This is a genomic window from Streptomyces chiangmaiensis (genome assembly GCF_036281785.1).
In the GTDB taxonomy this organism is placed as follows: Bacteria; Actinomycetota; Actinomycetes; order Streptomycetales; family Streptomycetaceae; genus Streptomyces; species Streptomyces chiangmaiensis.
In genome coordinates, this window is sequence record NZ_JAYWVC010000024.1 from 1 (window position 1) to 54,334 (window position 54,334).

General features: G+C 70.5%; 56 protein-coding genes and 9 pseudogenes (1 of these 65 cut by a window edge). 35 read left to right on the forward strand and 30 right to left on the reverse strand.

What is annotated here, in order from left to right; genetic code table 11:
• Positions 1–47 precede the first annotated feature (47 nt).
• Positions 48–1,280 carry a geranylgeranyl reductase family protein gene (locus VXC91_RS10625; RefSeq protein WP_329506860.1) on the reverse strand — a complete coding sequence of 411 codons (1,233 nt, stop codon included), beginning with the start codon at positions 1,278–1,280 and terminating at the stop codon, positions 48–50.
• Positions 1,281–1,463: 183 nt separating this feature from the next.
• On the opposite strand from VXC91_RS10625, the gene VXC91_RS10630 reads away from it, so the two are divergent.
• Positions 1,464–2,819 carry a dipeptidase gene (locus VXC91_RS10630; protein WP_329506861.1) on the forward strand — a complete coding sequence of 452 codons (1,356 nt, stop codon included), beginning with the start codon at positions 1,464–1,466 and terminating at the stop codon, positions 2,817–2,819.
• Positions 2,820–2,941: 122 nt separating this feature from the next.
• Here VXC91_RS10630 and VXC91_RS10635 read toward each other — a convergent pair whose 3' ends face one another.
• Positions 2,942–3,982, reverse strand: coding sequence for an NUDIX hydrolase (locus VXC91_RS10635; protein ID WP_329506862.1), 1,041 nt, complete (start codon positions 3,980–3,982; stop codon positions 2,942–2,944).
• 151 nt (positions 3,983–4,133) lie between these two features.
• On the reverse strand, positions 4,134–4,313 hold the full coding sequence (locus VXC91_RS10640; RefSeq protein WP_329506863.1) for a hypothetical protein: 180 nt from the start codon (positions 4,311–4,313) through the stop codon (positions 4,134–4,136).
• Between VXC91_RS10640 and VXC91_RS10645 the strand changes: the two genes are divergently transcribed.
• Positions 4,303–4,398: an NPCBM/NEW2 domain-containing protein gene (locus VXC91_RS10645; RefSeq protein WP_329506864.1), complete on the forward strand. Its 96-nt coding sequence runs from the start codon at positions 4,303–4,305 to the stop codon at positions 4,396–4,398. The genes VXC91_RS10640 and VXC91_RS10645 overlap by 11 nt on opposite strands.
• An 82-nt stretch (positions 4,399–4,480) precedes the next feature.
• Here VXC91_RS10645 and VXC91_RS10650 read toward each other — a convergent pair whose 3' ends face one another.
• Entirely contained in the window at positions 4,481–5,440 is a 960-nt protein-coding gene (locus tag VXC91_RS10650) for an ROK family protein (RefSeq protein ID WP_329506919.1), read from the reverse strand.
• A 206-nt stretch (positions 5,441–5,646) separates the two neighbouring features.
• Between VXC91_RS10650 and VXC91_RS10655 the strand changes: the two genes are divergently transcribed.
• Positions 5,647–6,729, forward strand: coding sequence for a LacI family DNA-binding transcriptional regulator (locus VXC91_RS10655; RefSeq protein WP_329506865.1), 1,083 nt, complete (start codon positions 5,647–5,649; stop codon positions 6,727–6,729).
• Between the two features lie 115 nt (positions 6,730–6,844).
• Here VXC91_RS10655 and VXC91_RS10660 read toward each other — a convergent pair whose 3' ends face one another.
• Positions 6,845–8,176 (reverse strand): DUF6986 family protein, encoded by a 1,332-nt coding sequence (locus VXC91_RS10660; RefSeq protein ID WP_329506866.1) that lies wholly within the window; start codon positions 8,174–8,176, stop codon positions 6,845–6,847.
• 208 nt (positions 8,177–8,384) lie between these two features.
• Between VXC91_RS10660 and VXC91_RS10665 the strand changes: the two genes are divergently transcribed.
• The gene (locus tag VXC91_RS10665) at positions 8,385–9,290 is read left to right on the forward strand and encodes an endonuclease/exonuclease/phosphatase family protein (protein WP_329506867.1); all 906 of its coding nucleotides are present in this window, start codon (positions 8,385–8,387) and stop codon (positions 9,288–9,290) included.
• A gap of 55 nt (positions 9,291–9,345) precedes the next feature.
• On the opposite strand, the gene VXC91_RS10670 is transcribed toward VXC91_RS10665, so the two are convergent.
• The 4 genes from VXC91_RS10670 to VXC91_RS10685 form a co-directional block, all read right to left on the reverse strand.
• The gene (locus tag VXC91_RS10670) at positions 9,346–10,308 is read right to left on the reverse strand and encodes an electron transfer flavoprotein subunit alpha/FixB family protein (RefSeq protein WP_329506868.1); all 963 of its coding nucleotides are present in this window, start codon (positions 10,306–10,308) and stop codon (positions 9,346–9,348) included.
• A 56-nt stretch (positions 10,309–10,364) separates the two neighbouring features.
• Entirely contained in the window at positions 10,365–11,150 is a 786-nt protein-coding gene (locus VXC91_RS10675) for an electron transfer flavoprotein subunit beta/FixA family protein (RefSeq protein WP_329506869.1), read from the reverse strand.
• A gap of 194 nt (positions 11,151–11,344) precedes the next feature.
• Positions 11,345–11,854 carry a flavin reductase family protein gene (locus VXC91_RS10680; RefSeq protein WP_329506870.1) on the reverse strand — a complete coding sequence of 170 codons (510 nt, stop codon included), beginning with the start codon at positions 11,852–11,854 and terminating at the stop codon, positions 11,345–11,347.
• Between the two features lie 257 nt (positions 11,855–12,111).
• Positions 12,112–12,525, reverse strand: coding sequence for a TlpA family protein disulfide reductase (locus tag VXC91_RS10685; RefSeq protein ID WP_329506920.1), 414 nt, complete (start codon positions 12,523–12,525; stop codon positions 12,112–12,114).
• 75 nt (positions 12,526–12,600) lie between these two features.
• On the opposite strand from VXC91_RS10685, the gene VXC91_RS10690 reads away from it, so the two are divergent.
• Both VXC91_RS10690 and VXC91_RS10695 read left to right on the forward strand, forming a co-directional pair.
• Positions 12,601–13,017, forward strand: coding sequence for a DUF4395 domain-containing protein (locus tag VXC91_RS10690; protein ID WP_329506871.1), 417 nt, complete (start codon positions 12,601–12,603; stop codon positions 13,015–13,017).
• A 182-nt stretch (positions 13,018–13,199) separates the two neighbouring features.
• Positions 13,200–13,928 carry a lysophospholipid acyltransferase family protein gene (locus VXC91_RS10695; protein ID WP_329506872.1) on the forward strand — a complete coding sequence of 243 codons (729 nt, stop codon included), beginning with the start codon at positions 13,200–13,202 and terminating at the stop codon, positions 13,926–13,928.
• Between the two features lie 6 nt (positions 13,929–13,934).
• Here VXC91_RS10695 and VXC91_RS10700 read toward each other — a convergent pair whose 3' ends face one another.
• The 5 genes and pseudogenes from VXC91_RS10700 to VXC91_RS10720 form a co-directional block, all read right to left on the reverse strand.
• Complete coding sequence (locus tag VXC91_RS10700; RefSeq protein WP_329506873.1) at positions 13,935–14,627, reverse strand: B3/B4 domain-containing protein; 693 nt, start codon at positions 14,625–14,627, stop codon at positions 13,935–13,937.
• 8 nt (positions 14,628–14,635) lie between these two features.
• A pseudogene (locus VXC91_RS10705) lies at positions 14,636–15,006 on the reverse strand (hypothetical protein).
• A 93-nt stretch (positions 15,007–15,099) separates the two neighbouring features.
• Entirely contained in the window at positions 15,100–16,170 is a 1,071-nt protein-coding gene (locus tag VXC91_RS10710) for a threonine aldolase family protein (protein ID WP_329506874.1), read from the reverse strand.
• The gene (locus VXC91_RS10715; RefSeq protein WP_329506875.1) at positions 16,167–16,919 is read right to left on the reverse strand and encodes an SDR family NAD(P)-dependent oxidoreductase; all 753 of its coding nucleotides are present in this window, start codon (positions 16,917–16,919) and stop codon (positions 16,167–16,169) included. The genes VXC91_RS10710 and VXC91_RS10715 overlap by 4 nt, the downstream gene beginning before the upstream one ends.
• Positions 16,920–16,975: 56 nt before the next feature.
• Entirely contained in the window at positions 16,976–18,373 is a 1,398-nt protein-coding gene (locus VXC91_RS10720) for a DUF6421 family protein (RefSeq protein WP_329506876.1), read from the reverse strand.
• A gap of 500 nt (positions 18,374–18,873) precedes the next feature.
• On the opposite strand from VXC91_RS10720, the gene VXC91_RS10725 reads away from it, so the two are divergent.
• A complete protein-coding gene (locus VXC91_RS10725) occupies positions 18,874–19,557 on the forward strand; it encodes a glycerophosphodiester phosphodiesterase (RefSeq protein WP_329506877.1) in 684 nt (227 codons plus the stop codon).
• Positions 19,558–19,602: 45 nt separating this feature from the next.
• Here VXC91_RS10725 and VXC91_RS10730 read toward each other — a convergent pair whose 3' ends face one another.
• Positions 19,603–20,151: a GNAT family N-acetyltransferase gene (locus VXC91_RS10730; protein ID WP_329506878.1), complete on the reverse strand. Its 549-nt coding sequence runs from the start codon at positions 20,149–20,151 to the stop codon at positions 19,603–19,605.
• Positions 20,152–20,223: 72 nt separating this feature from the next.
• Between VXC91_RS10730 and VXC91_RS10735 the strand changes: the two genes are divergently transcribed.
• Both VXC91_RS10735 and VXC91_RS10740 read left to right on the forward strand, forming a co-directional pair.
• Positions 20,224–20,616, forward strand: coding sequence for a VOC family protein (locus tag VXC91_RS10735; protein WP_329506879.1), 393 nt, complete (start codon positions 20,224–20,226; stop codon positions 20,614–20,616).
• Positions 20,617–20,677: 61 nt separating this feature from the next.
• Entirely contained in the window at positions 20,678–21,442 is a 765-nt protein-coding gene (locus tag VXC91_RS10740; protein ID WP_329506880.1) for a VOC family protein, read from the forward strand.
• A gap of 51 nt (positions 21,443–21,493) precedes the next feature.
• On the opposite strand, the pseudogene VXC91_RS10745 reads toward VXC91_RS10740, so the two are convergent.
• Positions 21,494–21,823 (reverse strand): annotated as a pseudogene (locus tag VXC91_RS10745) (MarR family transcriptional regulator); the annotation flags it as partial.
• Between the two features lie 104 nt (positions 21,824–21,927).
• On the opposite strand from VXC91_RS10745, the gene VXC91_RS10750 reads away from it, so the two are divergent.
• The 4 genes from VXC91_RS10750 (at position 21,928) to VXC91_RS10765 (ending at position 25,078) form a co-directional block, all read left to right on the forward strand.
• A complete protein-coding gene (locus VXC91_RS10750; protein ID WP_329506881.1) occupies positions 21,928–22,482 on the forward strand; it encodes a DUF5134 domain-containing protein in 555 nt (184 codons plus the stop codon).
• 164 nt (positions 22,483–22,646) lie between these two features.
• A complete protein-coding gene (locus VXC91_RS10755) occupies positions 22,647–23,582 on the forward strand; it encodes a M56 family metallopeptidase (RefSeq protein ID WP_329506882.1) in 936 nt (311 codons plus the stop codon).
• Positions 23,583–23,630: 48 nt separating this feature from the next.
• Positions 23,631–24,347: a phosphatase PAP2 family protein gene (locus VXC91_RS10760; protein WP_329506883.1), complete on the forward strand. Its 717-nt coding sequence runs from the start codon at positions 23,631–23,633 to the stop codon at positions 24,345–24,347.
• Positions 24,348–24,379: 32 nt separating this feature from the next.
• The gene (locus VXC91_RS10765) at positions 24,380–25,078 is read left to right on the forward strand and encodes an HAD family hydrolase (RefSeq protein WP_329506884.1); all 699 of its coding nucleotides are present in this window, start codon (positions 24,380–24,382) and stop codon (positions 25,076–25,078) included.
• 18 nt (positions 25,079–25,096) lie between these two features.
• On the opposite strand, the gene VXC91_RS10770 is transcribed toward VXC91_RS10765, so the two are convergent.
• A complete protein-coding gene (locus VXC91_RS10770; protein WP_329506885.1) occupies positions 25,097–25,342 on the reverse strand; it encodes a DUF2630 family protein in 246 nt (81 codons plus the stop codon).
• A 44-nt stretch (positions 25,343–25,386) separates the two neighbouring features.
• On the reverse strand, positions 25,387–26,010 hold the full coding sequence (locus VXC91_RS10775) for a TetR/AcrR family transcriptional regulator (protein WP_329506886.1): 624 nt from the start codon (positions 26,008–26,010) through the stop codon (positions 25,387–25,389).
• A gap of 73 nt (positions 26,011–26,083) precedes the next feature.
• Here VXC91_RS10775 and VXC91_RS10780 point away from each other — a divergent pair, with 73 nt between their 5' ends.
• Positions 26,084–26,776, forward strand: coding sequence for an NAD(P)-dependent oxidoreductase (locus VXC91_RS10780; RefSeq protein WP_329506887.1), 693 nt, complete (start codon positions 26,084–26,086; stop codon positions 26,774–26,776).
• Positions 26,777–26,906: 130 nt separating this feature from the next.
• The gene (locus tag VXC91_RS10785; RefSeq protein ID WP_329506888.1) at positions 26,907–27,590 is read left to right on the forward strand and encodes a TetR/AcrR family transcriptional regulator; all 684 of its coding nucleotides are present in this window, start codon (positions 26,907–26,909) and stop codon (positions 27,588–27,590) included.
• A gap of 46 nt (positions 27,591–27,636) precedes the next feature.
• Here VXC91_RS10785 and VXC91_RS10790 read toward each other — a convergent pair whose 3' ends face one another.
• Positions 27,637–28,155: a DUF6214 family protein gene (locus VXC91_RS10790; protein WP_408057364.1), complete on the reverse strand. Its 519-nt coding sequence runs from the start codon at positions 28,153–28,155 to the stop codon at positions 27,637–27,639.
• Positions 28,156–28,323: 168 nt separating this feature from the next.
• Between VXC91_RS10790 and VXC91_RS10795 the strand changes: the two genes are divergently transcribed.
• Positions 28,324–29,667 carry an FAD-dependent oxidoreductase gene (locus tag VXC91_RS10795; RefSeq protein WP_329506889.1) on the forward strand — a complete coding sequence of 448 codons (1,344 nt, stop codon included), beginning with the start codon at positions 28,324–28,326 and terminating at the stop codon, positions 29,665–29,667.
• Between the two features lie 734 nt (positions 29,668–30,401).
• Here VXC91_RS10795 and VXC91_RS10800 read toward each other — a convergent pair.
• Entirely contained in the window at positions 30,402–30,983 is a 582-nt protein-coding gene (locus VXC91_RS10800) for an Rv1733c family protein (RefSeq protein WP_425578496.1), read from the reverse strand.
• A gap of 302 nt (positions 30,984–31,285) precedes the next feature.
• On the opposite strand from VXC91_RS10800, the gene VXC91_RS10805 reads away from it, so the two are divergent.
• From VXC91_RS10805 to VXC91_RS10815, 3 genes are all read left to right on the forward strand, one after another.
• Entirely contained in the window at positions 31,286–32,371 is a 1,086-nt protein-coding gene (locus VXC91_RS10805) for a WD40/YVTN/BNR-like repeat-containing protein (protein ID WP_329506891.1), read from the forward strand.
• A gap of 178 nt (positions 32,372–32,549) precedes the next feature.
• The gene (locus VXC91_RS10810; RefSeq protein ID WP_329506892.1) at positions 32,550–33,227 is read left to right on the forward strand and encodes a uracil-DNA glycosylase; all 678 of its coding nucleotides are present in this window, start codon (positions 32,550–32,552) and stop codon (positions 33,225–33,227) included.
• A 602-nt stretch (positions 33,228–33,829) separates the two neighbouring features.
• On the forward strand, positions 33,830–34,753 hold the full coding sequence (locus tag VXC91_RS10815; protein ID WP_329506893.1) for a sirohydrochlorin chelatase: 924 nt from the start codon (positions 33,830–33,832) through the stop codon (positions 34,751–34,753).
• A gap of 163 nt (positions 34,754–34,916) precedes the next feature.
• Here the strand turns inward: VXC91_RS10815 and VXC91_RS10820 are convergent, their stop codons facing one another.
• A complete protein-coding gene (locus VXC91_RS10820) occupies positions 34,917–35,939 on the reverse strand; it encodes a lactonase family protein (RefSeq protein WP_329506894.1) in 1,023 nt (340 codons plus the stop codon).
• A gap of 102 nt (positions 35,940–36,041) precedes the next feature.
• Positions 36,042–36,352 (reverse strand): annotated as a pseudogene (locus VXC91_RS10825) (FUSC family protein); the annotation flags it as partial.
• 20 nt (positions 36,353–36,372) lie between these two features.
• On the opposite strand from VXC91_RS10825, the pseudogene VXC91_RS10830 reads away from it, so the two are divergent.
• Positions 36,373–36,492: pseudogene (locus VXC91_RS10830) on the forward strand (Lrp/AsnC family transcriptional regulator); the annotation flags it as partial.
• A gap of 67 nt (positions 36,493–36,559) precedes the next feature.
• Entirely contained in the window at positions 36,560–37,258 is a 699-nt protein-coding gene (locus tag VXC91_RS10835) for an HAD family hydrolase (protein WP_329506895.1), read from the forward strand.
• A 62-nt stretch (positions 37,259–37,320) separates the two neighbouring features.
• Here VXC91_RS10835 and VXC91_RS10840 read toward each other — a convergent pair whose 3' ends face one another.
• Complete coding sequence (locus VXC91_RS10840) at positions 37,321–38,085, reverse strand: LysR family substrate-binding domain-containing protein (protein WP_329506896.1); 765 nt, start codon at positions 38,083–38,085, stop codon at positions 37,321–37,323.
• Positions 38,086–38,143: 58 nt separating this feature from the next.
• On the opposite strand from VXC91_RS10840, the gene VXC91_RS10845 reads away from it, so the two are divergent.
• Positions 38,144–38,557: a DUF5997 family protein gene (locus tag VXC91_RS10845; RefSeq protein WP_329506897.1), complete on the forward strand. Its 414-nt coding sequence runs from the start codon at positions 38,144–38,146 to the stop codon at positions 38,555–38,557.
• Between the two features lie 29 nt (positions 38,558–38,586).
• Here VXC91_RS10845 and VXC91_RS10850 read toward each other — a convergent pair.
• A pseudogene (locus VXC91_RS10850) lies at positions 38,587–38,712 on the reverse strand (DUF6479 family protein); the annotation flags it as partial.
• 338 nt (positions 38,713–39,050) lie between these two features.
• On the opposite strand from VXC91_RS10850, the gene ctaD reads away from it, so the two are divergent.
• Together ctaD and ctaF are read left to right on the forward strand one after the other, a co-directional pair.
• Complete coding sequence (gene ctaD, locus VXC91_RS10855; protein WP_329506898.1) at positions 39,051–40,718, forward strand: aa3-type cytochrome oxidase subunit I; 1,668 nt, start codon at positions 39,051–39,053, stop codon at positions 40,716–40,718.
• Positions 40,715–41,104, forward strand: coding sequence for an aa3-type cytochrome oxidase subunit IV (gene ctaF, locus VXC91_RS10860; RefSeq protein ID WP_329506899.1), 390 nt, complete (start codon positions 40,715–40,717; stop codon positions 41,102–41,104). The genes ctaD and ctaF overlap by 4 nt, the downstream gene beginning before the upstream one ends.
• Here the strand turns inward: ctaF and qcrB are convergent.
• Complete coding sequence (gene qcrB / locus VXC91_RS10865; RefSeq protein ID WP_408057365.1) at positions 41,034–42,572, reverse strand: cytochrome bc1 complex cytochrome b subunit; 1,539 nt, start codon at positions 42,570–42,572, stop codon at positions 41,034–41,036. The genes ctaF and qcrB overlap by 71 nt on opposite strands.
• Positions 42,573–42,911: 339 nt before the next feature.
• Here qcrB and VXC91_RS10870 point away from each other — a divergent pair, with 339 nt between their 5' ends.
• Together VXC91_RS10870 and VXC91_RS10875 are read left to right on the forward strand one after the other, a co-directional pair.
• Positions 42,912–43,652: a class I SAM-dependent DNA methyltransferase gene (locus tag VXC91_RS10870; RefSeq protein WP_329506900.1), complete on the forward strand. Its 741-nt coding sequence runs from the start codon at positions 42,912–42,914 to the stop codon at positions 43,650–43,652.
• Positions 43,653–43,922: 270 nt separating this feature from the next.
• Positions 43,923–44,306, forward strand: a pseudogene (locus VXC91_RS10875) (protein-L-isoaspartate O-methyltransferase family protein); the annotation flags it as partial.
• Positions 44,307–44,350: 44 nt separating this feature from the next.
• Here the strand turns inward: VXC91_RS10875 and VXC91_RS10880 are convergent.
• Together VXC91_RS10880 and VXC91_RS10885 are read right to left on the reverse strand one after the other, a co-directional pair.
• Positions 44,351–44,494: a hypothetical protein gene (locus tag VXC91_RS10880; protein ID WP_329506901.1), complete on the reverse strand. Its 144-nt coding sequence runs from the start codon at positions 44,492–44,494 to the stop codon at positions 44,351–44,353.
• 23 nt (positions 44,495–44,517) lie between these two features.
• A pseudogene (locus VXC91_RS10885) lies at positions 44,518–44,971 on the reverse strand (YbhB/YbcL family Raf kinase inhibitor-like protein).
• Positions 44,972–45,081: 110 nt separating this feature from the next.
• On the opposite strand from VXC91_RS10885, the gene VXC91_RS10890 reads away from it, so the two are divergent.
• From VXC91_RS10890 to VXC91_RS10925, 8 genes and pseudogenes are all read left to right on the forward strand, one after another.
• A complete protein-coding gene (locus VXC91_RS10890; RefSeq protein WP_329506902.1) occupies positions 45,082–45,642 on the forward strand; it encodes a nucleoside-triphosphatase in 561 nt (186 codons plus the stop codon).
• A gap of 226 nt (positions 45,643–45,868) precedes the next feature.
• Positions 45,869–46,135 carry a hypothetical protein gene (locus tag VXC91_RS46970; protein WP_408057366.1) on the forward strand — a complete coding sequence of 89 codons (267 nt, stop codon included), beginning with the start codon at positions 45,869–45,871 and terminating at the stop codon, positions 46,133–46,135.
• A gap of 127 nt (positions 46,136–46,262) precedes the next feature.
• On the forward strand, positions 46,263–47,132 hold the full coding sequence (locus VXC91_RS10900) for a HalD/BesD family halogenase (protein ID WP_329506903.1): 870 nt from the start codon (positions 46,263–46,265) through the stop codon (positions 47,130–47,132).
• A 70-nt stretch (positions 47,133–47,202) separates the two neighbouring features.
• Complete coding sequence (locus VXC91_RS10905; RefSeq protein ID WP_329506904.1) at positions 47,203–48,048, forward strand: class I SAM-dependent methyltransferase; 846 nt, start codon at positions 47,203–47,205, stop codon at positions 48,046–48,048.
• 59 nt (positions 48,049–48,107) lie between these two features.
• Positions 48,108–49,868 (forward strand): choline/carnitine O-acyltransferase, encoded by a 1,761-nt coding sequence (locus tag VXC91_RS10910; RefSeq protein WP_329506905.1) that lies wholly within the window; start codon positions 48,108–48,110, stop codon positions 49,866–49,868.
• 164 nt (positions 49,869–50,032) lie between these two features.
• Positions 50,033–50,218, forward strand: a pseudogene (locus tag VXC91_RS10915) (IS3-like element ISRhosp5 family transposase); the annotation flags it as partial.
• Positions 50,218–50,396: pseudogene (locus VXC91_RS10920) on the forward strand (phosphorothioated DNA-binding restriction endonuclease); the annotation flags it as partial. The pseudogenes VXC91_RS10915 and VXC91_RS10920, both read left to right, overlap by 1 nt.
• A gap of 233 nt (positions 50,397–50,629) precedes the next feature.
• On the forward strand, positions 50,630–51,046 hold the full coding sequence (locus tag VXC91_RS10925; protein WP_329506906.1) for a P-loop NTPase fold protein: 417 nt from the start codon (positions 50,630–50,632) through the stop codon (positions 51,044–51,046).
• 295 nt (positions 51,047–51,341) lie between these two features.
• Here the strand turns inward: VXC91_RS10925 and VXC91_RS10930 are convergent, their stop codons facing one another.
• A complete protein-coding gene (locus tag VXC91_RS10930; protein WP_329506907.1) occupies positions 51,342–51,764 on the reverse strand; it encodes a secondary thiamine-phosphate synthase enzyme YjbQ in 423 nt (140 codons plus the stop codon).
• A gap of 226 nt (positions 51,765–51,990) precedes the next feature.
• On the opposite strand from VXC91_RS10930, the gene VXC91_RS10935 reads away from it, so the two are divergent.
• Entirely contained in the window at positions 51,991–53,085 is a 1,095-nt protein-coding gene (locus VXC91_RS10935; RefSeq protein WP_329506908.1) for an NAD(P)-binding domain-containing protein, read from the forward strand.
• Between the two features lie 60 nt (positions 53,086–53,145).
• Here the strand turns inward: VXC91_RS10935 and mltG are convergent, their stop codons facing one another.
• Both mltG and VXC91_RS10945 read right to left on the reverse strand, forming a co-directional pair.
• The gene (gene mltG / locus VXC91_RS10940) at positions 53,146–53,985 is read right to left on the reverse strand and encodes an endolytic transglycosylase MltG (RefSeq protein WP_329506909.1); all 840 of its coding nucleotides are present in this window, start codon (positions 53,983–53,985) and stop codon (positions 53,146–53,148) included.
• A gap of 43 nt (positions 53,986–54,028) precedes the next feature.
• Positions 54,029–54,334: the 3' portion of an ABC transporter ATP-binding protein gene (locus VXC91_RS10945; protein ID WP_329506910.1), read on the reverse strand. It continues 1,497 nt past the right edge of the window; the window shows 306 of its 1,803 coding nt (coding positions 1,498–1,803); its start codon lies off the right edge, out of view; it ends in the stop codon at positions 54,029–54,031.

The window sequence follows — 54,334 nt, forward strand, 5'->3', positions numbered from 1 at the left end:
CTGAAGGCCCGGGAGGCCTCGCCAGAAACCGCTGAACCCGCCCTCGGTCAGGAACCGACACCGTCGCCCGCGGGCCCCCCGTCCAGCACGGCCAGGGCACGCTGGGCGATCCGGCGGTTGCGGACTACGTCCCCCAGAGAAGTGGACCCCTGGGTGATGTCCTTGAACGCCTTCCAGGCGGGGCGGAAGCCGGTCAGCGCCGCATGGAACAGGCCCGGGCGGCGCTCGAACACCGACAGCAGCCGCTTGCCGACGCCCATCTCGACACCCAGCCCGGCCTTGATCGCGAAGGCGTAGTTCAGAGCCTGCCTGCGCGTGTCCACCGCGTCGTGCGCCTCCGCGATCCGCACCGCCCACTCCCCCGCGAGCCGTCCCGACCGCAGCGCGAACGAGATCCCCTCGCGGGTCCAGGGCTCCAGCAGTCCCGCGGCGTCCCCGCAGACCAGCACCCGCCCGCGCGAGAGCGGCGAGTCGTCGGCACGGCAGCGGGTCAAGTGCCCCGAGTGGATGCTCGGTTCGAAGCCGGCGAGTCCGAGACGGGCGATGAAGTCCTCCAAGTACCGCTTGGTCGCGGCTCCCTCACCGCGCGCCGAGATCACGCCGACCGTCAGCGTGTCCCCCTTGGGGAAAACCCAGCCGTAACTCCCGGGCATCGGCCCCCAGTCGATGAGCACCCGCCCCTTCCAGTCCTCGGCGACGGTCTCCGGCACCGGGATCTCCGCCTCCAGACCCAGATCCACCTGGTCGAGCTTCACTCCCACGTGTGCCCCTATACGGCTGGCGCTGCCGTCCGCGCCCACGACGGCGCGCGCCAGCAGCGTCTCGCCGCTCTGCAGGACGACGGCAACCGTGCGACGGTCCGGCACCGCCGAGCCGTGCTGCTCGACCCGCGACACCGTGGCACCCGTGCGCAGTTCCGCTCCCGCCTTCTGGGCGTGCTCGACGAGTTGCTGGTCGAACTCGGAACGGTTGATCAGCCCGAACAGCATGTGCTTGGCACGGCGGGTGCGGGTGAAACGTCCGTTGTTGGAGAAGGTGACCGCATGCACCCGGTCGCGCAGCGGCAGCTCGAAGCCGGGCGGCAGGGCGTCGCGCGAGGGGCCGATGATGCCGCCGCCGCAGGTCTTGTAGCGTGGCAGCTCGGCCTTTTCCAGCAAGAGCACGCTGCGTCCCGCGACCGCCGCCGCGTAGGCGGCCGACGCCCCCGCGGGTCCCGCGCCCACCACGACGACGTCCCACACCTGCTGCACGTCGTCCGCCGAAGAGTTCTCGCTGCTCACGATGGTCTACTGCTCCCGATCAAGCTGCTTGCCGCACCTGTCTCACGCATCCTACGGCGGCGTCGTCACAGGTCGCTGTGGGAGGATCGGCAGCGTATGCGCCCTGCACACCAGCACGCGCATACACATACCCGTACAGGAAGTACTCAACGGTACAAAGTCGCACCCACAAGGAGCGTGCCCATGTCGTCGAATCCGGTCGCCGAAGCCGTCGCCTCGCTGATGCCCAAGGCGAAGGAGGAGCTCACCGAACTGGTGGCCTTCAAATCGGTCGCGGACTTCGACCAGTTCCCCAAGAGCGAGAGCGAGGGCGCCGCTCGCTGGCTCGCCGACGCGCTGAGCGCCGACGGCTTCCAGGACGTGGCGCTGCTCGACACCCCGGACGGCACGCAGTCGGTGTACGGGTACCTGCCCGGCCCGGAGGGCGCCAAGACGGTACTGCTGTACGCGCACTACGACGTGCAGCCGCCCCTCGACGAGGCAGGCTGGACCACCCCGCCCTTCGAACTGACCGAGCGCGACGGCCGTTGGTACGGACGCGGCGCCGCCGACTGCAAGGGCGGCGTCATCATGCATCTGCTCGCCCTGCGCGCGCTGCGGGCGAGCGGCGGCGTGCCGGTGAACATCAAGGTCATCGCCGAGGGTTCGGAGGAGCAGGGCACCGGCGGTCTGGAGCGGTACGCCGAGGAACACCCGGACCTGCTCGCCGCCGACGCCATCGTCATCGGCGACGTCGGCAACTTCCACGCCGGACTGCCGACGGTCACCTCGACGCTGCGCGGCATGACTCTCGTCCGGGTCCGTGTCGACACGCTCGAAGGCAACCTCCACTCGGGCCAGTTCGGCGGGGCGGCGCCCGACGCGCTGGCCGCCCTGATCCGCGTACTGGACTCGCTGCGGGCCGAGGACGGTTCGACGACCGTCGACGGACTGGCCCCCGAGGCCCGGTGGGAGGGCGTCGAATACGCCGACGCGCAGTTCCGCAAGGACGCCAAGGTGCTGGACGGAGTGGACCTGATCGGCTCCGGCTCGGTCGCCGACCGAATCTGGGCGCGCCCGGCCGTGACCGTGCTCGGCATCGACTGCCCGCCTGTCGTGGGCGCCACCCCCTCGGTCCAGGCGAGCGCCCGCGCGCTGATCAGCCTGCGGGTGCCGCCGGGCGTGGACGCCGTCGACGCCACGAAGCTGCTCCAGGCCCACCTGGAGGCGCACACGCCGTGGGGCGCACGGGTGCGGACGGAACAGATCGGCCAGGGGCAGGCGTTCCGGGCCGACACCTCCAGCCCGGCCTACGCGGCGATGGCCGACGCGATGTCCCTCGCCTACCCGGGCCAGGAGATGCAGTACGCGGGCCAGGGCGGCTCCATCCCGCTCTGCAACACCCTCGCCTCGCTCTACCCGCAGGCGGAGATCCTCCTCATCGGCCTGAGCGAGCCCGAGGCGCAGATCCATGCGGTCAACGAGAGCGTGTCTCCGGACGAGTTGGAGCGCCTGTCGGTGGCCGAGGCGCTGTTCCTGCGCAACTACGCGGCCAACTGAGCGACTTCACACACGGCAAGGGGTCCTCGTCGCCGGGCGGGGACCCCTTCCACGGTCGTCCCGTGGACGGCGTCGACGTCCTTGCGCGCCCCTGCCGGCAGGCGGAACGGGTCGAGGCGGGTTCAGCCGACCGGGACGCCGGCCTCCAGATAGTGCACCGCCCCGCGTTCGCGCGCCCTGAGGGCCCAGCGCAGCCGTTCGTAGCGGACGGGCGGCAGCAGACGGGCCGCTTCCGCCTCCGCGACGAACCGCCAGTCGCGCAACTCGGGCCCGGGGAGCAGCAGGCGATCGGCCGCCGTGCTGTCGAGGCGGCCGCCGTCGAAGAGGAGCCGCAGCCCACCGTATCCGGGGGGTACGGGGGGCTCCCAGTCGACGACCAGGAGCCGGGGAATCACCTCGAGCGTGAGCCCGGTCTCCTCGGCGACCTCGCGTATGCCGGCGCTGGCGGGGGCCTCACCGGGTTCGACGACGCCGCCGGGGAACTCCCACCCTGCCTTGTAGGTGGGGTCGACGAGCAGCACTCGGTCCTGCTCGTCGAAGAGCAGCACGCCCGCCGCGAGGGTCTCGGAGGTCGGCTCGGGCGTCTGCACGATGTCGCAGACGGGCGCGGCGTCGGTACGGACGGCCTCGGCGATCCGCACGGCGGTCTCGTACGGGGTGAGGGTGCTGGAGTCGACGGGGTACGCGTCCGCGGTGAGCCAGGCGGCGAGGGCGGCCCGATAGGGCTCGATGTGGTCGTAGGACCACTGCCGGACCCGCATCTCTCCGTCGGGGAGGTCGGGCGGCACCTCCCGGCCGGCTATACGCTCGCGCAGGATCGTTTCGGCCGGGGCGAGGAGGACGTGGCGCACCGGGATGCGGCGGGCGGCGAGGCCGCCGAAGATCTCGTCGCGGTACCCCTGGCGCAACAGGGTCAAGGGAACCACGAGGACACCGCCGAGTTCGGCGACCATCGCCGCCGCCGTGTCGATCACGAGCCGTCGCCAGATCGGCAGGTCCTGGAAGTCACCGACCTCGGCGAGGCGCTTCGGCGGCAGCAGGTGCGTGAGCGCTCCACCGACGACCTCGGGGTCGAAGAGCGTGCTGTTCGGGATCAGTTCGATCAGTTCCCGTGCGGTGGTCGTCTTCCCCGCACCGAACGCACCGTTGATCCAGACGATCACGGTTCCCCCTCTTCTGTTGGCCCCCTGTGGCTTGCCCTCTCAACCCTGCCACGGAAACCCGCCGCTGATGAGGGCGCGTCCGACGGCCGACGCGCCGCGGCGCCGCTGCCCCTGCTGTCCGGAGCACCGGCGCCGCAATGCACACTCCCCGTCAGCCGTTCTGCCCGAGAACGTCCTCCTTCGCCGCAAGGCTGTCGTGGCCGAAAGTGTGGTCGACGGCGCTGAGCGTGTCCTTGACGTCGAGGTCGCCGAGTCCGTCGTGGTGGGCGGCATGGGACGAGGTGAGTGCCGCCACGACGAATCCGGTGGCGAGGGAGGCGATGGCGAGCATGCTGATCCACCTGGTCGTCACCGACGGCGGCGACGGCGACGACTCGGACCACGCGGACTGGGCGGACGCGAAGCTGGGCCGCTGACCGCACCCGGGGGCGCCCCGGCACATCGGCGCCGGGGCGCCCCCTCTGCCCATGCGCTCGCGCAGGAACAGCCGAGACCGAATCAGCTCGCCAGGCCTGCCGTCGGCGCGTCCTCCCGGCCGCGCAGCGCGGCGGCGGCCGCGCCCACGAGCCCCGCGTCCGTGCCCATCTGCGCGGGCTCCACGGTCAGGCCCTGCACGAAGGACAGCGTGGCGTAGTCCGGCAGGGCCTTGCGCAGGGGCATGAAGAGCACATCGCCGGCCTTGCCCACTCCCCCGCCGATCACCGCGATGTCGATCTCGACGAGCGTCGCGGTCGCGGCGATCCCTGCGGCCAGTGCCCGGGCCGCCCGCTCGAAGGAGGCCACCGCCACCGGATCGCCCTCGCGGGCGGCGGCGGCCACCGCGGCGGCCGAGGTGTCGCCGTCCGGCCCCGGCCGCCAGCCGCCCTCCAGGGCCCGGCGGGCGATGTTCGGCCCGCTCGCGATGCGCTCCACGCAGCCACGCGCCCCGCACGGGCACGGGTCGCCGTCGAGGTCGACGCTGATGTGCCCGATGTGGCCCGCGTTGCCGGTCGGCCCCGGGTACAGACGGCCCCCCAGCACCAGCCCGCCGCCGACGCCCGTGGACACCACCATGCACAGCGCGTTGTCGTGGCCGCGGGCCGCGCCCTGCCAATGCTCGGCGGCGGTGATCGCCACACCGTCACCGATCAGCTCGACGGGCAGGCCGCCGGTCGCGGCCCGCACCCGCTCGACCAGCGGGTAACCGCGCCAGCCCGGAACGTTGACCGGGCTCACCGTACCCGCGGAGGCATCCACCGGACCCGCGCTGCCGATGCCCACGGCCTGTGCCCGCTCCCAGAGCGGCGAGGCCGTCAGCTGCCCGATGACGGCCTCCACGGCCCCCATCACGGTATCGCCGTCCTCCTGCGCGGGCGTCGCGCGCTGTGCGCGCAGCAGGATCCGGCCGTGGCCGTCCACCAGCGCTCCGGCGATCTTGGTGCCGCCGATGTCGAGCGCGGCCACGAGGTCGGTGTGCATCAGTGTCAGATCTCCCAATGCTTCGGTCGTACCGGCACCACGAACGGCGGATGCCGCTGCGAATGCGGTTCCCCCGGCCGGGCACAGGCAGGAGGAGAGGAACCCCTGGGGGGAGGCGCGGGCCGGAGATTGCGGTGGACAGTGTCTCCCGCATCTGACAACGTTGTCCAGGCTCTATGCTCGATGCCACATCCTCATACAACGCCATGGACCGACGCATCCCCGTGGACGACAGGACAGGACAGCGCATCGTGCCCGACACCGCACGCCGACCCGAGAACCGCTACGGCAACCGGCCGACCATGAAGGACGTGGCAGCACGAGCCGGAGTCGGCCTGAAAACGGTGTCGCGTGTCGTCAACGGGGAGTCCGGAGTCACCCCGGACACCGAACGCCGGGTCCATGAGGCCATCGAGGCGCTGGGCTTCCGCCGCAACGACAGCGCGCGGGTACTGCGCAAGGGCCGCACCGCGAGCATCGGCCTGGTTCTCGAGGATCTCGCGGACCCCTTCTACGGCCCGCTCAGCCGCGCGGTCGAGGAGGTCGCACGGGCCCACGGAGCCCTGCTGATCAACGGTTCCAGCGCCGAGGACCCGGACCGCGAGCAGGAGCTGGTACTGGCGCTGTGCGCGCGCCGTGTGGACGGACTGGTCGTCATCCCGGCCGGCGACGACCATCGCTATCTGGAGCCGGAGCTCAAGGCAGGGGTCGCCACGGTGTTCGTCGACCGTCCCGCCGGACGGATCGACGCCGACGTCGTCCTGTCTGACAGCTTCGGCGGCGCCCGCGACGGGATCGCCCACCTGATCGCGCACGGCCACCGCCGGATCGGCTTCATCGGCGACATGCCGCGCATCCACACCGCGGCCGAGCGGCTGCGCGGTTACCGGGCCGCGATGGAGGACGCCGGCATACCCGTCGAGGAGTCGTGGATCTCCCTCGGTGTCACCGACCCCGAGCGGGTACGGAGGGCAGCCGAGGAGATGCTGTCGGCTCCCGCCCCCGTGACGGCGATCTTCGCGGGCAACAACCGTGTGACGGTCACCGTCGTCCGTGTCCTCGCCGAGCACGACCGCCCGGTCGCCCTCGTCGGCTTCGACGACTTCGAGCTGGCCGACCTCCTCAAGCCCGGGGTCACGGTCATCGCCCAGGACGCCGCCGCCCTCGGCCGCACAGCCGCCGAGCGCCTCTTCCGTCAGCTCGACGGAACCCTCATCACGCCCGAACGCATCGAGCTGCCCACCCGGCTGATCACCCGGGGGTCGGGCGAGCTGCCGCCCGTCGACTGAGGAGCGGCCCTCCTCGGGGCCGCCGTGGGCCGCAGAGGCCGCGGCGAGCGTGCCGGCCGCCCGATACGCCGCGAGGCGGCGCCCCGGCCCGGCCCCACGCCACGGAAGAGCGCCGCTACTTCCCCGAGACCGTGAGATCGCCCCGCCTCCGTGCCGCGAAGCCCTCCAGATCCGCCCGGGTCAGGCCGGTGGCCTCGGCGACCTTCCCGACGTCCAGCGCACCGCAGTCCAGCCCCCGCAGCAGATAACCGCTCAGCGCCTTTGCGGTCGCGGGCTCGTCCATCACGTCACCGCCACTGCGCCGGGCATAACGGGCCAGACGCGCCGCTGCCTGTTCGAAGCCCTCACGGTAGAAGGCGAAGACGGCCGCGTACCGGGTCGGAAGGTGGCCGGGGTGCATGTCCCAACCCTGGTAGTAGGCGCGGGCCAGGGCCCGACGGGTGAGCCGGTAGTGCAGCCTCCAGGCCTCATGGACCTTTTCCGTCGGCCCGACGGGCAGGACGTTCGTGGAGCCGTCGCAGACGCGCACGCCGGTGCCGGCGGCCGCGACCTGCATGATCGCCTTGGCGTGGTCGGCGACCGGATGGTCGCTCGCCTGGTAGGCGGCGGACACGCCGAGGCAGGCGCTGTAGTCGAAGGTGCCGTAGTGCAGTCCGGTGGCACGGCCCCGCGCGGCCTGGATCATTCGAGCGACCGTGGCAGTGCCGTCGGCACCCAGGATGGCCTGGCTGGTCTCGATCTGGATCTCGAACCCGATCCGGCCGGGCTCGAGCCCGCGCGCCTTCTCGAACTCCTCCAGCAACCGCACCATGGCGGCGACCTGCTCGGCGTACGTGACCTTGGGCAGGGTGAGCACAAGGCCGTCCGGCAGACCGCCGGCCTCCATCAGGCCCGTCAGGAAGATGTCGAGCGTGCGGATCCCCCGGTCCCGTACCGGGGCTTCCATGCACTTCATGCGGATCCCCAGGTACGGGGCGGTGGTGCCCACCCCGGCATCCGGCCGGGAGGCGCGCGCGGCATGGGCCTGCGCGATCAGCCGGGCCGCGCGGGCAGCCGCCTCGTCTTCCTCGGCGTCGGGCCGTGGGCCGTAGCCGTCCTCGAAGTCGACGCGCAGGTCCTCGATCGGCTCGCGCTCCAGTTTCGCGCGCACACGGTCGTGGACCGGCTCGGCCAGATCGTCGGCGAGACCGAGGACGGCGGCCAACGACGGGGCGTCCGGGGCATGTTCGTCGAGGGCCGCGAGGGCCTGGTCGCCCCAGGAGCGGACGGTGTCGGCGGCGAAGACGTCACCGGGGACGTAGACGGTGTGGACGGGCTGACGCGTGCCGGGGTCACCCGGATAGCGGCGCTCCAGTTCGCGGTCGATCGGGGAGAGAGAGGTACTGATCTCCTTGCCGACGGCGCCCGCCAGGCTCGTCACCACCCGCTCCTGCTGCCCCTGGCCCATCCCTCACCCTCCCAATTTCCGCTTCACGGAATCAACAATCCGTTTAATGAAGCTATCCGTGGATATTGCCGCAGGTCAACAACTCTTGCGCGCCGAGCACTCCCCGCCTTCCATGGAAGAAACGCCCACTTTTGCCATGCTCACGCTCATCTCATACGGTTCTGTCAGACTACGGCTCGCACGGCACCCTCCACAGAAGGAGCCTCTCGTGCCCCACCACAGCCGAGTCACGCGTCGCCTGGGCCTCAAGACCGCCGCGTTGGCCGCGGTCACCCTCCCCCTGTCCAGCGCGGCACTGGCCCCGCAGCACGCCTCGGCGTCAAACCCGCACGACCGCCATCTCGAGGTCATGTCCTTCAACCTGCGCTTCGCGGGCACCGCCGAACCCAACAGCTGGACGAACCGCCGCCCGGTCATGAGCGCGCTGCTGCGCAGGGAGCGGCCGCACGTCATCAGCACTCAGGAGGGCCTCTACCATCAGGTCCGGGACATCGCGGCCGACCTGGGAACGGGCTACGCCTGGATCGGCACCGGACGCGGGGGCGGCAGCCGCGACGAGTTCGAGTCCGTCTTCTACGACTCACAGCGGCTCGGCCCCGTGGAGTACGACCACTTCTGGCTCTCCGACACCCCGGACGTGATCGGCTCGAACACCTGGGGCGGAGCCTGCATCCGCATGGTCACCTGGGTCCGCTTCCGCGATCTGCACCACGGAGGGCGGGAGTTCTACGTCCTCAACACCCACCTGGACAACAAGAGCCAGTACGCACGCGCACGCGCCGCCTCCCTCATCGCCGATCGGATCGGCGGGCTCGACCGTTCCCTGCCGCTCGTGATGACCGGCGACTTCAACGCCGCCGCACACAAGAGCCCCGTTTACCACACGCTTCTCGGCGCCGGTCTCGTCGACACATGGGACACGGCCGCCGAGCGCACCGCGCCGTACGGCACCTTCCACGGGTTCCGGCCGCTCAGGCCGGACGGCGAGCGCATCGACTGGATCCTGGCCACCCCCGGCGTGACGGCGCACTGGGCGTCGATCAACACCTTCGCACAGGAGGGCCGGTTCCCCAGCGACCACCTTCCCGTGCAGGCGTCGCTGACCCTGGGATGACAAGGGCCCCCGCGACGCCGGTGCGGTCGCGGGGGCCTCGCGCCCGTGAAGTCGCTCAGCCCTTGCGGGCCTTGATCTCCTCGGTCAGCTGGGGGACGACGTCGAAGAGGTCGCCCACGATGCCGTAGTCGACCAGGTCGAAGATCGGCGCCTCGGAGTCCTTGTTGATCGCGACGATCGTCTTGGAGGTCTGCATGCCGGCCCGGTGCTGGATCGCACCGGAGATACCGGAGGCGATGTACAGCTGCGGGGACACGCTCTTGCCGGTCTGGCCGACCTGGTTGGTGTGCGGGTACCAGCCGGCGTCGACGGCGGCACGCGAGGCGCCGACGGCCGCACCCAGGGAGTCGGCGAGCGCCTCGATGATCGCGAAGTTCTCCGCACCGTTGACACCGCGGCCACCGGAGACCACGATCGCGGCCTCGGTCAGCTCAGGACGGCCCGTCGACTCACGCGGCGTACGGGCGGTGACCTTGCTGCCCGTGGCCTTGTCCGAGAAGGACACGGTCAGCGCCTCGACCGCACCGGCGACCGGGGCAGCCTCCACGGCCGCGCTGTTCGGCTTGACGGTGATGACCGGGGCACCCTTGATGACACGGGACTTGGTGGTGAAGGAGGCGGCGAACACCGACTGCGTGGCCACCGGGCCCTCGTCGCCCGCCTCCAGGTCGACGGCATCGGTGATGATGCCCGAGCCGATACGCAGGGCCAGACGGGCGGCGATCTCCTTGCCCTCGGCGGAGGACGGCACCAGCACCGCGGCCGGGGAGACGGCCTCGTAGGCGACCTGCAGCGCGTCCACCTTCGGCACGACCAGGTAGTCGGCGTACTCGGGCGCGTCGTGGGTGAGGACCTTCACCGCGCCGTGCTCGGCGAGGGCGGACGCGGTGTTCTCCGCGCCGGCGCCGAGGGCGACGGCGACCGGCTCGCCGATGCGGCGGGCCAGCGTGAGCAGCTCCAGGGTGGGCTTGCGGACGGCACCGTCCACGTGGTCGACGTAGACGAGAACTTCAGCCATGGGAATGGATCTCCTTGCGGATTGCGAAGTCTGAGGGGCGGTCAGGCGTGTGAGCCTTAGATGAACTTCTGGCTCGCGAGGAACTCAGCGAGTTGCTTGCCGCCCTCGCCCTCGTCCTTGACGATCGTGCCCGCGGTGCGCGCCGGACGCTCGGCCACGGTCTCGACCTTCGTCCGGGCACCCCCGAGGCCGACCTCTTCGGCGTCGACGTCCAGGTCGGACAGGTCCCAGGACTGAACCGGCTTCTTCTTGGCGGCCATGATGCCCTTGAAGGACGGGTAGCGCGCCTCACCCGACTGGTCGGTGACCGAGACGACGGCAGGGAGCTGAGCCTGGAGCTGCTCGGAGGCGGTGTCGCCGTCACGGCGGCCCGTGACGACGCCGTCCTCCACGGAGACCTCGGACAGCAGCGTGACCTGCGGGACACCCAGACGCTCGGCCAGCAGCGCGGGAACCACACCGGCGGTTCCGTCGGTGGAGGCCATGCCGGAAATGACCAGGTCGTAGCCGGCCTTCTCGATCGCCTTGGCCAGCACCAGCGAGGTGCCGATGACGTCGGTGCCGTGCAGGTCGTCGTCCTCCACGTGGATCGCCTTGTCGGCACCCATCGACAGAGCCTTGCGCAGCGCGTCCTTGGCGTCCTCCGGACCCACCGTCAGCACGGTGATCTCGGCGTCGTCGGCGTCCTCGGCGATCTGCAGCGCCTGCTCGACGGCGTACTCGTCGAGCTCGGAGAGCAGACCGTCCACGTCGTCCCGGTCGACGGTCAGGTCATCGGCGAAGTGCCGGTCGCCAGTGGCGTCGGGCACGTACTTCACAGTGACAACGATCCTCAAGCTCACGCCGGCTCTCCTACTGCATCGTCATTTCTGGGCTGCCTTCTTGCAGGCAGCATAGGCGCCTGAAGCGGGCGATCCCGGTCGGGGCGACCCCGCGCTCCAAACGAAATATTACTCGCCAGTACACCCAGTACATGCCCGCTAAGCAAGCGCTTTGAACTGTGACCTTGACAACGCTGCGTAACCGGTCGGCCTGTTCAGTCACGCAGCCCGCTGAAACGACCCTGGTGATAGAGCAGGGGGCGGCCGACTCCGGAGGGGTCGCCGAGCACGACCTCGGCGATCACGATGCGGTGGTCTCCGGCGGGCACCCGCGCCACCACGCGGCAGACGAGCCAGGCGAGCACTCCGTCCAGCACGGGAACACCCTCGGGTCCCTCGCGCCAGCGGGTCGGCGCGCCGAAGCGGTCGGCCCCGCTCCTGGCGAAGGTGCCGGCCAGGGCTTCCTGGTGTTCACCGAGTATGTGCACGCCGACGTGGTCGGCCTCGGAGATGACGGGCCAGCTCGACCCCCCGGCACCGACGCCGAACGAGATGAGCGGGGGCTCGGCGGAAACCGAGCTGAGGGAGGTGGCGGTGAAGCCGACCGGCCTGCCGTCCCCTTGGGCGGTGACCACGGCGACTCCCGCCGCGTGCCGCCGGAAGACGGAACGCAGCAGGGCCGGGGAGGCGAGTTGAGGGGTGCCGAGGCCGGGTGAGGCCGTCATGGAACTGTCCTTCTGCGAGAGGCGACGTGGCGCGGATCCGTGGCTGTTCAGCAAGCCGGCCAACACGCACTCGCGGTGCGGACCAGGTCCACGTGGACGCGCTCGAAGAGAAGGGGTTCCGGGGGCATGAGGTCAGGCTGACGATAGATGGTGGGCGCAGTCAAGTTCGTCCGGGCAACTGGGAGATACGTCATCGTCCGCCTCCCGCTCGTCTCGCGGCGTTCGGCCCGGGTCCCTGCCGTCCGTCCGAGAGGGCGTCAGACGGCCTCGCCCAGCGCGGCGATCACGTCCGCCTTGCGGGGCTGACCGGTCGCGCGGCGCACGATCCTCCCGTCCGCGTCCAGGACGAGCACCGTCGGCGTCTTGAGGATGTCCAGCGCGCGGACGAGTTCGAGACGCTGTTCGGCATCGATCTCGACATGGGTGACGCCGGGCACCATAGCGGCCACCTCGGTGAGGATCCGACGCGTCGCCCGGCAGGGTGCGCAGAAGGCACTGGAGAACTGGACCAGCGTCGCCCGCTCGCCGAGCCCGTCACCCAACTCGGCGGCGCCCAGCCGCTTCCCGTCGTCCCGTCCATGCACTCTCATTCTCCCGCTCCGCCGCCGGTGCAGCACACCGTAGGCACTCGCCAGCACGAGCACGGTCACACACACCACGAGTCCGGCCATCACATGCTCCAGCATTCACAAGACTGCAAAGATTCCCGCCTCCACGAATCGTCTCCCGTGCGTAATGCTCGATTCATGGACATCGACGCAAGGGGACCGCGCTTCGGGGCGGCCGTGACGACCGTGGTGCTTGCGGTCGTCCTGATCACCGGCAGCGGCTGGCTACTGGCCTGGCAACTCCTGGCGTTCGCCCTGGGAGCGGCCGGGGGCGTGGCGCGTTCACCCTACGGCCTGCTCTTCCGCGCCCTGGTCCGGCCGCGGATCGGGCCGCCGACGGAGTTCGAGGCGCCGCAGCCATTGCAGTTCGCCCAAGCGGTCGGTCTCGTCTTCGCGGCGCTCGGACTCGTGGGCTACGCCGCGGGGCCGCAGTGGCTCGGGCCGGCCGCGACGGGGCTCGCGCTCGCCGCCGGCTTTCTCAACGCGGCGTTCGGGTACTGCCTGGGCTGTGAGCTGTACCTGCTCGTACGCCGAGTTGGGGCACGCGGGCAGTAGGACGGACCCGAAACCCGAGGTGGCGCAGACGGGTGACGTGACGAGGATCTCGCCGCCCAGGGGCACCAGGACTGGCCCCGCGTCCGTTCATCGGGCACGATCTGCGGCAAGCCGTAAACCTACGGCTGCGTAACTTCGGCTGGGAGTCCCTTCCCAGGCAGAGAGAAGGGTCCACCCCGTCCATGGCTGAGCTCGTCTACCGTCCCGTCATCGGTCTCGCCCTCACGACGTTCAAGGCATGGGACCTGAAGATCGACTGCAAGGGATCGGAGAACATCCCGCGCTCGGGCGGTGCGGTGCTCGTGAGCAACCACATCAGCTATCTGGACTTCATCTTCAACGGTCTGGCGGCGCTTCAGCAGAAGCGCCTGGTGCGCTTCATGGCCAAGGAGTCCGTCTTCCGGCACAAGGTGTCCGGCCCGCTGATGCGCGCCATGAAGCACATCCCGGTGGACCGCAGGCAGGGCGAGGCGGCGTACGCCCACGCGCTGGACTCGCTGAAGTCGGGCGAGGTCGTCGGGGTCTTCCCGGAAGCCACGATCTCGCAGTCCTTCACCCTCAAGAGCTTCAAGTCGGGCGCCGTGCGCCTGGCCCAGGAGGCCGGCGTCCCGCTGGTCCCGATGGCCCTGTGGGGCACGCAGCGGCTGTGGACGAAGGGACACCCGCGCAACTTCCGGCGCAGCCACACGCCCATCACGATCCGGGTGGGCGAGGCGATCGAGGCCACGCGCGACACGTACGCCGGCGTGCTCACCCGCCAGCTGCGCGAGCGGGTCCAGGAGCTGCTGGAGGCCGCGCAGCGCGCCTACCCCGTGCGGCCCAGGACCCCGGACGACACCTGGTGGATGCCCGCGCACCTCGGCGGAACGGCACCGACGCCGGAGCAGCTGCGCGCCGTCGAGGCGCACTGACCCACCTCACACAGGGGCGTGGACGGTGATCCGCGCCCCGGGGCTGAACTTCTCCAGCGCTTCGGCGAGTTCCGCGCCGGCCTTCTCGACGTCGGCCACCGGCATCGGGGGCAGGCTCTCCAGCAGGAAGAGCGCCGAGGTGGAAGCCTCGGTGAGCCGGGTACGCGGCCCCTGGCGCCAGTTCCAGCGGCGGCAGGTCACGCCGGTCTCGTCACACCAGACCACCTCGCCGGCGTCCGGGTGTTCGACGGTCTCCTCGCCTCCCGCGACGGACAGGAACTCCTCGTCACCCATGGCCCGCACGAGGTGCATGGAGCCCTGGATCAGATCGAGGTCCTCGCCTCCGACCGGGATCAGATGGGCGACGCTGATCGCGTTGTAGATGTCGACGAGCACATTGATCCGGGGCAGACCGGCGTCCGACAGCGCCCGCTTGGCCAGCGCTTCGGCCGAGTTGCGGGTGCGCGACGGCTTTGCCCCGAAGGCCGTGTACGCCGCGCGCCAGGCCGCCAAGTGCGGGTCCTCGTGCGGGGCGCGCCCCTCGAGACGGACTGCGAGGCGGTGGGCCGCGTCGTCGAGCAGGGCCGAAGTGCCTTCGGTGCTGGGCCCGTTCACGAGGTCGTAGGCCTCGATCGCCACGTGCGTGAAACCGGGCGCGAGGGCACGCACCGCGTCGGACACGGTCAGGGTGAGAGTCATCGCCTGCCTCAGAGTGCGGTGGGGAGCGTCTTCCAGAGGGTCGGCCGGTCGGGAGCGGCCTTGAGAACGCTCAGTACGGCCGGGTGAGGTACAGCATACAGGACCGGACAGTCCGCTTCATTGGACTTCGCGTGGCAGATGCCGGTGCGCTGCTCGATGACGTCGGAGGCGCTCCAGGTGACGCGCGGGTTGCCGCTGTCGGCGGAATGCGGAATGGCATCACGCACGAATTCATAGGCGGCTTGCGCATAGGCATACGGGCCCATCGCCCGGTCGGCGAGTCTCGCCGCCGTCTCACGGACACCGGATGACGATGGCCGATCGCCTCGTCAGCAACCAAGTACGCGGAGAGGTCCGGGATCTGCCGGATCAGTTCCATGTCGGCAGAGCATAGAAATGCGACCGGCCGCCAATCGATTGATTTTCGGTCGGCCGCACATCTATGCATCCTCGGACGGTGGGAGGGCGGCGTCTAGCGCGCCATCTCCTCCTTGAGGGCCGCGACGAACCGGTCCACGTCGTCCTCCGTCGTGTCGAAGGCGCACATCCATCGGACGTCGCCCGCGGCCTCGTCCCAGAAGTAGAAGCGGAAGCGCTTCTGCAGACGTTCGCTGACATCGTGCGGCAGTCGGGCGAACACGGCGTTGGCCTGCACCGGGTAAAGGATCTCCACACCGTGGACCGAACGCACACCCTCCGCCAGCCGCTGTGCCATCTCGTTGGCGTGACGGGCGTTGCGCAGCCACAGGTCCTTGGCGAGCAGGGCCTCCAACTGCACGGACACGAAGCGCATCTTGGAGGCAAGCTGCATGGACAGCTTGCGCAGGTGCTTCATGTGGCTGACGGCGTCCTGGTTGATGACGACGACCGCTTCGCCGAACAGCGCTCCGTTCTTGGTCCCGCCCAGGGAGAGGATGTCGACGCCGACGGCGTTGGTGAACGTCCGCATCGGCACGTCCAGGGAGGCGGCCGCGTTCGCTATACGAGAGCCGTCCAGGTGCACCTTCATCCCGCGCGCGTGAGCGTGCTCGCAGATCGCACGGATCTGGCCGGGCGTGTAGAGGGTGCCCAGCTCGGTGCTCTGGGTGATCGAGACGACCTGCGGCATCGCCCGGTGTTCGTCCTCCCAGCCGTAGGCCTGCCGGTCGATCAGCTCGGGCGTGAGCTTGCCATCCGGGGTGGGCACGGTGAGCAGCTTGAGGCCGCCCATACGCTCGGGGGCACCGCCCTCGTCGACGTTGATGTGCGCGCTCTCGGCACAGATCACCGCACCCCAGCGGTCGGTGACCGCCTGGAGCGCGACGACGTTCGCACCCGTGCCGTTGAAGACCGGGAAGGCCTCCGCCGTGGCCCCGAAGTGGCTGCGGATGATCCCTTGAAGGTTCGCCGTGTAGTCGTCCTCGCCGTACGCGACCTGGTGCCCGCCGTTGGCCACGGACAGGGCGGCGAGCACCTCCGGGTGCGCCCCGGCGTAGTTGTCGCTCGCAAAACCGCGGACCTCCGGGTCGTGATGGCGACGCGCGTCGGTCTTGGGAGGGTTCACGGCGTCTCGGTGAGCCACAGACGGTTTCCGTTCACTTCAGCGGCGGGCTTCTCCCAGACCCCGGCGATGGCCTCGGCCAGGTCCTTGACATCTGTGAAGCCCGCGAACTTCGCGTTGGGGCGCTCGGCGCGCATCGCGTCGTGCACCAACGCCTTCACCACAAGGATCCCAGCCGCCGACGTCGGCCCCTCGGCACCCCCCGTCTTGCGGAAGGCGTCGGCCATGGCGAGCGTCCAGGCCTCGGCGGCGGCCTTGGCAGCGGCATAGGCGGCGTTGCCCGCAGTGGGCTTGGTCGCACCCGCGGCGCTGATCAAGACGTACCGGCCGCGGTCACTGCGCTGGAGCGCGTCGAAGAAGGCCAGGGAGGTGTGCTGCACGGTGCGGATGAGCAGCAGGTCCAGGAAGTCCCAGTCGTCGAGGCTGGTCTTGGTGAAGGTCTCGCTGCCGCGCCAGCCTCCGACGAGGTGCACCAGCCCGTCGACACGCCCGAAGTCCTTCTCGATGTGGGAAGCCCAGTCGCGCGTGGACTTCAGGTCGAGCAGGTCGACCGTGTCCCCGATGACGGTGGCACCGCCGTGCGCGTAACGGGCCGCGTCCACGGCTTCCGCAAGGCGCTCGGGGTCGTTGTCCGAACCGACGACGGTCGCCCCGGCCTCCGCCAGCCGCTGCAGCGCCGCCCGGCCGGCGGGTCCGCCCGCGCCGGCCACCGCGATCACCGCACCGCTCAGTGCTCCGTTCCCGTTCCGCATGGTCCTCGCCTCCCGAGCAGCATCCGCTGCATCACCCGTACGCACTGCGCGAGCGCTCACGCGGCTGCCTGCTCGGCGGTGTCCGCGATGATGCCCTTGGTGGAGGCGATCACGTTCTTCAGCTTCTTCTGGAGCGCCTCATAGAACATGCTCAGCGGAAACTCGTCCGGAAGCACGTCGTCCACGAGCTTACGCGGCGGCAGCGTCAGGTCCAGGGCGTCCGGGCCCTTGGCCCAGCGGGACGCCGGGTGCGGGGCGAGATAGGTGGAGACCAGCTCGTACGCCTTGAGCCAGTGCACGAGCTTGGGGCGGTCGATGCCCTCCCGGTACAGAGTCTCGATCTCGCCGCACAGCTCGTTGGTGATCCGCGGAGCGCGCTGCCAGTCGATGAAGAGCTTGTTGTCGGTCCAGCGGACGACGTCGTGCCTGTGCAGGTAGGCGAAGAGCAGCTGGCCGCCGAGGCCGTCGTAGTTGCGCACGCGCTCGCCGGTGACCGGGAAGCGGAACATGCGGTCGAAGAGCACCGCGTACTGCACGTCACGGCCCTGCGGGAAGCCGTCGGCCTCCAGCTTGACCGCCTCCTTGAAGGCGGTGAGGTCGCAGCGCAGCTCCTCGAGGCCGTACATCCAGAACGGCTGGCGCTGCTTGATCATGAACGGGTCGAACGGCAGGTCGCCATGGCTGTGCGTACGGTCGTGCACCATGTCCCACAGCACGAACGCCTGCTGGCAACGGTCCTGGTCGTGCACCATCGCCGCGATGTCCTCGGGCAGCTCGAGGCCCAGAATGTCCACAGCCGCCGCAGTGACCCGGCGGAAGCGCGCGGCCTCGCGGTCGCAGAAGATGCCGCCCCACGAGAAGCGCTCGGGCGCCTCGCGCACGGCGATGGTCTCGGGGAAGAGGACAGCCGAGTTGGTGTCGTAGCCCGCCGTGAAGTCCTCGAAGGTGATGCCGCAGAACAGCGGGTTGTCGTAGCGAGTGGCCTCCAGATCGGCGAGCCAGTCCGGCCAGACCATGCGCAGCACGACTGCTTCCAGGTTGCGGTCCGGGTTGCCGTTCTGTGTGTACATCGGGAAGACGACCAGGTGCTGAAGGCCGTCCCGGCGGTCCCGGGCGGGCTGGAAGGCCAGCAGCGAGTCCAGGAAGTCGGGCACCGGGAAGCCTTCTTCGGCCCACCGGCGCAGGTCCTTCACGAGCGCCTCGTGGTAGGCGGAGTCGTGCGGCAGCAGCGGGGAGAGCTCCGCGACGGCGTCCGCCACGCGGCCCACGGCGCGCTCGGCCTCCGTGACGGTCGGCGCGTCGTCCGCCGCGAAGTCGATCGAGCCGTCCTTGGACTGCCATGGCCGGATCTGCTCCACGGCGCCCTTGAGCACGGGCCAAGCCGGGTGATCCACAACCCTGCTCACCGGAGCGACCCGCTCCTCGTGACCCACCTGCACAAGAATTTCCGTCATGACCCGACCTCCACGGGAGAACCTCGCGTAAGGACACCGTATGCATACAAGCTTTCTTCCAGCAACTAGACGATCGGGAAATTATTCTGCCTTCCCCCGCCTTCACCGCTCTTTTTCCTGTCGGCCATCATGGAGGCGGTGAGTTCGGCCATGCCCCACCGGGCCGCCCGACCGCGGCGGGGAACGCCTCCCGGGCGCCCCGCGGACCACCCGTTCCCGGTGGCGAGGGGCCGACGGGGATCGCCGAGCGACAGGGAAGGGACGGGCGACGATCGGCCATGCGCGGGGGACGCGCATGCGTCAACATCCGCGTGACGCGCCCACCCAGGAGTGACACGCGGCCGGGAGTTCGCTCAGGATTCACGCCGTGCCCGGCACCCATCGACCCGCGTACGAGCGGGTTCAGCACGGAGCCGTACCACTAGGCTGCGGCCGTGCCGCGCCGGTCACGGGAACGCCGCGCGGCAGCCGAGCCGCCGTCGACGGAAGCGAGTTGAACCTTGAACTTCCTCACCATCGGTCATCGCGGAGTCATGGGCGTCGAGCCCGAGAACACCCTCAGGTCGTTCCTCGCCGCCGAGCGCGCAGGCCTCGACCTGATCGAACTCGATCTGCATCTGAGCAAGGACGGCGCCCTCGTGGTCATGCACGACGCCGAAGTGGACCGCACCACCGACGGCACGGGGCCGATCGCCGAGAAGACCCTCGCCGAACTGCGCGCACTGGACGCTGGTCGCGGGGAACGCGTCCCCGTCTTCGAGGAAGTCCTCGACGCGGTCAAGACGCCGCTCCAGGCGGAGATCAAGGACGTGGCGGCGGCGCGGGCACTGGCCGAGGTGATGCACCGCCGGGACCTGGTCGACCGGGTCGAGGTGTCGTCGTTCCACGACGAGGCGGTCGCGGAGATCGCCCGGCTCGTACCCGGCGTGCGCACCGCGCTGATCGCCGACCGTTACGGTACCGACGTCGTGGAGCGCGCCGTCGAGGCCGGCGCCGCCACGGTCTGCCTCGACATCCGCCGCCTGACCCTGGAGGTCGTCGAACACGCACGCAAGGCCGACCTCAAGATCATCGGCTGGGTCGTGAACACGCTCGACCACCTTCGGCTGGTCCGCGCCCTGGAACTGGACGGCGCGACGACCGATTACCCGGAGATCAAGCGCACCGGCCGGTTCACCGCGTGAACATCACCGGTCGGCCGGGCCACGTTCCGAACGCCGCTCCCGGAGTCAGACCAGCGGCTTGACCAACAGTTCGAACTGCAGGTCGTCGCGCTGCGGGATACCGAAGCGCTCATCGCCGTACGGGAAGGGACTCATCTGTCGCGTACGGCGGTACCCGCGCCGCTCGTACCAGGCGATGAGATCCTCCCGGACGGAGATCACGGTCATCTGCATCTGCGCGACGCCCCAGTCCGCCCGGGCCGTGCGCTCGGCCTCGGCGATGACCGCCTTGCCCAGACCCGCGCCCTGGATCGTGGGGCTGACCGCGAACATGCCGAAGTAGGCGCTGTCGCCACGGTGTTCGAGCTGGCAGCAGGCGACGACCGTACCGTCGCGCTCGACGGTGAGCAGCCGGCTGTCGGGCGACTTGACGACCTCGAGCACGCCTTCGGGGTCGGTGCGCTGCCCTTCCAGGATGTCGGCCTCCGTGGTCCAGCCGGCCCGGCTGGAGTCACCGCGGTAGGCCGACTCGATCAGTGCGACCAGCGCGTCGACGTCCGCCTCGGTGGCGTCGCGGTAGGTCAGGCCGGTCGTGGCGAGGGCGACGCTGTCCATGGGCTGTCTCTCCGATTCCGTGGCGCGGCGTGGGCACCGACGAGGGTAACCCTCCCGCTACGCTCGGGATGCATGGTCCACGTTCTGAGCAGTCGCATCCTCCTGCGCCCCACCGATCCGGACCGCTCCCGCGCCTTCTACGGCGAGAAACTCGGACTTCCGGTCTACCGGGAGTTCGGCACGGGACCGGAGCGCGGGGTGGTGTACTTCCTCGGCGGAGGCTTCCTGGAGGTGGCGGGACGTGGTGAGGTCTCTCCCTCCCCCGCGCTGAAACTCTGGCTGCAGGTGCCGGACGTGGCCGCCGCGCACCGGGAGCTGGCCGAGGCCGGTGTCGGCATCGTCCGGCCGCCCGTCAAGGAGCCGTGGGGCCTGGTCGAGATGTGGATCGAGGACCCCGACGGCACGGAGATCGTGCTCGTGGAGATCCCGGCCGACCATCCCCTGCGGTACCGCCCGGGGCTCTGATGCCGTCCGGCACGGTGCGGGCATAGCCTGCTGGGGGACACTCGCGAGCCGGGAGGCGGCCATGAAGCTCGAGAAACCGGTGACCGGCGGGCCGTGCTGGACGGAGCTCGGCACCAGCGACCTGGAGGCGGCCAAGCGGTTCTACGCGGACCTGTTCGGCTGGCGCCCGGAGACCGATCCCCGCCAGGAGGCCGGCGGATACACGCTCGCGTGTCTCGGCGACGCTCCGGTCGCCGCCCTTTCGCCGCTGTACCAGGAGTCGCAGCCGGTCGCCTGGAACGTGTCGTTCGCGGTGGCCGACGCGGACGTGGCGGCCGAGGCGGTGCGGGCGGCCGGCGGCACGTTGGTCCTCGGTCCGATGGACGTGTTCGACGCGGGCCGCTTCGCGGTGGCGTTCGACCCGGGCGGCGCGGCCTTCCAGATGTGGCAGCCGCGCGTGTTCCCCGGCGCGGGTCTGTTCAACGCGCCGGGCTCGCTCGGCTGGGTCGAACTGCTCACGCGGGAGCCGGAAAGGGTCACCGACTTCTACACGACCGTCTTCGGCTGGACGGTGAACGCCTCCGAGGACTACACGCAGTGGGGGATCGACGGCGCCGACTTCGGCGGCATGCCGACGACGGGCGACCGTTTCCCGCCCGGGGTGCCGCCGCACTGGCTGCCGTACTTCGCTGTCGAGGACGTGGACGCCGCGACGTCCGCCGCGACGCGGGCGGGCGCGAGCGTCCTGACGGAGCCGGCATCGGTCCCGGACGGCCCACGCATCGCGGTCCTCAAGGACCCGCAGGGCGCGGCGTTCGGCATCCACACGGCGGGTCAGGAGGGCTGACCGCGCGACGGCGCACCGGCCGGCTGCGGTCTCGAGGTCACCGAGGCGGGATCAGGCGCGCGACGCGCCGAGTCTGCCCTCCAACTGGACCAGCAGTTCACCGAGCAGCGCGGCCAGTTCGCGCTGTCCGTCGTCGTCGAGGCCGGGCAGGACGGCCGTCTCGTAGGACAGTTGTTCGGGCAGGATGCCGTCGACGAGGTCGCGGCCGGTGTCGGTGAGGCGGACGTGGGCGACACGGCGGTCCCGGTCGTCGCCACGGCGTTCGACCAGGCCGCGTTCGGTCAGCTGCTTGAGGCGCTTGGTCACGGCGGCCCCGGAGGAGAAGGTCTCGCGGGCGAGCTCACCCGGCGTCAGCTCGTGCCCCGTGCGGCGCAGTGTGCCACGGTTCCTGCGCTCCCCCTCGTACCCCTGTGCGCTCGCTTGCGCACCGTCGGTGACGGGAATGCCCCCTGCGACCGTCCGAGAGGTCGAGCGGGAGGTGCGCCGTGCACGGACCGGCTTCGCCCGGCTGGCTGCTCGTCGCACTGTGCGCGGCGACCGGGGCCTACTGTCTGCTGCGTATGCGCAGTGCCGTCGAGGAGCAGCGCCGGGCCGCGGGCGGCGAGGCGCTGATGGGGTTCGGGATGGCGGTGATGGCGGTGCCCGCGGTGGTCGTCACTCCGCCGCGCTGGGCCTGGATCGTCTATGTGGTGGTCTTCGGCGGCGCGGCCGTGCGGGCGCTGTGGACGGTCCGCAGGAACGCCCACCATCTGCATCATCTGGTGGGGACGTTCGCCATGGTCTACATGGCGGCCGCAATGGCCACAGCTCCCGGGCACCACGTTCACGCCGGTCACGGCGGCATCGCACCGCTCACCGGCGTGCTCCTGTTCTATTTCGCGGGGTACGTGCTGTGGTCCGGGATGCGGCTGGTGCCGGTCACCGCGGTGGCCACCGCCGGGGGCGCGCGCTCCGTCGGCTGGGGCGACCGGCCGGAGTTGGCGCGCGCGTGCCGTCTGTCCATGGCCCTGGCCATGGTGGCGATGCTCCTCACCCTCTGACCCACGGCACACACGCATGCTCCGGCACCGGACGCACCCCACCGGGGCAGTACCGCCGCCGAGGCATACCGGCGTTCGGCCGGCCCGCGGCAAACCGTGGCGTACGTCACTTTGCCGCGACAGTACGTATCCCGTCGTGACACCCGGCTCATAGGCTTCGCCCCATGATGGTCCCCGCGGCACTGCTGCTGCTCGGCGCCCTGACCGCCGTTCTTGCTCCGCGGCTGCTCGCCCGGGCGGACTGGCCGGACCGAGAACCGGTGGTCGCCCTGTGGGTGTGGCAGTGCGTGGTGGCGGCGGTGCTGGTGTGCTGCGCACTGTCGATGACGCTGAGCGCGGCCGCCGCCTGGACGGCCGTGCGGGGCCATGTGTTCGCCCCGGCGCCGCACGCGGTCGTGGATGCCTACGCGCTGGGCACCGGGAGCGCGTGGGCGGCCACCACCGCCGTGGCCCTGGCCTGCGGCGGGGCGTGGACCGCGGCCATGCTGGTCCGGGAGATCGCCCGCGCGCGGGCGCGACGTCGACAGAGCCGGGCCGAACTGCTGGTCCGGGCACCGCTGTTGCCCGGCGAGGAACCCGACAGCGACCGGCTGGTGGTCCTCGAGGGAGAACGCCCGGACGCCCGGTGGCTGCCCGGGGCCACGCCCAGACTGGTCGTCACCACGGCCGCGTTGCGCCGGCTGAAGGGCAAGCAACTGGACGCCGTGCTCGCTCACGAACAGGGGCACGCGCGGGCCCGGCACGACTGGCTGCTGCACTCATCGGCCGCGCTGGCCAACGGGTTTCCCCAGGTGCCGGTCTTCGCCGCGTTCCGCGACGAGATGCACCGGCTGGTCGAACTCGCCGCCGACGACATGGCCTCCCGCCGCCACGGCCGACTCACGACCGCTCTCGCGCTGGTGGAACTCAATGAGGACCGGGGTGTGTTCGGGCCGTGCCCGACCCCCCAGGCCCATGTGCCGCACCGAGTCCACCGCCTCCTCACTCCCCCGGACCGGCTGCCGCCCGCCCACCGGCTGCGGCTGACGGCGACCGCGGCGCTCGTCCCCGTGATCCCGGTGCTGGTGGCCTTCGTACCGGGGCTGCGGGCACTGGGATAGCCGTTGCGCGGTTGACCCGGCACCCCACACTTCGGCGAGGATCACGGTATGCACCTTGCGCCCGTCAAGTCGCCGGCCCACCGGTCGAGCCCACGGGCCGCAGCACTCTCCGCTGCGGCCCTGGCCGTCACGTCGCTGACGCTTCTGCTGCTGGTCGCCCTCTCCTGGCAACCGCTGATGGCGCTGGACGACGGCACCACGCGCACCATGCAGCGCTGGGCGGTCGGCCACCGCGGGACCACCCATGCCTTCCGCATCCTGACGGACTGGGTCTGGGGCCCGGCGACCATGCGCATCCTGTGCGCCGCCGCGGTCCTCTGGCTGCTGTGGCGGCGCCGGGCCTGGCAGCTCGCCCTGTGGGTGGCCATGGCCTGTGCGCTGGGCGCGCTCGTGCAGAACTCCCTCAAGGCGCTGGTGGGCCGGGCGCGCCCCGTGTGGCCCGACCCTGTGGACTCCGCCCACGGATCGGCCTTTCCGTCCGGTCATGCGATGACGGCGACGGTGGTGTGCGGCCTGCTGCTGTGGATCCTGCACCGGTGCGGCGCGCGAGGCGTGCCGTGGCATACGGCGTGGGCGGCCGCGGTGGTCTCCGTCGTGGGAGTGGGGCTGACCCGGGTCTGGCTGGGCGTGCACTGGCCGTCGGACGTGGCCGGCGGCTGGCTGCTCGGGGCTCTGCTGGTCGTGATCGCGGTGGCGTCGTACGAGCGGTGGGGCGCGTATGAGGAAGATCCTGAAGAGCCTGTGCCACGGACGGGCCGGGCTTGACCGTGCAGGGCTCGTCGCGAAAGATCGCACCCATGGCGATCAAAGGTGTGCTCTTCGATTTCTCCGGCACCCTCTTCCGCATCGAGTCGACGGAGTCGTGGCTGCGCGCGGTGCTGGCCGAAGCCGATGTGACGCTTTCCGAGGCGGAGCTCGTGCGCACGGCCGAGCAGTTGGAGGCGGCGGGCGCGCTGGCCGGAGGCGCCCTCCCCGAGGATCCTCTGCCGGACGACCTCGCCGCGCTCTGGGCCGTCCGGGACTGCAGTGCCGAGGCGCACCGGGCGGCCTACACCGCCCTCTCCCGCCGGGTGCCGCTGCCGGCCGCGAGGCTGCACGACGCGCTGTACGACCGCCATATGACGCCTGCGGCCTGGCGGCCCTACCCCGACACGGCCGAGGTGCTGGGCGCACTGCGCGAGCGCGGGGTGGCAGTCGGCGTGGTCAGCAACATCGGCTGGGACCTGCGGCCGGTCTTCCGCGCGCACGGCGTCGACCCGTACGTGGACGCATACGTGCTGTCGTACGAACACGGCGTGCAGAAGCCCGACACCCGTCTGTTCGCCATGGCCTGCGACGCACTCGGCGTCGCTCCGCAGGACACGCTCATGGTCGGCGACAGCCGCCCCGCGGACGGTGGCGCGGCGGACCTGGGCTGCGCGGTGCACTTCGTCGACCACCGCCCGGTGGCCGAACGACCGGACGCGCTCCGTCCGGTGCTCGGCCTGATCGGCTGAGGCGGGGCGCCTGCCTCCTCAGCCCTCGTAACCCTCGACCTGCGACGCCGGCCGGACGCGAGCGTCGTCCGGGTTCTCGCCGAACTCGGCCTTCGCGCGGCGCTGGCGCAGCAGGTCCCAGCACTGGTCCAGCGCGCGTTCGAGCTCGGCGAGCCGTTCGTGCTCGGTCACGCTGTCGATCCGGCCGGACGACACCGCTTCACGCAGGCCGCGCTCCTCGTCCACCATCGCCGTGATCCTGGCCAGGATCTGCTCTTCAACCATGTGCGTTACGCCTCCTCGGGACTCGTGCCCACTGTAGGGACGGTTCAGTGGCTCTGCGACACCTGGGTCGACGGCCTCGGCGCGCGCGGACGGCCGTGCAGGGCGGCGCGCAGCGGTGGTCCCAGGATCCGCCGGACGTCCGCTGCGTCCAGCGCGGCGACGGGGCCCAGCGGATTCAGATAGCGCGTGAAGATCAGACCACCGATCACCGCGACCGCGGCCGTGGCACGTTCTTCGGCACCCCGGCCGCCGAGATGATCGGCGATCCGGCCGAGGACCTCGCGCTCGAGGAACTCGCGGAACACCCGCATCACGTCCTCGTCCCGCAGTGCCGTTCCGTCCACCGTCGAGAACCCGGCGCCGGACGGGTCCTCCCACAGTGCGGTGACGGCGTCCAGAAGACGGTCGGCAAGTCCCGCCGGATCGCCGTTCAGGGCATCGACGATCGCGTGCGACCGGCCGCAGCGCAAATTCATCGACTCACCGAACAGACCCTGCTTCGAACCGAAGTGGTAACCGATGAGCGCCACATCGACATCGGCCTCGGCGGCGACCGCGCGCAGCGTCGTGCCCTGGTAGCCGCGCTCCAGGAACAGGTGCCGGGCGGCGTGGGCGATGCGGGCCTTCGTGGCGGGGCGGCCCGGTGGACGGCCGCGCGTTTTATTCATCAGCGTTGAATATTCCGGTCTCCGAGCGCGAGTGTCAAGGCACGAACGGACCATCGGCGCGAGGAGACACGTCATGCACATCATCGTTTTCGGAGCGGGCGGACCCACCGGGCATGAACTGGTGGCCCAGGCGCTGGCGGACGGCAACGAGGTGACGGCGGTGACCCGCCGACCGCACCTGACGGCCCCACACGCGGGCCTGACCGTGGCCGACGCCGATGCCACCGACCCGGACGCGGTCGACGCCGTGCTCGAGGGCGCCGACGCGGTGCTCTCCGCGCTGGGGGTCCGGCCGGGCCGGGCACCGGTGACGCTCTATTCGAGGGCGGCGCGCACCATCACCGACGCGATGGGGCGCCACGGTGTGAAGCGGTTGGTCGCGATCAGTTCCAGTGTCCTGGACCCGGCCTGGCGGCCAAGTGGAGCCTTCTTCTTCAACCATGTGCTGGACCCCTATGTGAACCGGGTGATCGCCCGAACCGCGCACGACGACATGCGCCGCATGGAGGCCGTGCTGCGGCAGAGCCCGCTGGACTGGACGGTCGCCCGCCCGTCCGGACTCTTCGACCATCCGGAGCCGACCCGCTACGTGGTCGCGCAGGACAGTGCGGACGGCGTGTTCACGGCGCGAGCCGACCTCGCGGCGGCCATGCTGCGCGAAGCGGTGGACGGGCGGTTCGTGCGCGGGGCGATGGGTGTCGTCACGAGGGACGTGAAGCCGAGCGTGCCGCGGATGATCTGGCGCGAGGCCATACGCAAGCGGTGACATCGGCGCCGCCCTGGACCATCCCCCGCGTGGCCCAGGGCGGACGCCATTCCCGGACCCACCCGACGGGAACGGGTCACGGACGCGCTGAGTATAGTTGGCTGACAGCCAGTCAACGCAGGAGTCCAGGATGTCGCCGCGCAGCGCCTCGGTCAATGAAGAATTGCGGAGACGTTCCCGCGAGCGGCTTCTGCAGGCCGCGATCGAACTGGTCGGCGAGCGTGGCTACGACGCAACGACCCTGGGCGACATCGCCGACCGTGCGGGTTCCGCACGGGGGCTGGTGTCGTACTACTTTCCGGGCAAGCGACAACTCCTGCAGTCGGCCGTACACCGGGTGATGCACCGCACCCTGGAGGAGGGGCTGGAGCGCGAGCCGCACACCGAGGACGGCCGCGAGAGGATGGCGCGGGCCATCGACGCGATCCTCGGCCTCACCGTGCACCACCCTGTGCTGATGCGCCAGCACATGGCGGCGATTCTGCACGCCGAGGGGTTCGTGCAGTGCCCCGAGCAGCAGCGGTTGGCGGAGTTGCTGCGGGACACCGTCACCCGGCACGGCTCGAAGGACACCGACGCCGACTATCCGATGCTGCGTGCACTGCTGATGGGCGCGGTCTACGCGGCGCTGGTGCCGGGGGTTCCCATGTCGCTGCCGGTACTGCGGGCTGAGTTGTTCCAACGGTACGGCCTCGACTGGGAGATGGGCGCACCACCGGATCCCGAAGGGCCTGACGAGCCGTACGACACCGATCTGTCGAGGTTCTTCGCAACGGAGAGCCGCCACCCGGAGAAGAACGACCGCTCGAAGTAACAGACCGGGCATGAACGTTCCTTTACACCGACGGGCAAGGTGCTCCTCAGTAGCGTGCATGACGCGGCGTCAGGAACCCGGCGTCCCGCGCCCCGGCGATCAGCTTGAGGGATCTGCGGCGACTGCGCCCCGTCGCGCGCATCACCGCGCACACCGGGTCGACGCCCTCCCGTTGGGCAGCCAGGTATTCCTCGGCGACGAGGCGCAACCCGTCGATGCCGCGCGGCGCCGCGGCCCGGTCGCAGCACTGCGGTGACTCGGCGGGTTCGTCCGCCTGGTCGGGCACGATGCCGCAGGCCTGCAGCAGCGGCTCCTCGATCCAGTCGACGACCGCCGCCAGATCGTCGAGCGTCAGCGGCGGCTGGGCCCGCACCTCTTCGATCCCCACACGCCCGCCGGCCGCCACGGCGAGCACGTCGACCATCCCACCGTCGGGCAGGTCGAGCCGCACGGCGAACCACGTCGTGACGTTTCCGTGCTCCCGCACTTCCCACGCGGGCCATACGGACACCGCCCCATCCGATCGGAAGTGATCGGAAAATTCCTGAAAGGACACTTCGAGCACACAACGCAACGTAAGCGCGTCATCACATACGATGCGAAAGCCACGCACGGCAGGAGCGCGCACCGTACCCCGTCGGCCCAGCGCAGCACCTGCTCGCCCTCTCCCCTCGTGCCGTGCGCGGTGCCATGCTGGAGCCACCAGCGATCTCCTCAGCGAGGGAGTTCCGCCGTGCTGCATATCGCCGTCGTCGGCTCCGGGCCGAGCGGGGTCTACACCGCCCAGGGCCTTGTCCAGCAGGACCCACAAGTGCGCGTCGACGTCCTGGACCGGCTGCCGTGCCCGTACGGTCTCGTGCGGTACGGGGTGGCACCGGACCACGAGAAGATCAAGTCGCTGCAGAACAACCTGCGCACGGTCATGGAGCACGAACGGGTCAGATTCCTCGGCGGCGTCCAGGTCGGAGCGGGCGGGATCCCTCCGGCACAGCTGCGCGAGCTGTACCACGCGGTGGTCTACTGCATCGGCGCCGCGACCGACCGGCATCTCGGCATCCCGGGTGAGGAACTCCCCGGCAGCTGGTCGGCGACCGACTTCGTGTCCTGGTACAGCGCGCACCCGGACTCCGTCGCGGACGGTTTCGTGCTCGGGGCACGCACGGCGGTGGTCATCGGCGTCGGGAACGTCGCGGTCGACGTGACCCGGATGCTGGCCCGGGGAGTGGCGGAGCTGAGCCCCACCGACATGCCGCAGGCGGCGCTGGCCGCACTGGGCGACAGCAAGGTGGCCGAGGTCCACATGGTCGGGCGGCGCGGCCCCTCGCAGGCCCGCTTCACCACCAAGGAACTGCGTGAACTCGGCTCCCTGCCCGACACCGAGGTGGTCGTGGACGAGGCCGAGCTGGCGATCGACCCGGCATACGTCGACCCCACCGAGCTGCCGGCCGCCCAGCGCCGCAATGTCGAGGTGCTGCGCGGCTGGGCCGCCGCACCGCCACGGGGCGCGCCGCGCCGGATCCGGCTGCGCTTCTTCCTGCGCCCGGTCGAACTGCTTGCCGACGGCGGCCGGGTGGGCGCCGTGCGCTTCGAGCGGACGGCACCCGACGGGCACGGGGGCGTCACGGGCAGCGGGCGGTACGAGGACATCGAGGCCCAGCTGGTGCTGCGCTCGGTCGGCTACCGCGGCGTGCCGCTGGAGGGACTGCCATTCGAGACGGCGACAGGCACAGTGCCGCATCGGGCGGGACGCGTGCTACGTGACGGGGCGGTCTCCCCGGGCGAGTACGTGGCCGGATGGATCAAGCGGGGCCCGACGGGCGTCATCGGAACCAACCGGCCGTGCGCGAAGGAGACGGTGACATCGCTGCTCGAGGACCTCCCCGGTCTCATCGGGCGGGAGGTTCCCGAGGACGCCCTGCCGGCCCTGAAGGCGCAGGGGCTCGCCCCCGTCGAATGGACGGGGTGGCTGGCGATCGAGCGGGCCGAGGCGGAGCTGGGGGCGTCGCTGGGCCGCTCGGTGGTGAAGCTCCCGGACTGGCAGTCGCTCATGGCCGCAGCGCGCGCAGACGCGCGCTGAAGAGGCGATACACAACGGCAACCACCGCGACATCAGCGGCCTGTTCAAGCGGCCTACGGTCTCGCCCCGACAAGCGCCGGGAAGAGATCTGGATGTGCGGTCGGCGCACGCCCCCCTCGCTGCCCGGCACGCGGCCGCACCTTCGCGGCGGGCCTGCCGCCCAGGTGAGGGCCGTGCGCCTTTGCCCGGGTGCGTCGGCGCCGCACCGGAGCGTCCGAGCTGCGAGGCGCACTCCGCGCCACGTATGAGCGCGCGTGCAGGAGCTTGCCCTTGCCGCTCCGTTCCCCAGCACCATTGCCGCCCACGAGCCTGCGAACAGGGTTCCAGGCTCAGGTCACACTGGCGGATCCCCGGCACCTGCCGCAGCGGAACGCGCTCATTGAGTCGGCCGTACGTGCCCTGGACGCCCTCGCGGCACCCGAGGCGACACCCGTACAGCGCGGACTGCTGGACGGAGAGTGCTCGGTGGCGGCGGCCGCTGCACTGTGGTCGGCCGAAGGGGACGCGGAAGCCGTACTGTCCGTGCTGGGCGGGGAGTTGGCCGCACCGCGCCGGCATCGAGCACGGTCCGGCGGATACGGCAGCCATGACGTTCTGGAGAACGAACGGCTGCTGGGCGCCTGCCGCGAGGCACGCTGCGTGCCGGTACGACCCGCAGCGCAAGGGGCGGGCCCCGTCCGGCCCGGGATCCTCCGATTCCGTGCACCGGCGGCGGCCTCGCCCCGGCGGCCGGATCAGCCCGTCTTCCGCCCCCATGTCGACCCGAACCGCGCCCAGGCCTCGTCCCACTGCGCCATGCGCCGCCGTTCCAGACGATCGCGGGCGATGCGCCCGCCCAGCAAGGGGACCGCCGCCATGCCGGCGCCCGTCATCACGCCGACCATGGCCGCACGCAGATGCGCCTCGGACGCCGTAGATGGCTGTGTCACCAACGTGCCGTCCCAGTCCGTCCACAGGGTGACGGCGGTACCCGTCGGGCTTCCGGCGGCCGCGCGCGCCTGGCCGGCATGGGACACACCGTCCGTTCCCGTCCAGCGCACGTTCGCCCACACCCGTCCCGCCCCGGACCCGCTCGCGGGGGTCGCCCCAGGCGCGTCCTGGGTGAGCAGAGCCACGACCGGGCGCCACTCGGCCCGTTCCCGGGCCAGACCGCCCTCCACCGAGTGTGTCGCCGCAAGCCCCGTCAGCACTCCCCCGACAACGGTCCCCAACCATGCGGCCGACACGATCCAGGCCTCCAGCACATCGCTGCGGCGCCGCAGCGGATTGCGCCGCCACCGCCACAACCACACCCCCGGACCGCCAAACGCCGTCATCGATCGCAGCCGCCTCATCGATGGCATCCTCCTCACGCACGCACGGACACCCCCGATCGCCCTCCCATACGCGTGCGGGGCCCCCGGTGCTCAGCCGACGTCCGCCGCCACACAGCGTGTCGGCGGTCCGCGACACCCGGTACCGGAACGCGGCGGTCGGCCGCGCGCCCCGGGCACAAGTCGCTCCGCGTCTCGGCAACACGGCTGCTGACCTGCGAAGACAAGCGGTCCCGGGGTGACTGTCACTGCCGGGGTGCAGACTGGCCCGTGTCTGGAACACCGGCGTTTCGGAGGTGGTCGGCATGGCCGACGTAGTACTCACCGTGGGCACACGCAAGGGACTCTTCATCGGGCGACGACGGGGCGGCGCCTGGGAGTTCGACGAGAGTCCGTACTTCAATGCACAAGCCGTCTATTCGGTCGCCATCGACACCCGGGGCAACGCCCCGCGGCTGCTGGCCGGAGGGGACAGCTCCCACTGGGGACCGTCCGTCTTCCACTCCGACGACCTGGGCCGCACCTGGACCGAGCCGACGCAGCCCGCCATCAAGTTCCCCAAGGACACCGGCGCTTCGCTGGAGCGGGTCTGGCAGCTGCACCCGGCGGCCGCCGAGCCGGACGTGGTGTATGCGGGCACCGAACCGGCCGCGCTGTACCGCTCCGAGGACCGGGGCGAGAGCTTCGCCCTGGTGCGCCCCCTGTGGGAGCACCCGACGCGCGACAAATGGGTGCCGGGCGGCGGCGGCGAGGGCCTGCACACCGTGGTCACCGACCGGCGGGACCCGAAGGCGCTGACGGTCGCCGTGTCGACGGCCGGGGTGTTCCGCAGCCGGGACGGGGGCGCGAGCTGGAAGCCGTCCAACTCCGGTGTCTCCGCGGCGTTCCTGCCCGACCCGAATCCGGAGTTCGGCCAGTGCGTGCACAAGGTCGCACAGGACGCCGTGACCCCGGACCGGTTGTATCTGCAGAACCACTGGGGGGTGTACAGAAGCGACGACGGGGGTGCGCACTGGAAGGACATCGGCGCGGGCCTGCCGTCGACGTTCGGGTTCGCCGCGGCCGCCCATCCGCACCGCGCCGACACGGCGTACGTCTTTCCCATCAACGCCGACGCGGACCGCGTCCCGGCCGGGCGCCGGTGCCGGGTCTTCCGCACGACGGACGCGGGCAAGAACTGGGAACCGCTGTCCGCGGGACTGCCGGACAACGACCACTACGGCACGGTGCTGCGCGACGCCCTGTGCACGGACGACGCGGACCCGGCGGGCATCTACTTCGGCAATCGCAACGGTGAGTTGTACGCGTCGGCCGACGACGGGGACACCTGGCAGCAGTTGGCGTCGCACCTGCCGGATGTGCTGTGTGTACGGGCGGCGGTGATCGCCTGATCCGACGGCGGCTACGCGGACGACCTCCGTAGGCGGGAACACGGCCCGGTCCGAGAGGGAACGACACATGGTCATGAACGTCCGTGTCGGCTCCCGTTCGTCGACCACGCGGTCATTCCCGGTCGCCCTCGGGCCACCGGTTGATCGCGGCCGTGTGCCCGGCAGTAGGGTGACACCCGTGGCACCACGACCGTTGAATGAGATCGTCGAACCCGGCTGGGCAAAGGCCCTCGAGCCCGTCGCCGGACGGGTCGCAGAGATGGGGGACTTCCTCCGCGCGGAGATCGCCGCTGGGCGCACCTACCTCCCTGCGGGTCCCCATGTCCTGCGCGCCTTTCAGCAGCCCTTCGACGAGGTCCGCGTCCTGATCGTCGGACAGGATCCGTATCCCACACCAGGGCACGCGGTGGGCCTGTCGTTCTCGGTCGCTCCGGAGGTGCGGCCGCTGCCGGGCAGCCTGATCAACATCTTCCGGGAGCTGAACACCGACCTGGGCCTGCCCCAGCCGTCCAACGGCGATCTCACGCCGTGGACCCAGCAGGGCGTGCTGTTGCTCAACAGGGCGCTCACCACGGCCCCGCGCAATCCCACGGCGCACCGGGGCAAGGGCTGGGAGGAGGTCACCGAGCAGGCGATTCGAGCGCTGGCCGCGCGCGGAAAGCCGCTGGTGTCCATCCTGTGGGGGCGTGACGCGCGCGATCTGCGACCGCTGCTGGGCGGTCTGCCGTCGATCGAGTCGGCGCACCCGTCCCCGAGGTCGGCGGACCGGGGCTTCTTCGGTTCACGCCCGTTCAGCCGGGCCAACGACCTGCTGATCCGGCAGGGCGGGCAGCCGGTGGACTGGCGCCTGCCGTGACGCCTTCGGGCCCCGTGGACGACCCGGCGGTCGGCGCACGGGCCCGGCACCGAAGGGCACCCTCGCTGCAGGCGCCGAAGGGTGAGACGTGTGCGTCGCCCTGGCGTCACATGGCGGACCGGCCACGGCTGCCACAGCTCCGCTCGTCTCGCGGGAGCCGGACCGTACCCGTCCACGCGGCAGCACCGCCGGGCATCTGCCGGAGCAACTCCCGTCGGCGCCAAGGCGGTTGAGGATCACTTCCGACGGCACCGAGGTGGAGACCGGCACGATCGGGGCGGTCGGTCCGGCCCCCGGACGATCCGGCCTCGTCCCGGCGGAAGGCGACCCGCTCCACGGGGTGGCGTAGGGATCGCACGCGCACCCATGCACAACGGACTCGAACTTCCGTACGACGAATGACCACTTTCCGTCGCTACCGACAACCATGGCTGATTGCCCTTGCCCGGGCAGGGAAGTTGTACCGGATGCAAGGAGGAGAAGTCACGCCGTATCGATCACTACTCATCCGTACGTAACTCATCAGACAAAAGCGGACGGAAACCGCTCACCTGCACCCTCCCCGAACAGGGGAGCCCACAAAGTGAGTAGCATGCGGCGCCATGAGCTCCCCCACTGGCCCCGCATCCGGCCTGCCTGTACGAATGCCGCGACCCCGCCAGCCGGGTCGGCACCGCCGCCCGGAACCGCTGGCGGCTCCCGAGGGCGCGCCCGCGCTCGTCCTCGCGGTGCCCGGCACGCCCAGCGCCGCCACGCGCAGCCTCGCCGAGGAGGTCGTGAGCATCGCGCGTTCCGAGCTGCCCGGTCTCGACGCCCGCATCGGCTACCTGGACGGGGACGACTCCGAGTTCCCCACGCTGCAGTCCGTCCTCACGCAGACCGCGGAGGAGCGCACCGCTCGTTACCAGCAGGCCGTCGCCGCCGGCGTGGAGACCAAGGAGCCCGACGGCCCCGTCGCCGTGGTGGTGCCGCTGCTGGCCGGCCCGGACAGCGCGCTGCTGCGCCAAGTGCGCCAAGCCGTCATGGACAGCCGCGTCGCGGCCGACCTGACTGATGCCCTCGGCCCGCACCCGCTGCTCGCAGAAGCGCTGCATGTGCGCCTGTCGGAGGCGGGCCTGGCCCGTGCCGACCGCGCCCGTCTGTTCACCGTGGCGACCGCCGCCGACGGCATCATCCTCGCCTCCGTCGGCGGCGACGAGGCCGTGCAGGCGGCCGGGATCACGGGCATGCTGCTGGCCGCACGGCTCGCGGTGCCGGTGATGGCGGCGGCGCTGGACGAGGAGGGCTCGATCGCGGCCGTCGCCGAGCAGTTGCGCTCCTCCGGCTCGCAGCAGCTGGCGCTGGCGCCGTACCTCATCGGACCGGAGCTCGAGCCCGGACTGCTGGACGCGGCGGCCACGGAGGCGGGCTGCGCCGTTGCCGAGGCGCTCGGCGCCTACCCGGCGATCGGCAAGCTGGCGCTCTCCAAGTACACGGCGGCACTGGGCATCGCCCCGCAGCAGCCGCAGGGTGCGCCGGTCCGCTGAGCCCGCTCGGACCGTATCCGCAGCACGCGAAAGGGCCCGCCCCCTTGAGGAAGCGGGCCCTTCACCCTGCCGGGGCCGGGACCTGCGCAGGCCCCGTACGGTCGCTGAGCACCCGACCGCCGTCGACGCCCCGTCCGGCTCCGGGCCGGCCGGGCCGCCCCGCTCAGCCGAAGACGACACAGGAAGCCGCCGGCGCCTCCATCGAGCCCCGCCTCCGTGGCACCCCCGACACGGGATCCACGGCGAACCAGCTCACGTCCCCGGACCGCTCGTTGGCGACGTACAGGAAACCCTCCGACAGGGCGATCGCACGCGGCCAGACACCCCCGCACGGCACCGTGGTCGCGCGACCGACTCCGTCGTCCTCGACGGCGAGCACGGACAGCACGTCCTGCCCACGCGTCGCGGTCCACACAAAGCGTCCGTCGGGCGAGACGACGATCCCCGACGGGTAGGCGTCACCGGCGACCTCGTCCGGGAGCACCGGCGCCTCGGCGACCGGTTCGAGCCTTCCGGCTTCGGCGTCCCAGCGGCATACGGTGACGGCGGGCGTCAGCTCGTTGAGGACGTACACGCGTCTGCCGTCCGGATGGAAGGCCAGGTGGCGCGGTCCGGACCCGGGACGCAGCGCGGTCTCGTGATGCAGCGTGAGGGCGCCGTCGTGCAGCACGCACACACGCACGGAGTCCGTACCGAGGTCGACACTGACGATCCACCGGCCGCTCGGGTCGGGCTGCACCTGATGGGCGTGCGGCGAGAGCTGCCGGTCCGCGACCGGCCCCGAGCCCTCATGCCGAAGCACGGCGGCGGCACCCTCCACGAGAGTGCCGTCGCCGCGCAACGGCAGGGCGGTGACGCTGCCCGAACCGTAGTTGGCGGTCAGGACGTGTCCGGCGTGCAGACTCAGATGCGTGGGCTCGCTGCCGCCGACGGGGACGGGTGGACCGGTGAGCCGGGGCCTGTCGCCGTCCAGGCGGTACACGGCCACCGCCCCGTCGGCCGTCTCGCTGACGGCGTACAGCCGGGTGCCCGACAGTGCGAGGTACGAGGGGTCGGGCACCCCGTCCACGGCACTCACGACGCTGAGCGCCCCGCTGTCCGGATCCACGGTCGCCGTGAGGACACCACGCCCTCCCGCCGCCGTGAACGAGCCTATGTAGGCCCGCCGCCGCCCTCCGCCCGCCACTGCCGTCCCCTCTCGCCGACGCTCTGCGGGAGAAGGTAGCAGTAGGTCTAGACCAATGGGGAGCAGTGAGCGCGAGAAGCGCCGTGCGCCGCACGGTCGATGTCAGGCCTGCACCAGAGACGATCCCCGCAGCGGAGCGGCCAGGGCCACGAGGGCGCGTTCCGGATCGTGCAGGTGGCTGAGAGCCTGTTCGGCGCCCGGATGATGGCCGGGACGCTCCTGGAGGACGCGAGAGCGCGCTCGGGAACGGCGCCGAGCAGCGCTTCCACCGCCGTCTCGACACGTCGGCACGCGGCCGTGAGCCGTGCGTCGTGCCAGGCGTCCAAATCTGCGGCGACGGCGACGAGGCCGCGCGCCCGCCGGGCGCACTCGTCGAGCAGGCCGAGCACCTGACGAGCTCGCGCCTTGCGCGCACCGGGCTCAGCGCGTGCAGGAGGACGTCATCCAGAAGCTGATCAGTCTGCCCGGGGTCGTCCGCACCCGCACGGCGGTGGCACGGCGCGAGCGGGTTACGCACCGGGAGCTGCCATCGGTGGAGTCGATCGGCCCGTGATCTCCCGGCACCGGGAGCGGTGCGCCCGCCGCGGAGCCCGGATGGGCGCCTTGGCATCCTGGGCCCCATGGTCCTTCCCGGCGCGACCGCGGTCGTCTTCGATCTCGACGGAACGCTCGTCGACAGCGAGCCCAACTATTTCGAGGCGGCACGGCGACTTCTCGCCGACCGCGGCGTCCCCGGCTTCACCTGGGCGGATCACGAGCGGTACGTCGGCATCAGCACACAGGAGACGCTGGCGCTGTTCCAGGAGCGCTACGGCCTCGGTGCCCCGCTGGACGAACTGCTGGCGGAGACGAACCGCCGCTATCTGGAACTCGCCCGCGCCTCCACCCTCGTCTACCCGGAGATGCGGGTGTTCGTGGAACTGCTGGCCGGCGAGGGCGTCCCGATGGCCGTGGCCTCGGGCTCGTCATCGGAGGCCATCGAGGCGATCCTGTCGGGCACCGGCCTGGATTCCCGCTTCACCACGTATGTCTCGGCCGACGAGGTCGCACGCGGCAAGCCTGCCCCGGATGTCTTCCTCGAAGCCGCCCGCCGCCTCGGAGCGGCTCCCGCCGACTGCGTGGTCCTGGAGGACGCCGCGCCCGGCGTCGCCGCCGCACACGCCGCCGGAATGCGGTGCATCGCCGTCCCGTACGTCGCGGCGCGGGCAGACGACCCGGCGTTCGCCGAGGCGGGGCTGCTGCTGCGCGGCGGCCAGGCGGAGTTCACGGCGCGGACGGCGTACGACTGGATCATGGGCTCTGCCCCGACCCCCTCATAGCCGCGCCGCCGCTCGCGTTCGTGCCGCGGACGTCGTGCCTCTGCCGCTTCGAGTCCGACACCCTAGGAGCGGCGACGGGGCTTGCCGTGTCTGGAACCCTTCGGGCCGCCGGCACCGCTGCGCGGGGCACGGCCCGTGGACTTCCTCGCCGGCGGGTTCTTCCGTGCCGCGACCGCGTCGGGCTTCTTGTCCTTCTTCGACTGCGCCTCGGGGACGGCGCGCCCCCGCGTGCTGTTGACCGTCCGCCCCCGGACGATTCCGATGAAGTCCTCCACCAGATCGGTGGTCGCGTCCTCGGGCCAGGACAGCACGACGCCGGACTGAGGGGCGTCCACGACCGGTCGATAGGTGAGGTCGCGGCGGTGGTACAGCCGCGCCAGCGACTGAGGGACGAGGAGGAGACCCACGCCGGCCGCGACAAGTTCGATGGCGTCCGCCGTGGTGGCGGGCCGCTCGAATGCGGGCTCCCCTGGCACCTTCTCCCAGCCCAGGACGTCGTCGAGAGGATGGAAGACGACTTCGTCGGCGAGATCGGCGACGGACACCTCGTCGGCCGCGGTGATCAGGTGGTCCTTGGGGACGACGACCACGGTCGTCTCGGTGTAGAGGGGGATGGCGCTGAAGGCCGTACGGTCCACCGGCAGCCGTACGAGCCCGGCGTCCGCTTCGCCGCGACGCAACACATCGGATGCTTCGCCGGCCGGCACCTGGACCAGAGTCAGGGGGACATCGGGCAGGCGCTCGTTCCAGATCCGCGCCCACTTCGCGGGCGTCACCCCGGGGACGTACGCGAGCCGGAACGAAGGGGATGCTTCCGAGCCTGTCACCCCGCCAGGTTACCGGGTGTGGTCGGACGTCTCGTGCGCGGCCGATAGTCTGGACAGCATGAAGTCGCACCAGACCGCCCAGACGATGAAGCCCGCGACCGCGGCGAAGAAGCTGGGTGTGTACCTGCCCGCCACCCCCGCCGCGTTCCAGGAGGGTGTCGTCTCGCGCCAGGAGCTGGACGAGCTCCAGGCCGATCCGCCCATGTGGCTGCAGGAACTGCGACGCAACGGTCCGCACCCCCGCCCGGTTGTCGCGGCGAAGCTTGGCGTGTCCATATCGGGCCTCGCGCGCGGCGGGGTCACGGAGCCTCTCACGACCGAGCAGATCGAGGCCCTGAAGCAGGACCGGCCCGAGTGGCTGGAGAAGGAGCGCGCCACCCAGGCCGAGGTCCGCAAGGAAGCGGCGCGCATCAAGCAACGGAACGCCGAACGCGCCGAATCGGCCGAACAGCCGGGTCGGCGGCGCTCCTGAGAGGGCCGCGACGGTCCCTGTTCGCGTTGTCGCACGCTGATGCCGAACCGGATCGCCCGGACCAGGGCACCCGCGATGACGAGGCCACCCATGAAGGCACCGGCCACCGCCCACGCGGTGTCCGAAGCGGCGACGTCCGGGTACGTCGTCAGCATGTGCGCCACGTACCCCTGCCTGGGTGAAGCACACACCGCTGCCGTTGCGCCCGGTCCCGCTGGATGCCCCCGGCTCGGCCCACCACGGTGAACAGCGCCATGGCGGGCGTGGCGCGGGCGCGTGCGACGGGCCGCCAACGATAGCGTCGCGACGGACGGTCACGATCAGGACCGGCGAGCACACCGCAGGCCGCCACGGGCCCGGGCCCCATGGATTCCTTCTTCGTCCCGACCGGTTTCCGCCGGCGCGGCCTCGGCACTCGCGATGCGCTCGTGTGCCACCCGGCCATATGCGCGGGCGTGGCGCCGCGGGGCGGAGGCTCGTGTGGAGGAGGACGATGACGCAACTGTCGGAGCGCACCGCCGCCCGGCGCAGCGCTTCCGCCACGTCCTCGCTCGGCCGGGCACTGCTGCGCTGGACCACGACGACCGATCACAAGGTGATCGGCCGGTTGTACATGGTCACAGCCTTCTGCTTCTTCCTCTTCGCGGGCCTGCTGGCGCTGGGCATGCGGGCCGAGCTCGCCCGGCCCGGACTGCAGTTCATGTCCGAGGACGCCTACAACCAGCTCTTCACAGTGCACGGCACGGCGATGCTGCTGCTCTTCGCGACGCCCATGTTCGCCGGATTCGCCAACGCGGTCATGCCGCTGCAGATCGGCGCCCCGGACGTCGCCTTCCCCCGACTGAACGCCCTGTCGTACTGGATGTACCTCTTCGGTGGACTGATGGTCGTCTCCGGGTTCGTGGTGCCCGGAGGTGCCGCGTCCTTCGGCTGGTTCGCATACGCCCCGCTGAACAGCGCCTACCGCTCCCCCGGCGCCGGCGGTGACCTGTGGGTGATGGGCCAGGTCGTGACCGGCGTGTCAACCACTCTCGGCGCGGTCAACTTCATCGCCACCATCATGTGTCTGCGGGCCCCCGGTATGACGATGTTCCGGATGCCGATCTTCACATGGAACGTCCTGTTCACCTCGATCCTGGTGCTGCCGGCGTTCCCCGCGCTCACCGCCGCACTCCTGGGCCTGGAGGCCGACCGGAAGTTCGGGGCGCACATCTTCGACGCGGCGAACGGCGGCGCCCTTCTGTGGCAGCACCTGTTCTGGTTCTTCGGCCATCCGGAGGTCTACATCGTCGCGCTGCCGTTCTTCGGCATCGTCTCGGAGATCATTCCGGTGTTCTCACGCAAGCCGTTGTTCGGCTATCTGCCGATGATCGGTGCGACGATCGCGATCACCATGCTGTCCGCGATCGTGTGGGCCCATCACATGTTCGCCACCGGTGCAGTGTTGCTGCCCTTCTTCTCCCTGATGTCGTTCCTGATCGCGGTGCCCACGGGCATCAAGTTCTTCGCGTGGATCAGCACCATGCACCGGGGATCGCTGTCCTTCGAGACGCCGATGCTGTGGTCGCTCGGGTTCCTGGTGTCGTTCCTGCTGGGCGGTCTGAGCGGCGTGCTCGTCGCGTCCCCTCCGCTGGACTTCCACGTCACCGACTCGTACTTCATCGTGGCGCACCTGCACTATGTGCTTTTCGGAACCGTGGTCTTCGCCATGTTCGCGGGGTTCTACTTCTGGTGGCCCAAGTTCACCGGGAGAATGCTCGACGAGCGACTGGGCAAGCTGCATTTCTGGCTGCTGTTCCCCGGATTCCAGTTGACCTTCCTGGTCCAGCACTGGCTCGGCGCCGAGGGCATGCCCCGCCGCTACGCGGACTATCTGCCCGCCGACGGCTTCACCCTGCTCAACACACTGTCGTCCTCCGGTGCGTTTCTGCTCGGCGTCTCCACACTGCCGTTCCTGTACAACGTGTGGCACACCGCCCGGCTCGGCGAACGGGTCACCGAGGACGACCCCTGGGGATACGGACGCGCTCTGGAGTGGGCGACGTCATGCCCGCCGCCACGCCACAACTTCCAGGCCCTGCCCCGGGTGCGGTCCGAGTCGCCCGCCTTCGACCTGCACCATCCCGAGGTGCTCCGGCGGGCAGTAAAGGAACGACGTTGAAGATCGAGGCTCTGCTCTTCGGCGGCGTCGCCGTGTTCTTCGCAGGCACCGCCGCACTGTACGGCGCCTGGTCGGGCGAACCGGCCGGGACGGCGGCGCTGATCGTCGCCTTCGGTATGGCCGGTGTGATCTCCTTCTTCTGCGCGGTGCAGTACCGGCGCCGCGGACGCCGCCCCCAGGACCGCGCCGACGCCGAAGTGGCGGACGCGGCCGGCCCGCTGGAGTTCTTCCCGCCCCACAGCCCGTGGCCCGTGGTCACGGCGCTGGGCTTCGCCGTCGCCGCTTTGGGCGTGGTCTATGGGCTGTGGCTGTTCCTCATCGGCGTCGGGGTGCTGGCGTGGGGGGTTCTGGGGATGGTGTTCCAGTACGCGACTCGGGAGGACTGATCGCACGCCTGGGCGCTCCCGGCCGGAACCTGGTCACGGGACGGTGATCGCTCGCGTACCCACCCTCCACGGTCTGGCGTACGCGCCCGGTCTCCTGTCCCTCGGTCAGACGCCTCTGCTCCGCCACGAGCAGGGCGTGACACAGCCACCGGGTGATCAGGAAGCCGACGATTGGCGCCACCACCAGGGCGATCCGGAAAATCCAGGTCAGGGTGTTCAGTGAGACCCGGAAGCTGTTCGCCATGATGTCGTTGCCGCCGGCCAGGAGCAGGACGGCGTAAAAGATGGTGCCGGCGACGCCGAGCCCGGTGCGCACCGGGCGTTCCCGTGGCCGGTCGCACAGGTTCCGTTCCTCGCGCCACTCACCGGTCAGCTTCTGTTCGACGAACGGGTAGGCGTACAGGACCAGGAAGAGCAGCCCAGGCAGGACGATCGCCGGCAGCAGCACGTTCCACATGAGTGTGTGGCCGGCGACGTTCGTCTCCCAGGGCGGTACGAGCCGCAGCGCACCCTCCAGGAAGCCGACGTACCAGTCGGGCTGAGAACCGGTCGACACCTGATCGGGCCGGTAGGGACCGTACACCCATACGGGGTTGATCTGGGCGAGACCGCCGAGCAGCGCCGTCACCCCGCCCACGGCGAAGGACAGTCCCATCGACAAAGCCATGAACTGCGGGAAGAGCGGCTTGCCGACGACGTTCCGGTTGGTTCTGCCCGGCCCGCGCCACTGAGTGTGCTTCAGCTGGAACACCAGGATCAGGTGAACGGTGACCAGGGCGATCAGCAGGCCGGGCAGCAGCAGGATGTGCATGCCGTACAAGCGGGCCACGATGTCCTCGCCCGGGAACTGGGACCCGAACACGAACATGCTCATGTACGTGCCCACCACCGGCAGGGACAGCATGATGCCCTGAGCGATGCGCAGACCGGTTCCGGAGAGCAGGTCGTCGGGGAGCGAGTAACCCGCGAAGCCCTCCGTCACGGCGATCACGAACAGCGTGACGCCGATGACCCAGTTCATCTCCCGAGGCCGGCGGAAGGCACCGGTGAAGAAGATCCGCAGCAGATGCACACCGATCGCGGCGACGAACACCAGGGCGGCCCAGTGGTGCATCTGACGGACGAGGAGTCCTCCCCGCACGTCGAAGCTGATGTGCAGGGTCGAGTCGAACGCCTGCGACATGCGGATACCGCGCAGCGGCACATACCGCCCCTGGTAGACGACCTCGCGCATCTCCGGCTTGAAGAAGAACGTCAGCCATACGCCGGTCAGGACGAGGACGACCAGGCTGTAGAGCGCGATCTCGCCGAGGAGGAACGCCCAATGTTCGGGGAAGGCCTTGCGCAGCAGTCGGCCACCGCCGTCCACCAGGGGCAGTCGTCGGTCAGCCGCGCCGACGACCCGTTCTCCCCAGCGGCGGGCTCCGGTCGTCCGCGACGAGGCCGGTGGACGTCGCTTCGCCCTCACCGCACTTGCCCGTCACCGTCGGTGGGCACCCCACACCGGTCCCGGTCCACGGCACACCTCCTCCGCCCCCTCTCATCGACCGCTCCACCCCATGCCTTGCCGTCGGGCCGCCGGGCAAGTACCCCGTCATCGCGAAACACTCTCGCGCCCCGGGCTGGGCACCCGTTCGGATGCGTGAGGAGGACCGGCTCCGCGCGGAGCGCCGTTCTCCGGGGGTAGGGCGACGGGGCCGGACGGTGCGCTGGTGCATCTGCACCCGACCCCTGACCGGCGCCCTGGGGGCCGGGGGCGGAAAATTGCGTCGACAGCGCCCCACCACGCCCTGCAAAGTGGCCGCCCATGACGAGCAGTGAGCTGTGGACCCGTGCGACCGCCGACCGCTACGACGCCGAAGAGACCGAGATGTCCTCGGCCGCCGTTCTCGGCCCGACGCTCACCTTTCTCGCCGAACTCGCCGGAGACGGGCCGGCGCTGGAGTTCGCCATCGGAACCGGACGAGTGGGCGTCCCGCTCCGGGAGCGCGGCGTGCCCGTGGTGGGCATCGAACTGTCCGAGCACATGGCGGCGGCCCTGCGGCGCAAGATCGACGAGCAGACACTCCCGGTGACCATCGGGGACATGGCCACGACCGTCGTCCCCGGCGAGTTCACCCTGGTCTATCTCGTCTACAACACCATCTCGAACCTCCTCACGCAGGACGAGCAGGTCGAGTGCTTCCGCAACGCCGCACGTCATCTGACGCCCGGCGGACGATTCGTCATCGAACTGGGCGTGCCGGCCCTGAGGTTCCTGCCGCCCGGGCAGGTCGCGGTGCCTTTCGACGTCTCCGAGGGGCATCTCGGCTTCGACACCTTCGACGTGATCGAGCAGACGCTCGTCTCGCACCACCTCACCCGCGACGGCGACGACGGCCGCTACCGCCGCGAAAGCTCCCGGCACCGGTACGCCTGGCCGGGGGAGCTCGACCTGATGGCACGGATCGCGGGGCTCCAGCTGGAACGGCGCGTCGCGGACTGGGACGGGACGCCGTTCACCCAGGAGTCCGCCAAGCACATCTCCGTGTGGCGCAAGCCCTTCTGAGGCGCACCCCGGGGTGGAATCCGGCCCCGCGGCCGTGGCCGCACCAGGGCTACCCCAGGAACGACAAGCGAACCTGACGCCGGGGATTGTCCTTGTTCGTGTCCACCAACCTCCGCTAAGACAACCCCGACCCTACCGATAGGCCTGCCGCAGCTCCAATGGGGGATCCATGGCAACGATGGGAGGCTGCGGTCCCCGGGCCGGCCCCGCGGTCCGATCGCCCATGAAGGGACCCCCGAGGACCTGGTCCGCGCGGCCCACGCCGTGGGCGTGACCGACGCCCGTCTCCTGGAGGCCGCACGGAGCGTCCCCCGGGCGGAATTCGTGCCCGCGGACGAGGTGGCATCCGCGTACCGGAACACGCCCGTTCCGCTCCCCCACGGGCAGGTGACCACCCAGCCCTCGCTGATCGCCATGATGGTCTCCGCTCTCGGCCTCACCGGAGACGAACAGGACCTGGAGGTCGGGACCGGATACGGCTGGCAGACCGCGCTGCTGGCCCGCTTGGCCGCGTGCGTTGTCAGCGTCGAGCGCTGGCCCGACCTGGTCGACGAGGCCCGCCTGCGGCTGGCCGGGCAGGGCGTCGGCAATGCCGAGGTCGTACTCGGCGACGGGACCCTCGGGATGCCGACCCATGCCCCGTACGACGCCGTCATCGTCGGCGCGGCCTCCCCGCGAGTGCCTGAGCCGCTCGTGGATCAGCTCCGCACCGGTGCCGGCTCGTCCAGCCGATCGGGCAGGGCAGGCAGGAGCGCGTCGAGCCGTACCAGCAGCGGGCCCACAACCTGGTGCACCACAGGACGGTCACCGCGGCCCGGTTCGTCCGGCTGTACGGCGCCCATGGCTACGACCAGCGGTGACGCGCTCAGCGCTGATAGGTCCCGACCAGGGTGCCGGAGGCCAGCTCCCTGCCCTTCAGGGCACGGTGCACGTCCTCGACACCCAGGTGGTCGTGCAGCGGCAGCGGCTCGGACAGGGCGTACAGGCGGAAGAAGTAGCGGTGCGGCCCGTGCCCCGGTGGAGGCATTGGCCCTCCCCAGCCCACGCGGCCGAAGCCGTTGGGCCACGGCAGGCCCCCCTGGGGCTTCCGACCCTCCGCCGCCCCGGTGGTCCCCGGATCGATACCGGTCACCAGCCAGTGCAGGAAGGTCGTCCCCGGCGCGTCCGGGTCCTCGCACAGGAGCACCAGCTCCGTGGCCTCGTGGGGCACCCCCGACCAGGTCAGGGGAGGGTGAGATGTTCTCACCCTCCCCGCTGTACCGACGGGGGATCACCGTTTTGTCGTCGAACGCGGTGCTGCTGAGTTCAATTCCGCTCATGCGCGCCGCCATACCCGCAACGGCGGCACCGGCACCGGTCCGCACCCCAAAACCCCCGCTCGGGCGAGCCCACCCGGGCCGCCTCCGGAAGCGGGGGTGAAGATGGCAGTGTGCCGACAAGGATCCTGCTCGAGGGCCGCCCTGGCGCGGGCAAGACGACCGCCCTGCGTCGGCTGGCCGCGCTGCTGCCCGCCCACGCGGCCACCGGCTTCACCACGGAGGAGATCCGGCAATCCGGCGCCCGCGTCGGTTTCGCCCTGGAGACCCTGGCAGGCCGACGGGAAGTGCTCGCCCATGTCGACCTGCCCGGTCCGCCCCGGGTAGGGAAATACGGCGTCGACCCGAGCGTCATGGAACAACTGGCGCTGCCGTCGCTTCGGCCGGCAGCAATCGAGGAGGCAACAGGGCGGCTGGTGCTCATCGACGAGCTGGGGCGGATGGAACTGGCGTGCACGGCGTTCCGGCACGCGGTCGACGCGCTGTTCGTCGCAGAGGTCGACGTCGTCGCCACGGTCCACACGCACCGCGATCCATTCACCGACGCCCTCAAGCGGCGCGCCGACATCGAGGTCGTCCAGCTCACTCCGGCAAACCGGGACGTCTTGCCGGGGGAGCTCGCGGCCCGGCTGCAGCAGCCCCGGACGCACGGAAGACCTCCCCCTCACGGATGAGAGACCGACCTCCGACCTGCTGAAGGCCGACTCGGGGCGACAGGATGTGAAGTCGCCCGGTCGGTGCAACCGGCGGCGCCCACTACCAAGGGTCAGTGCCTGCCCACCGAGTACGCGGCTGGCATCGCCTTCACCACCCGGTTCGGCGCCCGCCCCTCCCCGGCCGCCCCGCTGTGCCGCCCGGCACCCCCGGAGGCATAGGGGGCGTCAACACACCGCCCTTGATGTGGTGCTCGACCGAGTCGTCGCCTACGCCGAGGCCAACGGCACCACGCCGCTGCCGGGCGAGGTCGCCTACGTCCTTGGCTCCCCCGAGCGGCTCGATGCCGCGCTCGGCGAGCTGTCCGGCCGCCTCGGACATGCCGGGTCGGCCCGTGCCGAACCCGCGAAGGCCTGCTGTGACGCACAGTTGGGCAGTGTGACGCGTTACACACAGACAACACTGCGCCACTGTGGGAACTTCAAGTGCCCTCCTTGCCAGCCGAGTTACTGAAAAGCCAAGAGTGAGGTCCGGCCGACCGCACGGATCGCGTCACTCGTCCCAAGTGTGCGTAAGAGGCGGAACCGCGGGCCGGCGGGGGAACCGGCGAGAGGGGCGGCCCGCATGTGGAGAGGATCGAATGCGCTCTTTCGAAGCCCTGACGCTTGATCAGGTAGTTGACACGGCTCGCTATCCCCTGTCGGAACTCGCGAGCGCACGGGGACAGGCCGTGGTTTCCCGTGCCCGGAGCGACCTGTTGGCTCTCGGCTGCACCGTGCTGCCGGACTTCATCCGCCCGTCGCTGCGCGATGTGCTGCGGCAGGAGTGCTCGGCCATCGCCCCCCGGGCGCACCACGACGTCGAGACGGTGAACGTCTACAACATCGCAGTGGACTCGGCGCTGCCGGAGGACCATCCGGGCCGGAAGACCTTCGAGCGGGGTAACGCATTCGTCGCGCGGGACCGCATCCCCGCGGACTCCCTCATCAGCCGGCTCTACTCCAACATGGTGTTCCGGCACTTCATCGCCCGCTGCTTCGAACTGACAGAGCTGCACGAGCTGGCGGACCCGCTCTCCGGGCTGGTTCTCAACGTCATCGCGCCGGGAATGGAGCACCCCTGGCACTTCGACACCAACGAGTTCACCGTGAGCATGCTCACCCAGCAGGCGCAGGCCGACGGCGTCTTCGAGTACTGCCCGAACATTCGGACCGCGCAGGACGAGAATTTCGTCGACGTCCGGGACGTAGTGGACGGCCGGGGCGAGCGGTTGACCCGGCGCCTCCCCCTGCAACCGGGTGACCTGCAGTTGTTCAAAGGGCGCTACTCGCTGCACCGAGTGAGCCCGGTGCGCGGCGAGGTCGCGCGCCACTCCGCGATATTCGCCTACAGCGAGCGCCCCGGCGTCATCGGGAGCGTGGAACGGACCCGGCAGCTCTTCGGCCGGGTGCTGCCCGAGCACCTGGCGGCCGAGGGCCGGGCGGTCCGCGGCGACCGGCTCCTGGACTAGCGGGCGGCGAGCACGCGTAGTCGCCGTAGGCCGTTTCCCCCCTGCGCGATCCCACGGAGGAGCAAGCCCTGTGCGTTTCGACGTGACCGGAAAAGTCTCACTCGACCACATCTACGACCAGCCCGATCCGCGCACCTATTTCAGGGTGCTGCGCCCGCTCGACTACAGCGTTCCGCAGCAGGCCAAGTCCTACTTCACCAAGATCATCACGGAGTACCGGGAGTCCCGGCACATCGCGGTACCGAAGGTGCTGGACATCGGCTGCTCGTACGGAATCAACGCCGCCCTGCTGAAGTACGACGCGACCATGGACGAGCTGTACGCGCGCTACGGCGACGAGGAGCGTGCGGGTGAGAGCCGCGAGGCTTTGCTGGCCCGCGACCGGGAGCTGGCTCGGTCACGCCAACCCCCGCAAGCGATCCGCTTCACCGGCCTCGACACCTCGGGCAGTGCGCTGTCCTACGCTCTTGAGGCCGGGTTCCTCGACGACGTGGTGCACGCCGACCTGGAGCAGCACGAGCCCACACCGCGACAGCGCGCCCAGCTCTCGGGTACGGACCTGGTGATCTCGACGGGCTGCGTCGGCTACGTCACCGAGCGGACGCTCACGCGAGTCGTCCGGGCGCAGGGCATGCGCCGGCCCTGGATGGCGCACTTCGTGCTGCGGATGTTCCCCTTCGACTCCGTCGAGCGCGCGTTGGCGAGTCTGGGCTACCGGACCGTCCGCGTCGACGAGGTGTTCAGACAGCGGCGCTTCGCCTCCCCGCAGGAGCAGGCGCTCGTGCTCGACAGCTTGTCGGCCGCAGGGGTGGATACACAGGGCCTGGAGGCGGAAGGCTGGCTGTACGCACAGCTCTACCTTTCCCGGCCGTACGACATCACAGGTACCGACGATCCGAATCGAGAGCAGAGTTGAAGACCAGTCAGGATGGGTCAGGCAACGCGACCTTCGCCCAGGAGGACAGCCTCCCGCGCGTGCCGCTGCCTACGCTGGACGCGAGCTGCGAGAGGTTTCTCACCTGGTGTACGCCGCTGCTGACCGCCGAGGAGCGGTCGGCGACCGAGGCGGAGGTTGCCGCCTTTCTCCGACCCGGTGGCCCCGGCCGGGTGCTGCATGCCGCGCTGGAGGAATACGACGCCACGGAGGGCGTGCACAGCTGGCTCGACACCTTCTGGCCGTACCGATACCTGGGCCGCCGGGACCGGATCGCACTCAACGCCAACTTCTTCTTCCTGTTCCAGGACTCCGACCAGACGCAGGTGGAGCGGGCGGCCGGGCTCGTGGCCGGGGCCCTCAACTACAAGCGGCAGCTCGATCAGGGGCTGATTCCACCGGTGGTGCAGCGCGGAGCACCTCAGTCGATGGTGCAGAACAAATTCCTGTTCTCCACCACGCGTGTCCCCGGCGTGCAGCAGGACACCGTCCGCGCCCCCTACAGCGAGGAGCGGCCGGGCCCGTCCGAGGCCCGGCACGTCGTGGTGTTCTTCCGGGGCGGCATGTTCCGGCTGGACGTGCTGGGTCCGGACGGTGTCCCGCACAGCCTGGATGACATCGAGGCGGGGATGCGCGCCGTGATGAAGGCCGACCCGGCCGGCGCGGACCCCTCGGTGGGCCACCTCACCACCATGGCCCGCGCCGAGTGGGCGGCCGCCCGGAAGTCCCTTCTCGCCTGCCACCCCCGCAACGCCGACGCCCTTGACGATGTCGAGACCGCGCTGTTCTGCGTCGCTCTGGAGGACTTCGCCCCCGCGGACGTCCAGGACGCCTGCGACCAGCTGCTGTACGGCGACCGCGGCAACCGCTGGTTCGACAAGGCCGTGTCCTTCGTCGTCTTCGCCGACGGACGGGCGGGCATCAACGTCGAGCACTGCGAGTTGGACGGGACCACGATCCTCACCTTCACCGACGCCCTGCTCAGCACCCCGGCCGAGGAGCAGTCCCAGCAGTCCGGAGCCCGCTCCCAGGGGCTGCCGGCGCTGGAGCCGATCGTGTTCGAACTGGACGACTCGCTGCGAGCCCAGGTGCGCTCCGCCGCCGATGCGTTCGCAGCGTACGGGGAGAACACCGCGACCAGCACGTTGTCGTTCGCGGACTTCGGAAGCAGCGCGGCCAAGGCGTTGGGGGTCTCGCCGGACGCGTTCGTCCAGGCCGCTTACCAGCTCGCCCACCAGCGCGCCAAGGGGCACCTGGGCGCCACGTACGAGTCGATCGCCACCCGGCAGTACCGGCACGGGCGGACCGAGGCGATGCGCGTCGTCACCACCGAGATGGTGGCTTTCGTGGCGGCGATGGAGGACCCGGCAGCGGACACGGACGCCCGGCGCGCCGCGTTGCGGGCAGCCACCGAGGCCCATGTGGCGCGCGCGAAGGCGTGCCAGGCCGGGCAGGTGCCGGAGCAGCACCTGTGGGAGCTGGAGCTGATCCAGCGCCGGCGCGGGGCCGAGCTCGGGGTGACCGAGCAGCCCGCGCTGTACCGGACGCCGGGCTGGTTGACCATGCGGGACGACTACCTGAGCACGAGCTCCGCGCCGTCCGTCAATATCCAGTACTTCGGCTTCGGGTCGACCAGCAGCCAGTGCATCGGTGTCGCCTATGTACTGCTTCCCGAGCGGTTCAACCTCTATCTGAGCACGCCGTTGGCGGTCGCCGCGCAGATGCGGACGTTCGCCGACCGGCTCCGGGAGGCGATGGACGAACTCCGGGAGCTGCTGGCGCCTGAGCGGCCCGAGGACTGAACGGACCCCGCCGCCGGACCGGAACTCCCGGTCGGGGACCACGGTCCGGCGGCCCGGACGGCTTCATGGGCTGAGCTCCTGAGCTGAGCTGAGAAAGCCCAGGTCAGCGTCGCCGCCGGCGCGCACCGCGCGGACTTTCCCGCACCTTCCTCTACGGCAATCGCGACGTCAGAGCCGCAGTCGCCACTGTCATGGCCGAGGCCGGAGAACGCCGCTCCCAGTGGCTCGTCCACCAGGACGACGGCGCCCGGTACGCATCGAAGGAGTTCGCGAACGTGTGCCGTGAACTCGGCGTGACCAGATCGCGCGGGGCGGTCGGAACCTCGGCGGACAACGCCGCCGCCGAATCCTACTGGTCTCCCAGCGCTTCGTCGGCCACAGCCAAGCTGCCCGCGAGCACGTCATAGCGCTCACGGGCCGGCCGCTCTCGGAGCACAGCCGGGCTCATGCCCTACTGCGGCCAACCACCTCGCCTGGCACATCAGCCAGGTCTTCCACGGCACTCCACGCCCTGCCACCGCGGCCTGACACACTTACTGCCTGCTGGAGGAACACGGACTCCGCCTCTGGATCTCCGAAGCGTGCGTGCCCACATTCTCCGGCAAGCCTGCCGGAGCAGCCTCCGCAGCTCGCGGTCGGCGCCCCCGCCAACAGGCCAGAGCACTCGGAATCGCAGCCCAGTACCGATCCGTACCCGATGTCAGTACGAGGCCCTACGATCACTGCGGCTGGTGTGAAGAAACTGTGCACGGGGTGGGCACGTGGGTCGGAGCGACAAGTGGATCATCGAGGACGTATCGATCGCCACAGAGAACGAAGACCGCTTCGATCACACGTCGGTTGCACGCGAAATAGCCGATATCACCCGCAAGTCCACGCACTCGCTGGCGATCGGCCTCCTGGGCCGCTACGGAACCGGCAAGTCTTCGGTCGTGCGGCTGCTGCACCAGGAACTCAAGGGCAGGAACCGGGCCGTCCTCCAGGTCAGTGCGGAGCGACACACGGGTGTGGCTCGGGGGCGGGGATTGTTGTACGGGTTCCTCGATGAGGCCCACCGCCAGGGTGACGACGTGCTCAGCGCCGAAGAACACAAGGCGCTGCGAGCCAGCCTGGAAGGCGGCCAGCAGCGAACCACGACCCTGAACGCAACAGGGGACGGGGAGAGCAAGGCCGGCTGAGAGAGGTACGCACACGCGGCCGGGAACGGACTCGCCTGGATCGTCGGGCTGATGCTGGCCGTGTGGGTGATCGGTGCTGTGATCACCGCGGTGGTCCATCTCTTGCAGGCCTGGCCCCACGTGAAGAGCTGGACCTGGTTCACCGCGAGTGGAACGACGGCACCGACCGCAGGTCGCAGGTTCAAACGCCGCCACCCGACCTGCGCCAGGAAGATGCAGCTCACGGGCTGATCCCGCACGGGCCAAGGGGCATTCGGTGCGGCCGGAATTCGACGCTACAGTTCCGGCACATGCATCAACTGAGGAAGCTCAACCGAACCTGACGGTTGGGATTATCCCTATTGGTGTCCACCAGGCACACCGACTGCCAGGTGCCGAGCTCCAGTCTGCCGCCGATCACCGGCAGGGTCGCATGCGGTGGGACGAGGGCCGGGAGGACGTGGTCGCGCCCGTGGCCGGGGCTGCCGTGGCGGTGCCGCCAGCGATCGTCGGCCGGGAGCAGTGTGTGGAGCACGGCAAGGAGGTCGTCGTCGCTGCCGGCACCCGTTTCGATGATGGCCACGCCGGCGGTCGCGTGCGGAACGAAGACGTTCAGGAGACCGTCCCGGCCTCCCGCCGTCTCACGGAGGAATGCCTCACACTCCCGGGTGAGGTCGACGACCGTCTCGCTGGATCCGGAGGCGAGGTTCAGGACGCGGGTACTGAAGGCATCGGACATGTCTCCATCCTCACCCATGCGGCGGTGCCCACACCTCATCGACCGTCCGAGCCGGGACGTGCTCCGGGAGCGTGAGGCCCGCGGGCCGGCGGAGGCCCGGCCGCGGCGGATGTCTCGCCGATCCGGGTCGCGGCCGGACGCCGGATTCACGCAGGATGCGTCGCCCCTCGTATGTGTGCGCGGGCCCCACGGGAAGATCCGCGGCCCCGACGCGGTTGGTGGAAACGTGAACAACACAGGGGCACGCGAGGCCGACGTGGTCGTCGTAGGCGCTGGGCAGGCGGGACTGTCCAGCGCCTACCATCTGCGGCGCACAGGTTTCGAGCCGGAGCGTGACTTCGTGGTGCTCGACCACTCCCCCCGTCCCGGCGGCGCCTGGCAGTTCCGCTGGCCCTCGCTGACGTACGGCAAGGTGCACGGGATGCACGCGCTACCGGGCATGGAGCTGACGGACACGGACCCGGAGCGACCGTCGTCCGAGATCATCAGCGCGTACTTCGCCACCTATGAGCGCACCTTCGACCTGCGCGTGCGGCGACCGGTGGACGTACGGGCCGTGCGTGAGGGCACGGACGGGCGGCTGCTCGTCCAGACCTCGGCCGGAACATGGTCGACACAGGCGCTGATCAACGCCACGGGCACGTGGGACCGGCCCTTCTGGCCGCGCTACCCGGGCCAGGAGACCTTCCGGGGGCGGCAGCTGCACACCGCCCAGTACACCGGCCCTCGGGAGTTCGCCGGACAGCGCGTGACAGTCGTCGGCGGCGGCGCCTCGGGCACCCAGCATCTGATGGAGATCGCCCCCTACGCCGCTGCGACCACGTGGGTGACCCGGCGCCCGCCGGTGTTCCGCGAAGGCCCGTTCACCGAAGAGGTGGGACGGGAGGCGGTGGCGCTCGTGGAGGAGCGGGTGCGGCAGGGACTGCCGCCGAGGAGCGTGGTCTCGGTGACGGGCCTGCCGCTCAACGACGCGATCCGGCAGGCCATCGCCGACGGGGTCCTGGACCGGCAGCCGATGTTCGACCGGATCGTGCCCGACGGTGTGGAGTGGGACGACGGCAGGCATGTGGACGCCGACGTGATCCTGTGGGCGACCGGTTTCCGGGCCGCGATAGACCATCTCGCCCCGCTGCGTCTGCGCGGGCCGGGTGGCGGCATCCAGATCGACGGCACCCGGGTGGTCTCCGACCCGCGGATCCATCTGGTCGGATACGGCCCCTCGGCCAGCACGATCGGCGCCAACCGGGCGGGACGCGCCGCCGTGCGGGACATCAGGCGGCTGCTGGCGGGAGAGCGGTTCTCGGTGGAGAACGCCGCATAGAACGCGTGGTGCCGACATCGCCGGACGTACCGCCCGAGGCGGTACGCCCCTCTGGTGAGCTCAGCCCGACGGCTGACCGCCGGCGCGCAGCCGATTGAACTCCCCGACGTTGCGCAGGTGCTCCTCGTAACTCGACGTGAACCGGGTGTCGCCCGGCTTGACCGTGACGAAGAAGAGCCAGTCGCCCGGTGTCGGGTTCAGCACCGCGCGCATCGCGTCCGTGCCCGGGTTGGCGATGGGCGTCGGGGGCAGGCCCATGTGCCGGTACGAGTTGTAAGGGCTGTCGATCTTGGTGTCGGCCAGGGTGGTGTTCAGCGTGAAGCGGTTCTTGGCGTAGTTGAGGGTGGAGTCCATCTGCAGCGGCATGCCGCGCTCGAGGCGGTTGAAGATGACGCGGGCCACCTTGCGCATGTCCTGACTGGTCGCCGCCTCGGACTGCACGATGCTCGCCATGGTGACGGTCCGGTAGACGCCCATCGTGGTGCGCGGGGCTCCGGCTGTGGTGGTCCCGCCTCTGAACCTCTTGTTCGCGATGTCGACCATGTACTGCAGCACGGACTCGGGAGTGGCGTTCTCGCGGAGCGGATACGTGGCCGGGAAGAGGTACCCCTCGGGGTTGCCGTGCGCCTCCTTCGGCAACCTGAGGTGGGCCTTGGCCAGGGAGTTCTTCGTGGCGCCCGGAGGCAGCCGGAGGGCCTTGTCGACGGTTCGGTAGATCTGGCCGGCGCGCCAGCCCTCCGGGATGACGAGGGTGACAGTGCGGGGCTCATCGCCTCTGTGCAGGATCAGCAGCGGCACCGCCACGGCGGTGCCCACCACGATCGCTCCGGCCACGACGAAGGCGACCCGGCCGGGGCCGGACAGTCGGGTCCGCTTCTCTGACGGAGTGTTCGTCTGCATGCGAGCACCGTAACCCGCCAAACCCGACAAATCTGGCATATCTTCATCTTGTCGTCTCCAGTCGCGCGTCCCGCCGGACGAGGGCCGCGTACCGTCGGTCCAGCTCCAACAGCTCCTCGTGCGTGCCCCGTTCGACGGTGCGCCCGGAGTCGAGGACGACGATCTGTTCGGCCCCCCGGATGGTGGACAGGCGGTGGGCGATGGTGAGCGTGGTGCGGTTGGCGGACAGGGCGTCGATGGCCTCCTGGACCGCGTGTTCGGTGCGTGTGTCGAGCGCGCTCGTCGCCTCGTCGAGGATCAGGACCGGCGGGTCGCGCAGGATGGTGCGGGCGATGGCGAGCCGCTGTTT

What these genes read in the sequence shown, in the direction of transcription:
- VXC91_RS10630 (WP_329506861.1), top strand. Translation starts at nt 1,464, where the DNA reads ATGTCGTCGAATCCGGTCGCCGAAGCCGTCGCCTCGCTGATGCCCAAG.
- VXC91_RS10645 (WP_329506864.1), top strand. Translation starts at nt 4,303, where the DNA reads ATGGCGAGCATGCTGATCCACCTGGTCGTCACCGACGGCGGCGACGGC.
- VXC91_RS10640 (WP_329506863.1), bottom strand. Translation starts at nt 4,313, where the DNA reads ATGCTCGCCATCGCCTCCCTCGCCACCGGATTCGTCGTGGCGGCACTC.
- VXC91_RS10650 (WP_329506919.1), bottom strand. Translation starts at nt 5,440, where the DNA reads ATGCACACCGACCTCGTGGCCGCGCTCGACATCGGCGGCACCAAGATC.
- VXC91_RS10655 (WP_329506865.1), top strand. Translation starts at nt 5,647, where the DNA reads ATGGACCGACGCATCCCCGTGGACGACAGGACAGGACAGCGCATCGTG.
- VXC91_RS10660 (WP_329506866.1), bottom strand. Translation starts at nt 8,176, where the DNA reads ATGGGCCAGGGGCAGCAGGAGCGGGTGGTGACGAGCCTGGCGGGCGCC.
- VXC91_RS10670 (WP_329506868.1), bottom strand. Translation starts at nt 10,308, where the DNA reads ATGGCTGAAGTTCTCGTCTACGTCGACCACGTGGACGGTGCCGTCCGC.
- VXC91_RS10680 (WP_329506870.1), bottom strand. Translation starts at nt 11,854, where the DNA reads ATGACGGCCTCACCCGGCCTCGGCACCCCTCAACTCGCCTCCCCGGCC.
- VXC91_RS10685 (WP_329506920.1), bottom strand. Translation starts at nt 12,525, where the DNA reads ATGGCCGGACTCGTGGTGTGTGTGACCGTGCTCGTGCTGGCGAGTGCC.
- VXC91_RS10690 (WP_329506871.1), top strand. Translation starts at nt 12,601, where the DNA reads ATGGACATCGACGCAAGGGGACCGCGCTTCGGGGCGGCCGTGACGACC.
- VXC91_RS10695 (WP_329506872.1), top strand. Translation starts at nt 13,200, where the DNA reads ATGGCTGAGCTCGTCTACCGTCCCGTCATCGGTCTCGCCCTCACGACG.
- VXC91_RS10700 (WP_329506873.1), bottom strand. Translation starts at nt 14,627, where the DNA reads ATGACTCTCACCCTGACCGTGTCCGACGCGGTGCGTGCCCTCGCGCCC.
- VXC91_RS10715 (WP_329506875.1), bottom strand. Translation starts at nt 16,919, where the DNA reads ATGCGGAACGGGAACGGAGCACTGAGCGGTGCGGTGATCGCGGTGGCC.
- VXC91_RS10720 (WP_329506876.1), bottom strand. Translation starts at nt 18,373, where the DNA reads ATGACGGAAATTCTTGTGCAGGTGGGTCACGAGGAGCGGGTCGCTCCG.
- VXC91_RS10730 (WP_329506878.1), bottom strand. Translation starts at nt 20,151, where the DNA reads ATGGACAGCGTCGCCCTCGCCACGACCGGCCTGACCTACCGCGACGCC.
- VXC91_RS10735 (WP_329506879.1), top strand. Translation starts at nt 20,224, where the DNA reads ATGGTCCACGTTCTGAGCAGTCGCATCCTCCTGCGCCCCACCGATCCG.
- VXC91_RS10740 (WP_329506880.1), top strand. Translation starts at nt 20,678, where the DNA reads ATGAAGCTCGAGAAACCGGTGACCGGCGGGCCGTGCTGGACGGAGCTC.
- VXC91_RS10755 (WP_329506882.1), top strand. Translation starts at nt 22,647, where the DNA reads ATGATGGTCCCCGCGGCACTGCTGCTGCTCGGCGCCCTGACCGCCGTT.
- VXC91_RS10760 (WP_329506883.1), top strand. Translation starts at nt 23,631, where the DNA reads ATGCACCTTGCGCCCGTCAAGTCGCCGGCCCACCGGTCGAGCCCACGG.
- VXC91_RS10765 (WP_329506884.1), top strand. Translation starts at nt 24,380, where the DNA reads ATGGCGATCAAAGGTGTGCTCTTCGATTTCTCCGGCACCCTCTTCCGC.
- VXC91_RS10770 (WP_329506885.1), bottom strand. Translation starts at nt 25,342, where the DNA reads ATGGTTGAAGAGCAGATCCTGGCCAGGATCACGGCGATGGTGGACGAG.
- VXC91_RS10775 (WP_329506886.1), bottom strand. Translation starts at nt 26,010, where the DNA reads ATGAATAAAACGCGCGGCCGTCCACCGGGCCGCCCCGCCACGAAGGCC.
- VXC91_RS10780 (WP_329506887.1), top strand. Translation starts at nt 26,084, where the DNA reads ATGCACATCATCGTTTTCGGAGCGGGCGGACCCACCGGGCATGAACTG.
- VXC91_RS10785 (WP_329506888.1), top strand. Translation starts at nt 26,907, where the DNA reads ATGTCGCCGCGCAGCGCCTCGGTCAATGAAGAATTGCGGAGACGTTCC.
- VXC91_RS10800 (WP_425578496.1), bottom strand. Translation starts at nt 30,983, where the DNA reads ATGACGGCGTTTGGCGGTCCGGGGGTGTGGTTGTGGCGGTGGCGGCGC.
- VXC91_RS10805 (WP_329506891.1), top strand. Translation starts at nt 31,286, where the DNA reads ATGGCCGACGTAGTACTCACCGTGGGCACACGCAAGGGACTCTTCATC.
- VXC91_RS10815 (WP_329506893.1), top strand. Translation starts at nt 33,830, where the DNA reads ATGAGCTCCCCCACTGGCCCCGCATCCGGCCTGCCTGTACGAATGCCG.
- VXC91_RS10835 (WP_329506895.1), top strand. Translation starts at nt 36,560, where the DNA reads ATGGTCCTTCCCGGCGCGACCGCGGTCGTCTTCGATCTCGACGGAACG.
- VXC91_RS10845 (WP_329506897.1), top strand. Translation starts at nt 38,144, where the DNA reads ATGAAGTCGCACCAGACCGCCCAGACGATGAAGCCCGCGACCGCGGCG.
- ctaD (WP_329506898.1), top strand. Translation starts at nt 39,051, where the DNA reads ATGACGCAACTGTCGGAGCGCACCGCCGCCCGGCGCAGCGCTTCCGCC.
- VXC91_RS10870 (WP_329506900.1), top strand. Translation starts at nt 42,912, where the DNA reads ATGACGAGCAGTGAGCTGTGGACCCGTGCGACCGCCGACCGCTACGAC.
- VXC91_RS10880 (WP_329506901.1), bottom strand. Translation starts at nt 44,494, where the DNA reads ATGGGCGCCGTACAGCCGGACGAACCGGGCCGCGGTGACCGTCCTGTG.
- VXC91_RS10900 (WP_329506903.1), top strand. Translation starts at nt 46,263, where the DNA reads ATGCGCTCTTTCGAAGCCCTGACGCTTGATCAGGTAGTTGACACGGCT.
- VXC91_RS10930 (WP_329506907.1), bottom strand. Translation starts at nt 51,764, where the DNA reads ATGTCCGATGCCTTCAGTACCCGCGTCCTGAACCTCGCCTCCGGATCC.
- mltG (WP_329506909.1), bottom strand. Translation starts at nt 53,985, where the DNA reads ATGCAGACGAACACTCCGTCAGAGAAGCGGACCCGACTGTCCGGCCCC.